The following is a 55,688-nucleotide window of genomic DNA, read 5'->3' on the forward strand; positions in this document are numbered from 1 at the left end:
TCACCGCGGGCTGGCGGATGGCGCTGGTCATCTGCGCGGCGCTGGCGATCGCCGGCGGGCTGATCGCGCTGGGCATCCACAACGGGGTCCTCGAGCCCCCTTCCGAACCGCCGTCTGCCGACGGGTTCCCGGGCCAGGCGTCGGCCTCGGCCTCGGACGAGTGCCCCCACCTGGGCGAGTGCTACCACTGCGGAGTCGAGGGCCCGCCGACGCACATCCGCCGCGGGTCCCCAGTCGCCGGCTCCTGACCTGACCTGGTCCCCAGCGCCCCAATGTGGCGTTGGGTGCGTCAGACGCACCGAACGCCACATTGGGTGCGTTGGACGCACCGAAGGCCACATTGGGGCGCTTGAGTCCTAGCCCGCGAGGATCTCGGCGAACAGTGCCGGGTCCGCGTTGCCGCCCGACACGATCGCGACCGTGCGGCCGGCCGGCAGCTCGCTCGCGTGGAACAGGTACGCCGCCGTCGTCACCGCGCCGCTCGGCTCGGCGACCAGGCGGGCCTTGCGGGCGAGGGTGCGCATGGCCTCCCGGATCTCGTCCTCCGAGACCGTGACCATGGTGTCGACGACCTCCCGCAGGTGCGCGAAGGTCAGCTCGGACGGCTGCGCGCGCAGGCCGTCGGCGATCGTGCGGGCGCGGTCGGCCTGGGGCCAGTCGACCTGACGGCCCAGGCGCAGCCCCTCGGCCGTGTCGCCGGCCAGCGCGGGCTCGACGCCGATGACCTTCGCGCGCGGCGCGCGGGCCTTGATGGCGGTGCCGACGCCGGAGGCCAGCCCACCGCCGCTGACCGGCACCAGCACGACCTCGACGTCGGGGAGGTCCTCGGCGATCTCGAGGCCGGCCGTGCCCTGCCCGGCGATGATGGCCGCGTCGTCGTAGGGCGGGACGAGGGTCAGCCCGCGTTCGGCGGCCAGTTCGTGCGCTTTGCCCTCGTGTTCGCCGATCGGCACCTCGATCACCTCGGCGCCGTACCCGCGCGTGGCCTCGACCTTGATCCGCGGCGCGACGTCCGGCACGACGATCACCGCGGGCACTCCGTACTGCTGCGCGGCGTAGGCGACTGCCTGCGCGTGGTTGCCGCTCGAGTAGGCGATGACCCCGCGGGAACGGCTTTCCTCGTCGAGGGCGCCGATCGCGTTGAACGCGCCGCGCACCTTGAACGCGCCGACCGGTTGCAGGCTTTCGGGTTTGAGCCACAGGGTTCCGCGGGGATCCCACGTCTGGAGCAACAGGGGCGTGCGCACGGCGACACCTTGGACGCGCTTCGCCGCGGCCTCGATGTCAGAGATCGTCACCAGTTCCATGTGCCGAGTATGTCAAGAAAACGTTCGATCAGCACTGTCTATTATGGACAGTCGGAGTGGCCCTCCTCACGTCGTGGCAACGTGGGGAGTCCTTCGCGCGCCCTACACGTTGGACAAGGGGAGAAGACTCACTACCGGATCGGGATCATGAGCAAGGAGAACGCAGCGGCTTCCGAGTTGGACACAGCGAAGGAAGAGAAGTCAGGTTTGAGGATCGCGCAGGTGCTGGCGACGGCGCTCGCGGCGGTGACCGCGGCGCTGCTGGGGTCGACGCTCGGCGTGGCGGGCACCGTGGTCGGAGCCGGCGTCGCGAGCGTGGTGTCGACGGTCGGCGGCGAGCTGTACCTGCGCTCGCTGCAGCGCACACGCGAGGCGGCGCTCAAGGCGCGTCAGCTGGCGACGTCCGGGATCCGGCGGCGGGGGCACGCCGGGCCGGAGGTGCCGATCACCGACCAGCCGACCGTGCAGCTGGCCAAGCCGCCGGAGGAACCTTCACGGCTGTCCGCGCGGCTGCGGAAACTGCGCTGGCCGTTGATCATCGGGACGAGCGTGGTGGCGTTCGCGGTGGCGATCCTGGCGGTGGTCGGCGTCGACGCGGCCACCGGCGGCAAGGTGGCGGGCGGCACGGGCGCGAGCATCGGCAAGATCTTCGGCGGCGGTGCGGGGAGCAAGGATCCGGCCCCGTCGACCAAGCCGACGACGACCGGCACCGACGACACGCAGGTGTCCCCGAGCGAGACCCCGTCGACCCCGACGGACACCACGAGCCCGCCGACCACGTCGAGCACGCCGACGACGACCCCGAGCACGACGACCCAGCAGCCGTCGACCTCGGCCCCGGCCACGACGACCCCGCCGACCAGCAAGGGCGTGACGGCGACGCCGACCCCTTGACGTCCACGCTGTGACGTCCTGAAGGGCACCTTGGGGGACTTCGAGTCCCCCAAGGTGCCCTTCATGGCTTTCAGTACAGCGGCGAGATCCACTCGATCAAGGCTTGTGCGGTCTCCGTCGAGGGGAGAGCCACAGCCGGCGCGAACCACGCGGTCGTGACTGTCGCCACGGCTGTCGCCAGTGCTCCGGCGAGCATCAGCCGGTGCGGCGGTTTGGGCCGTTCGGGAATCTCGACAAGCGCGCGACCGATGATGACCACTTTGTTGCCTTCCGGCCGACGGGCCGGCGACACGGATTCATGCTGCTCGCTCGCCTGGTCAGCGGTGATTTGGGGTATCCCGGCCGAGGCGGCCGGGTTGAAGATCGAGCCCCGGTCGGCGAGCCACTGGTTCACGATGTCGAGCCGGGCCAGCAGCGCGTCACGCTTCGCAGACGGCCCCTTCGCTACGGGCTGTGCCCGCCGGATGAAGTCCTCGTGGTCAAGCTCGCCCGGGGGCAACCCGAACCAAGTCCAGGCGAGCTCGACTGCGCGTCGGTAGTCCGCCAGGGTCAGCTCGCGGAGAGTGGCGGCGTGGTTGGCCAGCACTTCCGCGGCGGCCAGCGCGTTGTGCGCGGCCTCGCGTTCGCTCGACACCCGGCCTCGTGCCCGCTTGAACCGCCCACTGATTGCTTCGAGCGCGTCGCTCTCGATCTGCAACCGGTCGCCCAGCAGGTTCCCGCGGCAGTACAGGCGCGCCATCTGGACCACGACGCAGCCGAGGACCAAGCCGATCACGATGCCGAAGAGGGTCGCCTCGTAGAACGGCAGCTCGGCTTGGCGGCCGAGCCAGGCGACCCGGACTCCTCCCACCAAAGCCACACCGGCGGCGACGCCCACCAGAGCGTGGTAGCCGTGCGAGTACTGCCGGTCCGCTTCCGCGATGTCGTCCGTGGTGGGCGCGGCGTTGTCGCCGAGGAGCCGGCTCGTCAGGGGGCGATTGTGATCACCCGCCGCACCGCGGCGGTCCACGCTGAGCCGTTCAGCGTCGACGAACGTGCGGGCTGCCCATTCGATGGCCAGCACCTGGAGGCTCACCATACCGACGCCGATCGCCCAGCGGAACGTGTTGTCGGCACTGCCTTCGAACGACAAGTTCAGCAGCGGCTTCCATAGCAGCAAAGCGTCCATCACCCCCAGCAACGTGGCGGCGATGAGGCGCCAGCTCTTCTCCCAGCTGTGCTGGGTGTGGCGGGCGTCACCTTCGGAGCTGCGTTGCCGGGCCAGCGCCTCATCCCGCTGATGGATCGCCTGCATCTGCCAGCCGTCGAGTTTCTCACCATCGGGTCCGGTCACGAGCTCGTGCATGATCCCGCTCGCGTGCTCGATCGTGTCGACCGCCTCGGCGATATGCTTCGCTGCCTCGACCTCTTGGGCAGCGGCACGGTCGTCGGTGCGAGCCGAGTAGTCGAGAGCCACCGCCTGGCATGTGGCAGCCGCGTTGTGGACCGCGCCGGCGGCCGCGTCGGCCAGCGGCCGGTCGTGATCGGGGCTGCCGGTGCTCGGGTCGATCACACTCAAGTACGTCTCGACGGCCGCCGACCAGACTCCTTCATCGGCGATCCCGAGCGCCATGGCGGCCGGGCGGGGCAGGTCCTGCTTGTGGAAGGCTCCCTTCGGGAGGCCTGGGTAGGCGTCCAGTGGGAGTTCGGGCGTTTCGGTCACGGATTCTCCGTTCAAGGACGGTCGATGAGCTTGATGACGACGACGCGTTGGGCGGGCGACATCGCGTCCTGGTCGGGTGCGGCGAGCTGGTCGAAACCGACACCGGTGGCGTCGATGTCGCCGGGTGGGATCCCCTGTTCGCGCAGCAGGGCGGCGATCGCCTCCGCGCGATCGGCGGATGTCTTGCGGGCGCCCGCAGCATCACCGAACTTGGCGCAGTAGCCGGTGACGACGATCCGGCTCTGCCCGTTCTTGGCGCGATACTGCTGCGCGGCTTGCGCAGCCGCTGCTGCAGCGGCGGGCCGATCGATCAATTCCGCGCTACCGGGGACGAATGCGGCGTTGTCGATCCTGGGCTCTTCCGGATCGGGCACCGGGGGTAGCGGGACAAAAGGAGTGATCGGCGGGACCTGGGAACTGTCCGGCCAGGCCGGGGACGTCCCGTTGTCGTGCACTGGTTCATCGACGTCCGCGCCGAGCCGTTCGCCGAGCGCCGTCACGAACTTGCCGCGCCACGATTCCGACCTCGGGTCGAGGGGCCGCTGTTCTTCGCCGACGGGGGTCAGTAGCACGACGTGGAGTTCGACACCGTGTAGGTCAAGGTCCTTGAGCGGGGTTTTCATCAATTCGTCCACCGCCTGCGCCGGTTCCGCTCCAGCGCTCAGCGACGAGATGGTGAGCGGATCCGTCGATCCGGTCAGCACCGTGCTGGTCAGCCACGCCTCGGCGTGCCCGGCGCGTTCGGCCTCGTCCGCGGCCGCGTGAAGGGCGGCGTACAGGGAGAAACCGGTCTTGCTGACGGGCACCTTTTCGAGTCGGCTCCGGACACTCTTGAGGAGCTGGTCCACATTGGACTTCTGCTGCTTGGTGTCGGCGACCTTGCCGTTGCCCCGGTCGAGGTCGAGTCCTTCGGCGTCCGCGACGGAGATCGCCTGCTCGCCGACGGCGTAGGCGCTCAGCCGGCCGCCGCCCTCGGCGCCGACCGTCCTGATTCGATCACGGAGAACGCGCGGAATCGTACCCGGTGCGCGGTTGGTCTTTTCCGCGAGCCATACGAGATCTGTGCTTGACGCCGTCGGCTGGCACTGGCTGAGGACGATCAGAAGGGCGACGAAAGTCAGAATCACGCCGGCGAAGGAAAGCATGATTTTGTTGCCCTTGGTCAGGGTCATTCTCGGTCGGGCGGTGCTTTCTTCGGGTTCTTTGTACATCGTCGCGAATCCTCCGTGCGGAACCAGTTGCTGAGGTTTCGAGGTTCCGCACGAGGGTCGCTGTTCGGCCGAACGCCGTTACTCCGTGCTGTATGCAGTTGGCCCGATCGGGTAAACCTGACGTGCGCAGGATGAAGATCTGATTTCGGCCGTAACAACTGCGCGGGTTCGACCGAACCCGTTCTTTCAGGGGAGGCGGGCGCGCAGCTCGCGAGCGGCGGCTTCGGGGTCCTCGGCCTCGGTGATCGCCCGGACCACCACGATCCGCGACGCCCCCGCCTCCAGCACCTCCGGGAGCCGCGGACCGTCGATGCCGCCGATCGCGAACCAGGGCCGCGAGACGGCCGAGGCGGCGACGGAACGGACCAGGTCCAGCCCGGGCGCCGAACGTCCGGGTTTCGTCGGCGTCGGCCAGCACGGGCCCGTGCAGAAGTAGTCCACCCCCGGCTCCGACGCGGCGGCCGCAGCCTGCGAAACCGAGTGCGTCGAACGGCCGATCACCACGTCGTCACCCAGGATTCGCCGGGCCAGGGGTACCGGGATGTCGTCCTGGCCCAGGTGGAGCACGTCCGCACCCACCGCCAGCGCCACGTCCGCCCGGTCGTTCACCGACAGCAGCGCACCGTGGCGGGCGCACGCCTCGGCCAGTACCTCCAGCGCCGCTATCTCTCCCGCGGCTTCCAGCGCGCCGGTCTTGTCGCGCAGCTGGATGATGTCGACGCCGCCCGCCAGGGCCGCGTCGGCGAAGGATGCCAGGTCGCCGCGGGTCGTGCGGGCGTCCGTGCACAGGTACAGGCGCGCGCTGTCGAGGCGGGCGCGGATCTTGTCACCGGAGAGGGCGGGCATAGCGGCGACCGTACCTCCCGAGCTAGGGTGGGGTGGTCCGCACGGGAGCCCGAAGCACGGGCTGAGAGGGAGCTGCCGCTCCGACCGTGGAACCTGATCCGGGTCATGCCGGCGCAGGGAGCGTGATTCCCATGACGAACACCTTGGCCGTCGTCGGCGGCGGCGTGATCGGCCTGTCCGTCGCGTGGCGCGCCGCGCAAAGCGGGCAGAACGTCACCCTTTACGACCCCGAACCCGTTCGCGGCGGCGCGTCCTGGCTGGCCGGCGGCATGCTCGCCCCGGTCACCGAAGCCTGGCCGGGCGAGGAGGACGTCCTCGCCCTCGGTGAGGAGTCGCTCAGGCGCTGGCCCGGCTTCGCGAGCGACCTCGCCCAGGAGGGCGTCGACCCCGGGCTGGCCGAGCACGGGACCCTCGTCGTCGCTTTCGACAGCGCCGACGCCGGTCACCTCGACATCCTCGCCGGCCATCTGCACTCGCTCGGCCGCGCGGCCGAACGGCTGACCGGCCGGGAGGCCAAGCGGCTCGAACCCGGCGTCGGCTCCGTCCGAAGTGGACTCCACGTGCCCGGCGACCTGGCCGTGGACAACCGGAAACTCCTCCACGCCCTGTACGCGGCCTGCCAGGAGCGCGACGTCCGGTTCGTCCGGGAACGCGTCGAACGCATCCCGGACGCCGGCGCCGTCGTGCTCGCCGCGGGCGCCTGGACCGGCCGGCTGCACCCGCAGCTCGCCGACGCCGTCCGCCCGCTCAAGGGCGAGATCCTGCGCCTGAAACCCCGCCGCGGCTGCCTGCCGCCGCCGGCGCGCACCGTGCGGGCCGTCGTCGAGGGCCGGCCGATCTACCTCGTCCCGCGCGGCGACCAGGAGCTCGTCCTCGGCGCGACGCAGTACGAGGCGGGCTTCGACCGGGCCGTCACCGCGCGCGGCGTCCGCGAGCTGATCGAGGGCGCCGAGCGCGTCTTCCCCGCGATCACCGAGTACGAGCTCGTCGAGACCGCCGCGGGCCTGCGCGCCGGCAGCCGGGACGTGCTGCCGTACATCGGCGTCCTGGACGACGGCGTCTTCGCCGCCACCGGGCACCACCGCAACGGCCTGCTGATGGCCCCCGTGACCGCGGACGCCGTGGTCGCCTGGCTCGAGGGTGAGAAGCCGCCCGAAGGCGTCGAAGCGGCTTCACCCGCCCGCCTGCACCAGAAGGAGCACGTGTGATGGAGATCAAGCTCAACGGGAAGTGGACCGAGTTCCCGGACGGCGCCACCGTCGCCGACGTCCTCGACGCGTCGGGCGGGCAGCGGCCCGGCATCGCCGTCGCGGTCGACGGCGTCGTCGTCCGCCGGAGCGACTGGCCCACCACCGCCGTGCCCAAGGGTGCCGGCGTCGACGTGCTCACCGCCGTCCAGGGAGGCTGAAATGGACGAAGAACCGCTGGTCATCGGCACCTGCAAGCTGACGTCCCGGCTGATCATCGGCACCGGCGGCGCGGCGAACCTCGCCGTGCTCGAACGCGCGCTGGTCGCGTCCGGCACCGAGCTGACCACCGTCGCCATGCGCCGCGCCGACGCCGAAGGCGGCTCCGGCGTCCTCGAGCTGCTGAGAAGGCTCGGCATCGAGCTGCTGCCGAACACCGCGGGCTGCCGCACGGCCGCCGAAGCCGTGCTCACCGCGCAGCTCGCGCGGGAGGCTCTCGGTACCGATCTCGTCAAGCTCGAGGTGCACGCCGACGACCGGACGCTGCTGCCGGACCCGTTCGAAACCCTCGACGCCGCCGAACGGCTGGCCGCCGACGGGTTCACCGTGTTCGCCTACACGAACGACGACCCGGTGCTCGCGCTGCGCCTCGAGGAGGCCGGCTGCGCCGCCGTCATGCCGCTGGGCGCGCCGATCGGCACCGGCCTCGGCATCCGGAATCCGCACAACATCGAGCTGATCGTCTCGCGGGCGGGCGTGCCGGTGATCCTCGACGCCGGAATCGGCACGGCGTCCGACGCGACACTGGCGATGGAGCTCGGCTGCGACGCCGTCCTGCTGTCCACCGCCGTCACCCGGGCGACCGACCCCGAACGGATGGCCGCGGCGATGCGGTCGGCCGTCGTCGCCGGTCACCTGGCCCGGAGCGCCGGGCGCGTGCCGCAGCGGTTCTGGGCGCAGGCGTCGAGTCCACCCCGGTGAACCCGGGTGCCTTAACGCCGAACGTGCACGGCGAACCCGTAAGGTTGACGGCACTTTCCGGCGCACCCGCGCACGCGTGAGGCATAAGGAGCCAGCCGTGACCAGCACCTCCGTCCAGGACGTCTCGGGCAGGTTGTACCTCGCCGTCGGCAGGCTGTCCCGGTCCCTGCGGCAGGCCGGGGTGCCCGGCCCGGGCCACGGCGCCATCTCGGCCCTCGCGACGCTGGTCATCTCCGGCCAGCTGCGCCTCGGCGACCTCGCCGCGAAGGAGGGCGTCGCCGCGGCGACCATGTCGCGGATCATCGCGTCCCTGGTCGAGGCGGGGTACGTCAGCCGCGAGTCCGACCCGGTCGACCGCCGGGCGTGGCTGGCGAAGGCGACCGAAGAGGGCGAGCGGCTCGTGTCCGGCGTCCGGTCGACGCGGGTGCAGGAGCTGAACCGGCGTCTCGACCGGCTGACGCCCGAGCACCGCGAAGCCCTGACGGCGGCGCTCCCGGCGCTGGAGGCGCTGATCGCGGATGATCAGGACCCGCCTCGGGTGTCGCGCGCCGGCTGAGCGGGTACCCCCCGCTACGACGGTCGACCGTAGACCGGAACACCTGGGGAGGTAAGCGTGGTGGAATCGACGCTGGCCGCAATTTGGTTTCCCGACGGCCCCATGGGCGGCGTGCTCGTGGTGATCGCTCTCGTGGCCGTGATCGGGGGAACCATCATGGGCCGCCGGGCCCGGAAGAAGCCCTGATCGCGGACGGCTAAGCCGCGTTCTGCCGCAGTTCGGCGAGCTCCGCGCGCAGGGCGCGCAGCTCGTCGAGGATCTCCTGGTTCGCGGCGGCCTGGGTCTCGGCCTGCTTCGCCTCTTCCTCGCGGATGTCCTGGCGCAGCTCGTCCTCCATGCCGCTGACGACCACGGCGATGAAGAGGTTCAGCACCGCGAAGCTCGACACCAGGATGTAGACGACGAAGAAGATCCAGGCCATCGGCGCCTGGACCATGATCTCCTTCGCGATGTCCGGCCACGCTTCGCCGGTCATCACCTGGAACAGCGTGAACAGCGAAGTCCCGAGGTCGCCGAAGTTCTCCGGCGAGATCACGCCGAACAGCTTCGTCGCCATCACGCCGGCGACGAAGATGATCAGCGCGAGCAGCGCGGCGATCGACGCCATGCCGGGGATCGCCGCGAGCAGCCCGGAGACGACCTTGCGCATCGACGGCACGACCGAGATCAGCCGCAGCACCCGGAGCACGCGCAGCGACCGCAGGACGGCGAACGGCCCGGTCGCCGGGATCACCGCGATGCCGACGACCAGCAGGTCGAAGACGTTCCAGTTGTCGCGGAAGAACGCGCCGCGGTAGGCGTAGAACTTTGCGAGCAGCTCGGCGACGAAGATGCCGAGCGCGATGTGGTCGAGCGCGTGCAGGAGCGGGCCGTAGCCGTCGACCAGCGACGTCGACGTCTCCATGCCGAGGGTGGCCGCGTTGAACACGATCACGGCGATGATGAAGTTCTGGAAGCGGCGGTCCTCGAGGACCTTCGCCACCCGCTCGCGCCCGGTCAAGGCCGCCCCCTGCTCAGTTCAAGGATGAGTAAACGCAGGGATCGTAACCGGGCGAGTGCTCAGTGCTCCTCGGGCGCCAGCCGCCAGAAGGCCGAGACCGGGCCGACCTTGGCTCCCATCGGGTAGGCGTGCTCGACCGCGTGCGAGACGAACCACTTGCCGTACCGCGCCGCCTCCACCACGGACATGCCCTTGGCCAGGCCCGCCGTCAGCGCCGACGCCATCGTGTCGCCCGCGCCGTGCGTGTGCGGCGTCGCGTACCGCCGCCCGGGGAGCTCCACGAACGTCGAGCCGTCGAACAGCAGGTCCACGCACTCGGGGTCGGCCTGCAGGTGGCCGCTCTTCACGAGGACATAGCGAGGCCCCATCCGCTGGAGCACCACGGCCGCGGTGTGCATGCCTTCGCGGTCCTTGACCGTCATGCCGGTCAGGAGCCGGACCTCGTCCAGGTTCGGCGTGAGCACCGTCGCGCGGGGGAGCAGCTCGTCGCGCAGGGCGTGCAGGCCGGCGTCGTCGAACAGCGGGTGGCCGTGCATCGAGGCCGCGACCGGGTCGACGACGAACGGGATCTCCTCGTCGCGCCCGATCCCGGCCTGGTCGCACGCGGCGGCGACCGCGTGGATGATCCCGGCCGAGGCCAGCATGCCCGTCTTGGCCGCGCCGACGCCCATGTCCGCCGCGACGGCCTCGATCTGCCCGGCCACGATGTGCGGCGGCAGGTCGGCGCGGTCGTGCACGCCCAGCGTGTTCTGCACGGTGACGGCGGTGACCGCGACCAGGCCGTGGACTCCGCAGGCCAGGAAGGTGCGCAGGTCCGCCTGGAGCCCGGCGGCACCGCCGGAGTCCGATCCGGCGATGGTCAACGCGGTGGGCGGGCTCGTGGTCATTCTCTTCCCGACTTCTGGTCTAGGCCAATCGGCCGCTTTTGCTTCATCAACAGTCCACCACGGTGGCACATTGTGTGGGCTACTCACCAGTTCATGGGCGAAGGAGCCTGGATGAAGCTCTTCTCGGCGGCGTTCCTCACGGCAGCTCTCGTGCTCTCCGGGGCGACCGCGGCCAATGCGGACAGCCCGAAGCTCTCCCACGTCACGACGGTCGGCGTGCACAACACGTACGACCCCGCGGCCTACGACTACCTGGCCCGCGCGCTCGACGCCGGGTCGTCGCTGATCGAGCTCGACGTCTGGCCGGACTTCTTCACCCACGAGTGGAAGGTCAGCCACTCGAACCCGCTGGGGAACAACAACAACTGCGTCGCGGCCACCTCGGCGTCGCAGCTGTACACCGGCGGGAAGAACAAGAACCTCGAGTACTGCCTCGACGACATCCGGATCTGGCTGGCCGCCCACCCCGGGCACACGCCGATCACGCTCAAGCTCGAGATGAAGACGGGCTTCTCGGACAACACGGGCATGGGGCCGGACGAGCTGGACGCGACGTTCCGCTCGCACCTCGGCAGCGTCGCGTTCCGCCCGGCCGAACTGCTCGGGAGCTACGGCACGCTCGACGACGCGGCCAAGGCGGACAACTGGCCGTCCGTGGACGCGTTGCGGGGCCGGGTGATCACCGAGATCATCCCGGGCACCGTCGAAGAGCAGAACCCGACCGACACGCTGAAGACGGACGTCGAGTACGCGAAGTACCTGGTCGGGCTCAAGAACGCGGGCAAGCTCGGCGACGCGAACATCTTCCCGACCGTGCACGGCGCGGCCGGCGGTGACCCGCGGGACAAGTACGCCGCCGACCTCAAGCCGTGGTTCGTCGTGTTCGACGGCGACGCGAACGCGTGGGTGACGCAGACCGGGCCGTGGTGGTACGACGCCAACCACTACTACGTCGTGATGACCGACGGGCAGAACGTCGCGCCCGCCATCGACGCGCACAACCCGACGGTCGACCAGGCCAGCCAGCGCGTCGCCGACCTGGCGAAGCAGCACGCGTCGGTGATCACGTCGGACTGGACCGGGCTCACGACGGTGCTGCCCCAGGTGCTGCCGCGCGGCTGAGTGAGCGGTCGTGAGTGAGAAACAGTGTTAGAACCACCGTTTCTCACTCACGACCGGGCAGCACCCAGAACGGCGAGACCGGCCCCACTCCCGCACCGAGCGGGTAGGCCTCCGCCACGCAGCGCTCGATGAACTTCTTCCCCGCCGCCACGGCGTCCGGCATCGAGGCGCCCTTCGCCAGGGACGACGTGATCGCCGACGCCAGCGTGTCGCCGCCGCCGTGGGTGTTCTCCGTCTCGTAGCGCGGGCCGGTCAGCGAGATGAACTCGTGGCCGTCCGACAGCAGGTCGACGCACTCGGACGTCCCCTGCATGTGGCCGCCCTTGACGAGCACCCACTGTGAACCGAACTCCAGCAGCGCCTCGGCCGCTTCGCGCTGGGAAGCCGCGTCCACGACGGAGATCCCCGTCAGCAACCGGACTTCGTCCAGGTTCGGCGTGACCAACGTCGCGCGGGGGAACAGCTCCGTGCGGATCGCCTCCAGGGCGTCTTCGCGCAGCAGAGCGTGACCCGTCATCGACGCCGCCACCGGGTCGACCACGAACGGGCCGATCTCGACCTCGTCCAGCGTCTTCGCGACCGCGCGGATGATCTCGGCGGACGCCAGCATCCCCGTCTTCGCCGCGTTGACGCCCATGTCGGACGCCACCGCCTTGATCTGCGCGGTGACCACGTCGGCCGGGATCTCCGTGAAACCCTGGACGCCCAGCGAGTTCTGCACGGTGACCGCCGTCAGCGCGACGAGCCCGTGGACACCGTGCGCGAAGAACGTCCGCAGGTCCGCCTGGATGCCCGCACCACCGCCGGAGTCGGATCCGGCGATGGTGAGGGCGGTCGGCGGAGTCACGGCTGCACCACGGGCAGGTAGACCTTGTTGCCGGCGTCCGAGAACGCGGCCGACTTCTCGGCCATGCCGGCTTCGATCGCCTCCACAGTGGACAGACCGTGCTCCTCGGCGTACTTGCGGACGTCCTGCGTGATCCGCATCGAGCAGAACTTCGGCCCGCACATCGAGCAGAAGTGCGCGGTCTTGGCCGGCTCGGCGGGCAGCGTCTCGTCGTGGAACGACCGCGCCGTGTCCGGGTCGAGCGAGAGGTTGAACTGGTCGTTCCAGCGGAACTCGAAGCGCGCCTTCGACAGCTCGTCGTCCCACTCCTGGGCGTACGGGTGGCCCTTGGCGAGGTCGGCGGCGTGCGCGGCGATCTTGTAGGTGATCACGCCGGTCTTGACGTCGTCGCGGTTCGGCAGGCCGAGGTGCTCCTTCGGCGTGACGTAACAGAGCATCGCCGTGCCGTACCAGCCGATCTGCGCCGCGCCGATGGCCGACGTGATGTGGTCGTAGCCCGGCGCGATGTCCGTCGCGAGTGGACCGAGGGTGTAGAAAGGTGCTTCGCCACAGAGCTTTTCCTCGAGCTCTACGTTCTCCTTGATCTTGTGCATCGGCACGTGGCCGGGGCCTTCGATCATCACCTGGACGTCGTGCGAGCGCGCGATGTGCGTCAGCTCGCCGAGAGTTTCCAGCTCGGCGAACTGGGCGCGGTCGTTGGCGTCGGCGATCGAGCCGGGGCGCAGGCCGTCACCCAGGGAGAACGTGACGTCGTACTGGCGCAGGATCTCGCAGAGTTCCTCGAAGTGCGTGTACAAAAAGGACTCTTGGTGGTGCGCGAGGCACCACGCGGCCATGATCGAGCCACCCCGGCTGACGATCCCGGTGACGCGCCGCGCGGTCAGCGGGATGTAGCGCAGCAGCACGCCGGCGTGCACGGTGACGTAGTCGACACCCTGTTCGCACTGCTCGATGATGGTGTCGCGGTAGATCTCCCACGACAGCTTTTCCGGTTCCCCGTCGACCTTTTCCAGCGCCTGGTAGATCGGCACGGTGCCGACCGGGACCGGCGAGTTGCGGATGATCCACTCGCGCGTCTCGTGGATCCGCTTGCCGGTGGAGAGGTCCATGATCGTGTCGGCGCCCCAGCGGGTTGCCCACACCATCTTGTCGACCTCTTCCTCGACCGACGACCAGACGGCCGAGTTGCCCATGTTGGCGTTGATCTTCACCAGGAAGTTCTTGCCGATGATCATCGGCTCGGTCTCGGGGTGGCGGCGGTTGACCGGGATCACGGCGCGGCCGCTGGCGACCTCCGCGCGCACGAACTCCGGCTCGACGCGCTCACGGGCGGCGATGTACTCCATTTCCCTGGTGACGACGCCTTGTTTGGCCCAGCCGAGCTGGGTGTTGTGCTCACGCCCGTCGGCCCAGCCGGCCCGCAGCCGGTGGAGTCCACTGTGGACGTCGATCTCGGCTTCCGGGTCCGTGTACGGGCCCGACGTGTCGTAGACGTCGAAGTGTTCGCCGTTGGAGAGGTCGATCCTGCGCGCCGGAACGCGGAGTCCCGATTCGGTCTGGTGGTACACCTTGTGCGAGCCCGTGATCGGGCCGGTCGTGACGGAGACGTGCTTGTTCTCGAGCGTGGTCAACGACTTTCACTCCCTACGCCGGCATTACCCGGTCAGGTTCATGCGGTCGGTGACGCCTGCGAAACGCAAGTCACCCTCTCAGCCCGCCATGGCGCGAGCTCCCGCGTTGGTGTTGTGCCACCGACCATGCCACGCCGGGGCGACATACTCAAGCCCGCTCACCTCACCCGACCAGTTCGGCCGGGGTCGCGTAGACGTCGACCATGGCTCCGTTGCGCAGCACGGTGATCGGCAGTGCGGTGCCGATCACTTCCGCGAACAGCTGCCGCTGGATCCCCTGCGCGTCCGACACCCGGGTGCGCCCGACGGTCAGCACGAGGTCGCCGGCCTTGAGACCCGCCCGGTCCGCGGGGCCGCCGGAGACGACTTCGTGCACCCGCAGCCCGGCGCTCTGGCCGGTGCGCCCGGCGACGTCGTCCGGCAGCGGCGCGGGCACACCGACGACGCCGAGGTACGCGCGCCGCACCCGGCCCTCGACGACGAGCGTGTCGATGATCCGCCGGGTGGTCGTGTTGATCGGCACGGCGAGCCCGAGCCCGAAGCCGGCGACCGCGGTGTTGATCCCGACGACGCGGCCGGCGGAGTCCGCGAGCGCGCCGCCGGAGTTGCCGGGGTTGAGCGCGGCGTCGGTCTGGATGACGTCCTCGATCACGCGGGTGGCCCGGCCCTGCCGCACCGGGAGCGCCCGCCCGAGCGCGCTGACGACGCCGGCGGTGACGGTGCCGGAGAAGCCGAGCGGGCTCCCGACGGCCACGACGAGCTGCCCGACGACGAGCTGGTCGGCATCGCCCAGCCGGGCGGCGGACGGTGTCTCACCCCGCGCCCGCAGCACGGCGAGATCGGACAGCGGATCGGCCCCGACGACGTCGAAGGGCACCTCGCTGCCGTCGGCGAAGGTCGCGACGCCTTTTCGGTTGCCGTCCACGACGTGGGCGTTGGTGAGCAGGTGGCCGTCGTCGGCGAAGACGACCGCCGAGCCGCTGCCGCGCGCGAGCTGCACCCCGGCGACGTGCGGGGTGACGGTCTTGGCGACCGTGCTGACGGCGCGCGAGTAGGCGTCCATCGCGTCATCCATGAGGGCACCTCGATTACACCGTTGCAGGTACTACAAGTGTGCGCCCGGTCGAGCGGGAAGTCCGTTCGCTGCTGGTGAACCGGCGCCGTGACCGGACCAGTGACGGTCGGTGGTTCACCGGATCGGACCATGCGCCGGTGAAGGATCGGCGAGAGACTTCCAGGCGCTTCTGTAACGGTGCAGAAGTGACTTCTGTGGGGTTGATATGCGAAAACTCATGTTCGGCGCCCTCGCCGGGCTGCTGGTCACCGGCCTGATCCCGGGGATCGCGGCAGCCGCGGGAGAGGCTCCCGGCGCCCCGGGCGCCCATCCCGGCTGGCTGCCCGCGAACAAGACCGGTTTCGGCACCGCGCACGACCGGTCGAGCAACGTCTGGTTCACCCTCCAGGGTGGCCAGATGTCCGAGGTCTACTACCCGGACCTGTCGACGCCCAGCGTCCGGTCGATGAACTTCGTCGTCACGGACGGCCGCAGCTTCGCCGTCGCCGACTACACGGCCAAGTCCCAGCAGGTGCGGCGCACCGACGACGACAGTTTGGTTTACGAGCAGACCATCACCGACGACCAGCACCGCTGGCGCCTGCGCAAGACGTACGTCACCGACCCGGCCGCCACGACGGTGCTGGTGGACGTCGACTTCCAGTCGCTCACCGGACGGCCGTACCAGCTCTACGCGGTCGCCGATCCGGACCTGACCAACGACGGTTCCGACGACTCGGCCGCGCGGAAGGGCGACGCCGTCACCGCGCAGGACGCCACGAACGCCGCCGCGTTGACCGCGAAGCCGGCTTTCACGAAGACCAGCGTCGGCTACGCGGGCGCGTCCGACGGGAACACGCAGCTCACCCAGACCTTCAAGCTCACGACGTACGACTCCGCCGCGAAGGGCAACGTCCTGCTGACCGGGCAGACGAGCGCCGACGGCGTCCGGAACCGGCACGTCACCCTCGCCCTCGGCATGGGCGCGAAGGCCGCCGACGCGCTCGGCAGCGCGCAGGCGTCGCAGCGACGCGGCGTCCGTGACATCACGCGCGCGTACGACCGCGGCTGGGAGCAGTACCTGCGCGGGATCAGCAAGCCGCCGTCGTCGCTGAAGACCGACGCCGAGCGCGACCTCTACAAGGCGTCGATGCTGACGCTCGCCGCGAGCGAGGACAAGCACCACCCGGGCGCGTTCATCGCGTCGCCGAGCATGCCGTGGCGGTTCGGGAACAACGACCCGGAGTGGTCGCCGTCCGGCACCTACCACCTGGTCTGGCCGCGCGACCTCTACCAGATCGCGACCGGTCTGGCCGCCGGCGGCGACAAGGCCGCCGCGAACCGCTCGGTCTCGTACATGTTCGGCACGCAGCAGCAGGCCGACGGGCACATGCCGCAGAACAGCCGGGTCGACGGCGTGCCGTACTGGACGTCGATCCAGCTCGACGAGACCGCCTTCCCGATCGTGCTGGCCCAGCAGCTCGGGCGGAACGACCTGTGGCCCGGCGTCCGCAAGGCCGCCGACTTCATCCTCGGCTACACCGGCCCGGGCGGGCAGCCTGCGCCGTACACCCAGCAGGAGCGCTGGGAGGAGCAGGACGGCTGGTCCCCGTCGACCATCGCCTCGGTGATCGCCGGGCTCGTCTGCGCCGCGGACCTGGCTTCGCACAACGGAGCTCCGGCCGACGCCGCCCGCTACCTCGCGGCGGCCGACAAGTTCAAGGCCGACCTGCCCAAGCAGACGATCACCACGAACGGGCCGCTGTCGAAGGACCCGTACTTCGTCCGGCTCACGAAGGACGCGAACGCCAACGCTCCGACGACGTACAACCTCGGCAACTCGAGCGTCACGATGGACCAGCGCGCGGTCACCGACGCGGGCTTCCTCGACCTGGTCCGGCTCGGCATCTACCGCGCCGACGACCCGGTGATCCGCAACAGCGTGCGCGTGACGGACAAGGACATCGCGTTCACCACGCCGACCGGCCAGTTCTGGCACCGGTACACCAAGGACGGCTACGGCGAGCAGGCCGACGGCTCGCCGTGGGACTACACGTTCCCGGCCGAGAGCCGCACGACGTTCGGGCGGCTGTGGCCGCTGCTCGCCGGTGAGCGCGGCGAGTACGAGCTGACGCTCGGCGACCCGGCGTCGGCCGCGCGGCGGCTGCGTGACCTCGGCCGGGTGAGCAGCTCGGCGGAGACCATGCCGGAGCAGGTGTGGGACGAGAACCCGCCGTCGGGGCAGACCGGCTTCCCGGCCGGGACGCCGAACAACTCGGCGACGCCGCTGGCCTGGACGCACGCGCAGTACGTCCGGCTGGCTTGGGACGTCAAGGCGGGCTCGGTCCTGGAGACGCCGCGGGTGGTCCGCTGCCACTTCCTCGGCTGCTGACCCACCGCTCAAAGCCGTGAATGTCGCATTGAGGGACTTCAAGTCCCTCAATGCGACATTCACGGACTTCCGAGATCAGATGACGGCGCCGTCGTCCTCGGGGGTCTTCGGGGGCAGCCACGACAGGCCGGGGACGCCCCACTTGTTGGACTTCAGCATCTTCTTCGCCGCGCGCGCGTGGCGGCCGACCAGGCGGTCGAGGTAGATGTACCCGTCCAGGTGGTCGGTCTCGTGCTGCAGGCACCGCGCGAAGTAGCCGGTGCCCTCGACCTCGATCGGGTTGCCGTCAAGATCGAAGCCGGTCACCTTCGCCCACTTCGCGCGGCCCGTCGGGTACGACTCGCCGGGCGCCGACAGGCAGCCCTCCCAGTCGTCGTCCGGGTCCGGCATGGTCTCCGGGATCTCCGACGTCTCGAGCTTCGGGTTCACGACCAGGCCCTTGTGGCGCACGCCTTCGTCGTCCGGGCAGTCGTACACGAACACCCGCAGGTCGAGGCCGATCTGGTTGGCCGCGAGGCCGACGCCCTCGGCGGCGTACATCGTCTCGAACATGTCGTCGGTGAGCGTGCGCAGCTTCTCGTCGAACTCGGTGATCTCCCGAGTCGGCTGGTGCAGCACGGGTTCGCCGGCGATCACGATGGGGTGGATGGTCACGGCGGCACATTTTAGTCGGACCCCTCTGGTAGACCTGCATCAGACCGTGACGCGCCGAAGCGGATGCCCACGTCGGCGTGCGCTTCCGTGGTTCAATGACGCCCGCGGAAGAGCTTGATCCGATTCGCCAGAACCCCGATTGAGAGGGACCCGGATGGACGCCGCGGAGTCGATGGCTGAGCCGCAGCCGTCGCCGCCGAAGCCCGTGCCCGGCCTGACCGAACGCGAGGTCGAAATCCTCGCCTTCGAGCGCCAGTGGTGGCGACACGCCGGGGCGAAGGAGAACGCCATCCGCGAACGCTTCGACTTGTCCGCGACGCGCTACTACCAGCTGCTGAACAAGCTGCTGGAGAAGCCGGAGGCGATCGAAGCCGACCCGATGCTGGTGAGGCGGCTGCAGAAGACGCGTGCCGCCCGTCAGCGCAAACGTGGTGCCCGGCGACTGGGGATCGAGCTGAAATGAGCGTGTTTTCGGGAATGTCCCGGCCGATGAAGGCCGCGGGCGTCGCCCTGATCGGGGTGGCCATCATCGCGGCGGTGATCGGCGGCGTCTCCGCGCTGAGCGGCGGCGGGTCGAACGAAGCCGGGCCGAGCGGCACGACCACCCCGCCGGGCACGTCCGGCAGTGCGTCGCCGCCGACCTCGCCGTCTTCTCCGCCGCCGAGCTCCACGTCGACGAACCCGACGTCGCCCGCGCCGCCGTCGACCTCGCCGACGCCGGGCCAGCCGACGTCAGGTCAACCGGGGCAGCCGGGCCAGCCGGGCCAGGGTCAGCCGGGTGACCAGCAGGCGTCGAACAAGTGGGTCACCGTCCGGGTGTTCAACAACTCGACGATCAAGGGCCTCGCCGCGCGCGCCAAAGACGACTTCACCGGCGCGGGCTGGAACGTCACCGAGGTCAGCAACTATTCGCAGGGCGTCATCCCGGCGACCACGGCGTACTACCGCCCGGGCACCGACGAGGAAGCGGCGGCCAAGCAGCTCGCCCAGGAGTTCGGCTTCAAGGCCGAGCCCCGCTTCGCCGGGATACAGGACGCGACGCCGGGCGTGATCGTCATCGTGACGAACAACTACGAGTCGGGCCACAAGGGCAGCTGACCCTCACTTTGCAGCGCAAAGCCGCACTTTCACGTGAAAGTGCGGCTTTGCTGCGCGAAGTGGGTCAGTCGCCGGCCTGGGCGTGAGCGTAGGCCTCCAGCGTCGCGAGCTGGGCCGGGTCGAGGCTCGGCCGGACCGTCTTGCGCGCCGCGTCCAGGTGCGCCGCGGTGACTTCGCGGGCCTCCAGGGACTCGCGCATCGCCGTCAGCGCCGCCTCGCGGATGAGCGCCGCGCAGTCGGCGGCCGAGTAACCGTCCAGAGTGGACGCGACCTCGGCGAGGTCCACATCGGAACCCAGCGGCGTGTTCTTCGAGCTGGCCACGAGGATCGCCGCGCGGGCTTCGGCGTCCGGCGGCGGCACGTAGACGCGGCGCTCCAGCCGGCCCGGCCGCAGCAACGCCGGGTCGACCAGCTCCGGCCGGTTCGTCGCGCCCAGGACGACGACCTCGCGCATCGGCTCGACGCCGTCGAGCTCGGTCAGCAGCGCCGCGACCACGCGATCGGCGACGCCGGAGTCCGACGACTGGCCGCGGCGCGGGGCCAGCGCGTCGATCTCGTCCAGGAAGATCAGCGACGGCGCGGCCTCGGCGGCCCGGCGGAACAGCTCCCGCACCGCGCGTTCGGACTCGCCGACCCACTTGTCCATCAGCTCGGCGCCCTTGACCGCGAAGACGTTCAGGGCGCCGGTGCCGGCCAGCGCGCGCACGAGGAACGTCTTGCCGCCGCCGGGCGGGCCGTACAGCAGCACGCCGCGCGGGGGTTCGACGCCGAGACGCGCGAACGAGTCCGGGTACCGCAGCGGCCACAGCACCGCTTCGGTGAGCGACTGCTTGACGTCGACCATGTTCCCGACGTCGTCCAGGGTCAGGCCGCCGGTGGCCAGGTTGTCCGAAGTGGACATCGACACCGGGCGGACGGTGGCCAGCGCGTCCAGGAGATCCTGCTGCGAGATCCTCGGTTCATCTGCGTCGCGCTGGCGCAACGCCGCTCGCAGCGCCGCGTCCCGCCGCAGCGCGATCAGGTCCGCGGCGACGAACCCCGGCGTCCGTTCGGCCAGGACGCCGCAGTCGATGCCCGTGTCGAGCGGGACGTCGCGGAGGAGCACGTTCAGCAGCTCGCGGCGCGTCTTCGCGTCCGGCAGCGCGAGGCCGAGCTCGCGGTCCAGCAGGTCGGCGGCGCGCAGCCGCGGGTCGGCGGACTCCGCGCGGGCCGTCGTCGCGACGACGGCGAAGCGCTCGCGCCGCAGCGCCGTCCGCAGCTCCTCCAGCACGACAGTGGCGACCGGCGGCGGCGTGGCCGCGGGCAGCAGCGCGTCGACGTCGGTGAGCAGCAGCACCGTGGGGCCCTCGGCCTTGCGGATCGCCTCGCGCAGGCGCGCGACCGCGACGTTCGGGTCCAGCACCGCGAGGTTCGGCGCGGCCACCGGCACCACGCGGATGTCGGATTCGTTCGCGACCGAGCGGACGAGCGTCGCCTTGCCGACCCCCTCGGGGCCGGACAGCAGGACGCCGAGGTGGGCGGGCGCACCCAGCCGGGCGAGCAGTTCGGGCCGGTGGAACGCCAGGTCGAACCACTCGGCGAGCTTGCGCGCGGTCGCTTCCGTGCCGATGAGGTCGGCCAGCGGCACGGCCGGTTCGACGGCCTCCTCGACCACCACCACCTCGTCTTCGACGATCTCCGCGTCGATCCACTCCTCGGCCGCGGTGACGGCGGAGGTGCGGACGAGCGCGGTCGCCGCCCGGGGCGCGGCCGGCTCGGGCGCCGGCCGCGCGCCGTCGCGCCAGACGACCACAGTGGACGGTCCGACCGCGACGGTGCCGGCCGGCTCGGTCGCGGTGACGGTGAGCAGCTCGTTCGTCCAGGTCGCGCCGATCGCCCGGGACAGCTGGCCGCGCAGGCCGGCGGGGTCGGACCCCGGCGTCGGCGCGAGGTCCTGCGGCAACAGCGAAACGGCGTCGCCGACGGTCAGGACCTTGCCGATCAGGGCGAGCCGCAGCATGTGCGGGCTGACCGAGACGCTGGCCAGCCGCGACCCGGCGACGGTGACCGTCTTCGCCGCGGAGACATCGGCCGGCGCGACCACGATCTCGGCGCCTTCGGTGACGCCGAGGTTCGACATGGTGACGTCGTCGGTGAGGACGATGCCGGGCACGTCGGCCTCGTCGGTGGGCGCGGCGAGGGCGGCGCTGACCCGGGCACCGGTGAGGTGCACGGCGTCCCAGGCCCGCAGGCCGAGCGCGTCGAGGACCTCGGGGTGCAGCCGGACGACGCCGCGGCGGGTGTCCAGCGCGGACGGCGTGTGCCGGACGGTCAGCGTGATCTGCGGGTGGCTCACGCCGTTCACCCTAGCGATCCGGCGGCCCCGCAGGAGGAGGAAGCCGTGTCGTCTCTTCAATCACGCGTGTCGACCCTCCGATCACCGGTGATGCCCCCTCGATCACACGTGATGCCCGGCTGATCACGGGTGATGCCTCTCGGATCACGGGTGATCGCCGTACCGGAACGGCGAACTCGCGTACCCAGAGGGTCGGCTCACGTCATCAGGGGCCGGGACTCGCGTGATTGGGGAACGATCTCGCGTGATTGGGGACGGAACTCGCGTGATTGGAGGGGCATCACGTGTGATTGGAGGGGCATCGCCCGTGATTGGAGGGGCATCACGGCCTTACTTGCGGCGGAGGCCGATCTGGCGCCACGAGCGGCGCCGCGGGCCTTGGCCGTTTTCGCTGGCGCGGGGGGTGCGGACCGTCTCGCCGGTGCGCGGCAGGCGGACCGCGCGCATTGCCGCGCCCGCCACCCGGCGGCGCAGCGGACGTCGCAGGCCCAGGCGGCGCGGGGAGGCCCGGCGGATCGCGCGGCGCTCGCGCGGCGGGACCGTCCAGGCCTCGGGGTGCGCGGCCAGCCAGCGGTGCCGGTAGACCGAGTACGGGATGTGCGCCAGGTACAGGATCATCGCCGCGATCAGCGCGACCAGCGGGAACTGGATGATCGCCGCGGCCAGCAGGGCGACGCCGAGCAGCAGCGGTGCGATCGCCTTGGCCGGCGCCTTGACCGTCTTCAGCGAGAGCGTCGGGATGCGGCTGATCAGCAGCGCCGCGATGGCGACTGTCCACGCCCACACGACCCACTGCGACGACCACCAGCCGGCACCCCACTGCAGCCACGCCACCAGCGGCAGCATCGCCAGCAGGCCACCCGCGGGCGCCGGGACGCCGACGAAGAACTCGCCCGCGTACGCCGGCTGCTCGGTGTCGTCGAGCAGCGTGTTGAACCGGGCCAGCCGCAGGATCATGCAGACGGCGAAGATCAGCGACGCCACCCAGCCGATCCGGTCCGCGCCGGTCTGCCACACGTAGATCACCAGGGCCGGCGCCACGCCGAACGAGATGCCGTCGGACAGCGAGTCCAGCTCCGCACCCATCTTCGACGTCGCGTCGAGCAGGCGGGCGATCCGGCCGTCCAGGCTGTCGAGCACCGCCGCGATGCCGATCGAGGCGATCGCCATCGCGTAGTTCTTGGTCAGCGCGAACTGCACGGCCGACAGGCCCGCGCACAGCGCGAGGACGGTGATGGCGTTCGGGAGCAGCCGGACGCCGGGGGTGGTCACGCGGACCATCGATCAGCCTTTCGCAGGCGCGGCAGGGAGTTCGGCGATCACGGTCTCGCCGCCGACCGTGCGCTGGCCCTTGCTGACCAGCACCGTCGAGCCCGGCGGCAGGTAGAGGTCGACCCGCGAGCCGAAGCGGATGATGCCGTAGGTCGAGGCGGCGCCGACCTTGTCGCCCTCGCGGATCTCGCAGAGGATGCGGCGCGCGACCAGCCCGGCGATCTGCACGACGACGAGCTCGTGGCCGTCTTCGGTGCGCATCAGCACGGAGTTGCGTTCGTTGTCGTCGCTGGCCTTGTCCAGGTCGGCGGAGAGGAACTTGCCCGGGCGGTAGGCGACGCGCTCGATCACGCCGTTCGCCGGCACGCGCTGGACGTGCACGTCGAACACCGAGAGGAACACCGACACGCGCATCCGCGGCTCGGCGGGCAGGCCGAGCTCGGCGGGCGGGACGGCTTCCTCGATCAGCGACACGATGCCGTCGGCCGAGGCCAGCGCGACGCCGTCACGCGGCGGCGGGACCCGCTTCGGCTCGCGGAAGAACGCGGCCATCGCCACGGTCGTCAGGGCGCCCAGGACGCCGAGGCGCTTGGAGAACCGGCGGGCGAGCAGCGTCGCGACGGCGCCGCCGGCCACGAACGGGCGGCCGGCGGGGTGCATCGGCGGCAGCGTTTCGCGGGCGAGCTGGAGGGCGTGGGCGACGGGGTTGGCGCCGGGCTCCGGCCGGGTGCCGCTCATGGTCGGGTCCCCTGGTTTCGTGTCGGAAGGAGGCGTCGCCGCCGGGGTCCGGCGGCCGCGTACGGGCGCCACCACGCTACCGCTGCCCCAGGTGAGGGTCGGCGCGCGCCCCTGGTCGGCTCCCTCGTGAGGGTGTCCCCGGCGCGGGTGGGAGCGGCCACATCCCGGTAACGCAAAGTCGAATCCGGCGACAACACCGAGTAGTCGACGCCGTTCGGGGCGCTGCCACGAGACCTTGTGAGGGGACCGATGACCGAGCACCGCGATCCCGCCGAGGCTCGCCTGGACGAGCTGCTGGGTGCGTGGTGCCGGGAGATCGAAGAGGTGCCGATGCCGCGGCTGGTGGACCCGGAGCACGCCGTCGACGTCGTCATCGAGGCGAAGAAACGCGGCCGGGTGCCTCCGCCCCCCGACGGCGCAGGCACCCGGCCACCGGGCGATGCGCGTGAGGCAGCATTTTAGCTCCCGAAACGGGCATGGATGACGATTCGTCCGGCAAAAGTTACGAACGGTCGCCCGGTCGACGGCCGAGACCGCTCACGAGCCGCAGGATCGCCAGCAGCACGACGGCGCCGAGGACGGCCACGCCGAAGCTGGGGAAGTCGAAGTCGAACGTCTTCGCCTGGCCGGTCGCGAGCCGGTAGACCAGCCCGCCGAGCGCCGCGCCGATCACGCCCACGACCACGCTGACCAGGCAACCCTGCCGGCGCCGGTCGCGGCCGCCGACGACGAGGTTCGCGGCCCAGCCGACGATCGCGCCGAAGATCACCCATGCGACGAAACCCATGGCGGGAGCTTACGCGAGAAGACGTACAAGAGCCATTGCACAAGAAGTCTTGTACAACTACTCTTGTGCGTCATGAGCGACGAGGTCCGGGACATCCGGGATTCCAAGGTGCTGGCGGCGGTGTCGCACCCGCTGCGGCGGCGGTTGATGGAGCTGCTCCACCTGGACGGCCCGGCCACGGCGTCGATCCTGGCGGGCAAGACCGACCAGGCGGTCGGCAACATCAGCCACCACATGAAGGTGCTGGCCGCGGCCAAGCTGGTCGAGGAGGCCCCCGAACTGGCTCGTGACCAGCGAGAACGCTGGTGGAAGCGGTCCGCGAAGACCCTCCGGTGGGCATCCGCGGACTTCCCCGACGACCCGATCGCCGAGGCCGCCGAGGTGCTGACCCTCGACCACCAGATGGCGGTCGCGCGCGAGTGGATCGCGACCCGTGACACCTACCCGCCGGAGTGGCGTGGCGTGGCGTTCAGCACGGACACCTGGATGCGCCTGTCCGCCGCCGAGCTCGAAGAGCTGAACGAGCGGGTCCTCCTGCTGCTGGCCGAGTTCGAGAACCGCACCGAACCCGGCGACGGGGTCGAACGCCGTCCGGTCTTCTTCGCCGCGCGGGCTTCGCTGGGCAAGCCGTGAAGGGGCTCTGGGGGAACAGGGACTTCCGGCTGCTCTGGGCCGGCGAGACCACGAGCATGCTCGGCAGCATGGTCGCGAGCACGGCGTTGCCGCTGGTCGCGGTACTCACGCTGCAGGCAAGCACCTTCGAGGTCGGTGTGCTGACCGCGGTCGCGTGGCTGCCGTGGCTGGTGGTCGGGCTGCCCGCCGGCGCGTGGGTCGACCGGCTGCCGAAGCGGCCGGTGATGCTGGTCTGCAACACGGTGTCGATGGCGGTGTTCGGCAGCGTCCCGGTGGCGGCGGCCTTCGGCGCGCTGACCATGCCGTACCTGCTGGGCGCGGCCCTGCTCGGCGGCACCGCCAAGGTCTTCTTCAGTCTCGCCTACCGCGCGTACCTCCCCGCGCTGGTGGGCCAGGACGAACTCCTGGGCGCCAACGCCAAGATCCAGGGCAGCGAGTCCGCGACGCAGGTCGCCGGGCCGGGCCTGGCCGGGCTGCTGGCGCAGGCGTTCGGCCCGGTCAGCGGAATCCTCGCGGACGCGGTCAGCTTCGGGATCTCCGTGCTGTGCGTCGGAGCGATCCGGGTGCGCGAGGCCGTCGTCCCGCCCGCGCGCACGCCGTTGCGCAGCCAGATCGCCGAAGGGCTGCGGTTCGTCGCCGGGGACCGCTACCTGCGGTCGATGATGGCGTTCGCCGCCGCCTCGAACCTCGCGCTGACCGGGTACACCTCGATCCAGATCGTCTTCCTGTCCCGCACGCTCGGCGCCGGGCCCGGCCTCGTCGGCCTGGTCCTGGCGCTGGCCGCGGTGGGCGGGGTGGTCGGCGCGGCGCTGGCCGGCCGGCTCGGCGCGCGCTTCGGCGCCGCGCGGGCGTTCCTGCTCTGCGAGGCCTTCGCGGCCCCGATGATGCTGCTCGGCCCGCTCGCCGGCCCGGGTGGCGGCCTGGTGCTGTTCGTGCTCGCCGACTTCGGCGTCTGCGCGGGTGTCGTCGCTTCGAACGTGCTGACCGCGACGTTCCGGCAGCGCTACTGCCCACCCGAGCTGTTCGGGCGGATCACCTCGAGCGCCTCCCTCGTCGCCTACGGCACGATCCCGCTGGCCGGGGTGCTCGGCGGCGCGCTGGGCGAGGCGATCGGCGTCCGCGAGACGCTCTGGGTCGCCGCTGTGCTGCTGATCGCGGCGCTCCCACTGCTCGCGCCGTACCGGAAGCTGCGCGACTTCCCGGTCAGAGCAGCAGGACGTCCACCTCGTCGCCAACCGCTGCCGACGTGACGTCCTCCGGCAGCACGATCAGGCAGTTGGCCTGCGTGAACGCGGCCAGCAGGTGCGAGCCCGGCCCGCCGCGCGGTCCGACGATCCCGGTGACCTCCCGGTCGGACGGCGTGAACACGCCCCGGCGGTACTGGCGGCGCCCGCCCGGGGAGGACATCGCCTCGGTCAGCCGGGCCCGCACCCGCCGGCGCGAGACGTCGGTGTGGCCCATCGCCGCCAGCAGCGCCGGGCGCAGGAACGCCTCGAACGACACGAGGACGCTCACGGGGTTGCCGGGCAGCGTCACCACCGGCACGCCCTGCCAGCGGCCGCAGCCCTGCGGCCCGCCCGGCTGCATCGCGACCTTCGCGAACTCGACGCCCTGCCCGGTCAGCGCGTCCTTCACCACTTCGTACGCGCCCGCGCTGACCCCGCCGGAGGTGACCAGCAGGTCGGCACCGGCCAGCTTCGGCTCGATGACCTTGCGGAACTCCTCGACGTCGTCGACGACGCTGCGGACCACCTCGACCTCGCAGCCGAGGTCGCGGACCGCGGCGGCGAGCATCACGCTGTTGGACTCGTAGATCTGGCCGTGCCGCAGCGGCGCCGGCGCGTCGATCAGCTCGGTGCCGGTCGAGGCGACCACCACCCGCAGCGGCCGGTGCACGAGGACCTCGGCGAGCCCGACCGCGGCGGCCAGGCCCAGCTGGGAGTGGCCCAGCACCGTCCCGGCGTGCAGCGCGACGGTGCCTTCGAGGACGTCTTCGCCGGAGTGCCGGATGTGCGCGCCCTCCTTGGCCGCGGCGGAGATCGTCACGGTCTCGGTGCCGCCGTCGGTGTCCTCGACCATCACGACGGCGTCCGCGCCGGGCGGCAGCGGAGCGCCGGTCATGATCCGGTGCGCCGTGCCCGGCTCCAGCGTCCCGACGTCGACGCGGCCGGCCGGGATGTCGTCGGCGACCGGCAAGGTCACCGGCACTCGCGAGACGTCGGCGGCGCGGACCGCGTAGCCGTCCATCGCCGAGTTGTCGAAGGGCGGGAGGGAAACGCCGGCCCGCACGTCCTCGGCCAGCACGAGGCCGGCCGCGGCGGCGAGGGGCAGGGCGGTCGCGGGGGAGGTGCCCAGGAGCGCGGCAACGCGGTCGCGGTAGTCGTCGACGGAGATCACCGGACCATCCTCCACCCCCAGGAGGGGCGTGCAAGACTCTGCGTCGTTCGAGAGCACGCCACAGGGGAGCACGCATGCAGGTCGGAGTCCGTCAACAGCCCTCGTTCGCCGTCGCCCGGCTGATGCTGGCGCCCGGCGAGCCGTGCCAGGTCGAGTCCGGCGCCATGATGGCCACCAGTTACGGCGTGCAGGTCCAGTCCCAGTCGCAGGGCGGGATCATGAAGGGCCTGGGCCGCGCGTTCCTCTCCGGCGAGTCCTTCTTCATCTCCACCTTCACCGCGCCGCAGAACGGCGGCTGGGTCGACGTCGCGGCCAACCTGCCCGGCGACATCCAGGTGATCCCCCTCGACGGCCGCACCGGCTGGGCCGTCACCCGCGGCTGCTGGCTCGCGTCGTCGCACGGCGTGCAGACCGAGACCAAGTGGGGCGGGATGAAGAACCTGATGGGCGGCGAAGGCGGGTTCCTGACGCACGCCACCGGCCAGGGCCAGCTGCTCGTCGCCTGCTACGGCGCGGTCGAGACCATCACCCTGCAGCAGGGCGAGATGGTCACCGTCGACACCGGGCACGTCGTCGCGTACGCCGACACCGTGCAGTACCAGATCCGGAAGGTCGCGACGGGCATCATCCAGTCCATGAAGAGCGGCGAGGGTCTCGTGTTCGACTTCGTCGGTCCCGGTCAGATCATGACGCAGACGCGCAACCCGTCCGCGCTGGTCAGCTGGATCGTCTCGCACGTCCCGTCCCGCTGATGCGCGTCCAGACCCGGCACACGCCCGGTTTCGGCGTCGCCCGCGTCCTGCTCGACCCGGGCGAGTCCGTGCAGGCCGCGCCGGAGACGCTGCTCGCCAGCCGCTTCGGCGTCACCGAGGCGCCGGCGGGCCGCGGCGGCGTCCGCGCGGGCAAGTCCACGGCGGTCGTCTACACCGCGCCTTCGGACGGCGGCTGGATCGACTTCGCGCCGCTGCGCCCCGGCGACGTCTACCCGCTCGACCTGGGCGGCGGCACCGGCTGGTCGGTGCACCGCGAGGCCGTGCTGGTGCGGCCGTCGTCGGTCCGGCACGACCCGAACTGGGTGCCGCTGCAGCAGCTCTTCGGCGCCGACTCCGGGTTCCTCGAGCACTACAGCGGGACCGGGCCCCTCGTGCTGGCCGCGCCCGGCCCGGTCGACGCGTTCGAGCTGGGCAAGGGCGAGCTGGTCACCGTCCGGCCGGACTACCTGCTGGCCTACCCCGACACCGTGCAGTGCCGGTTGCGGGCGCTCGACCCCGGCGGGCCGCAGTCGCTGCGCACGGGTGAAGGGCTCGCGGTCGACTTCGCGGGTCCCGGGACGGTGCTCGTGCAAGCGCGCAACAGCCGCCTTTCCCGCGTGTGATCTTCGGACGAATTGCCCATTGCCGAGGGGAATAATTCCGGTAGCGTGATTGGCACTTCCGCCGCTGGCATCCGCTCGGGCCAGCGGATCCTTTGTGCTGAGGGAGGGCGCCGTGGCTGTCGGCACCGTCAAATGGTTCAACTCGGAAAAGGGCTACGGGTTCATCGAATCCACCGAGGGGCCGGACGTGTTCGTCCACTATTCGGCCATTCAGGCCGACGGATTCCGCACTTTGGACGAAGGCGATCGCGTCGAGTTCGAGGTCCAGTCCGGGCGTGACGGGCGGAGCCAGGCTGCCGAGGTGCGGAAGGTCTCGTAACGACGCGCATCACCCGATTGGCGAACCCCCGGCAGGCTCCGAACCAGGGACGTTAGGCTGCCGGGCGTGACAGGCGATGTGTCGGGGGACCTCACCGGTCGCCGGCTGGGCAACTACCGCATCGACGGCGTGCTCGGCAAGGGCGGCATGAGCGTGACCTACAAGGCCACCGACGTGCGGCTGGGCCGGAAGGTGGCGCTCAAGGTCATCGGTGACCACCTCGGGACCGACGCCGAGTTCCGCGAACGGTTCGTCGACGAGGCGCGCAACACGTCCGCGATCGACCACGCCAACGTCGTGCCGCTGTACGACTTCGGCGAGCTCGACGGCATGCTCTACATCGCCATGCGCATGGTCGACGGCGGTGATCTCGCCGACCTGATCGCGGGCGGTCCCATCGCGCCCGCGCGCACCCTGACGATGCTCGACCAGGTCGCGGACGCCCTCGACACCCTGCACAACCGTGGTCTGGTCCACCTCGACGTCAAGCCGGCCAACGTGCTCGTGACGAAGAAGGAGACCTCGCGCGAGCACGTGTACGTCGCCGACTTCGGGCTGACGCGCCGCGGCGCGACGGGACACCGGACGCGCGGCGGCGACTTCCTCGGCTCGCCGACGTACGCGGCGCCCGAGCACCTGCGCGGCGAGCCGCTGGACGGGCGCACGGACCAGTACGCGCTGACCTGTGTGCTGTACGCGTGCTTGACGGGGAGCCCGCCGTTCAAAGGCGACGTGCCGACGGTGATCAAGGGCCACCTCAACGGTGATCCGCCGGCGATCTCCCGCGCCGTCGCGCTGCCGCCGGCGATCGACGAGGTCATCCGCCGCGGCATGGCCAAGAACCCGGCCGACCGCTACCCCAGCTGCGTCGAGCTGATCGCGGCCGCCCGCCGCGCGCTCGGCCCCCAGGCGGCGTCCGACACCCCACCGGGGCCTGCCGGCTCCAATTCGGGTGGAATCCCCGCGCCGCAGCGCTCCGGTCAGGTACAACAGGGGCCGCACCAGAACAGCGCACCGCAGGGAGAGGGGGCCCCCGTGCAGCCGTACGGAGGACAGCAGCCGGGCTACGGCCAGCAGCCGGGACCGCAGGGGCCGCCCCAGGGGATGCCGCCGCAGGGCATGCCACCGCAGGGGCCGCCGCCCGGCTACGGCTATCCCCAGCAGGGCCCGCCCCAAGGGATGCCACAGGGGCCGCCCCCGGGGTACGGCTACCCGCAGCAGCCGGGGATGCCCCCGCAGGGCTACGGCCAGGACCCGATGCGGCTGCGCCCCCCGATGCCCGCGGGCGGCGCGGGCGCGTTCCACCAGCCGACGAGCGGCGGTGGAAAGAAGTGGATCTTCCTCGCCCTGGGCCTGGTCGTGGTGGCCGGCCTGATCGTGGGCGCGATCTTCCTGTTCAGCGACAGCGGCAGCGGGGGTGGCGGCCAGACGACGGCCCCGAACATCCCGGTCGGCCCGGGAAACTCGGAGACCACCCCGACGTCCTCGCTGAACGCCCCGCCGACGTCGATCTCCATCAAGCCGGGCAACTGACCCGCCTGGCCGAGTCCGGGCCTCGTTCACTACTCCGTGAGGGTCGCGAGATCGTGCCGCGCTGAGCTGGCCTTCTTGCACTCTCCCCCGCAGAGTGCTAAACACGGACTTGGCACTCGACGCCGTTGAGTGCCAAGTGCGCGGCCACCGGCCGCGTGCTTGAAGGTCGGGACGGTGAGGCTGGCCCCCACCCGGGTCCAGTCGTCCGTCGCGGGCACCGAGCCTGGCCGAGGAAAGAGTCCTGCTGCCGCCGCTGCAAGCAACACAGCGCGGCGGTGGCGCCCAATACCGGAGGACCACACCGCAATGGCCAAACTGATCGCGTTCGACGAGGACGCCCGCCGCGGTCTCGAGCGTGGCTTGAACATCCTCGCCGAAGCCGTCAAGGTGACCCTCGGCCCGCGGGGCCGGAACGTCGTGCTCGAAAAGAAGTGGGGCGCGCCGACCATCACCAATGACGGCGTCTCCATCGCCAAGGAGATCGAGCTCGAAGACCCGTGGGAGAAGATCGGGGCCGAGCTCGTCAAGGAAGTTGCCAAGAAGACCGACGACGTCGCGGGTGACGGCACCACCACCGCCACCGTGCTCGCCCAGGCCCTGGTCAAGGAAGGCCTGCGCAACGTCGCGGCCGGAGCCGACCCGATCAGCCTGAAGCGCGGCATCGAGGCGGCCGTCGAGGCCATCACCGAGCAGCTCCACAAGGCCGCCGTCCAGATCGAGACCAAGGAGCAGATCGCTGCTACCGCCTCGATCTCGGCCGCTGACCGCACCATCGGCGAGCTGATCGCCGAGGCGCTGGACAAGGTCGGCAAGGAAGGCGTCGTCACCGTCGAGGAGAGCAACACCTTCGGCCTCGAGCTCGAGCTCACCGAGGGCATGCGCTTCGACAAGGGCTACATCTCGGGTTACTTCGTCACCGACCCGGAGCGTCAGGAAGCCGAGCTGGAGGACCCCTACGTCCTGCTCTTCGGCTCCAAGATCTCCACCGTCAAGGACGTCCTGCCGCTGCTGGAGAAGGTCATCCAGTCCGGCAAGCCGCTGCTGATCATCGCCGAGGACGTCGAGGGCGAGGCCCTGGCCACCCTCATCGTCAACAAGATGCGCGGCACCTTCAAGTCCGTCGCCGTCAAGGCGCCGGGCTTCGGTGACCGCCGCAAGGCGATCCTGCAGGACATCGCGATCCTGACCGGTGGCCAGGTCATCTCCGAGGACGTCGGCCTCAAGCTGGAGAACGCGGACCTGTCCCTGCTGGGCAAGGCCCGCAAGGCCGTCATCACCAAGGACGAGACGACCATCGTCGAGGGTGCGGGCGACGCCGACCAGATCCAGGGTCGCGTCAACCAGATCCGCGCCGAGATCGACAACTCGGACTCGGACTACGACCGCGAGAAGCTGCAGGAGCGGCTCGCGAAGCTGGCCGGCGGCGTGGCCGTCATCAAGGCCGGCGCCGCGACCGAGGTCGAGCTCAAGGAGCGCAAGCACCGCATCGAGGACGCGGTGCGCAACGCCAAGGCCGCCGTCGAAGAGGGCATCGTCGCCGGTGGTGGCGTCGCTCTCATCCAGGCCGCCGAGGCTGCCTTCGCGGGCCTGAAGCTCGAGGGCGACGAGGCCACTGGTGCCAACATCGTCAAGGTGGCCGTCGAGGCCCCGCTCAAGCAGATCGCGATCAACGCCGGCCTCGAGGGCGGCGTCGTGGTGGAGAAGGTCAAGGGCCTGCCGCAGGGTCACGGCCTGAACGCCGCCACGGGTGTCTACGAGGACCTGCTCGCCGCCGGCGTGCCGGACCCGACGAAGGTCACCCGCTCCGCGCTGCAGAACGCCGCGTCCATCGCGGCGCTGTTCCTGACCACCGAGGCCGTCGTGGCGGACAAGCCGGAGAAGGCTTCGGCCGCTCCCGCCGACCCGTCCGGTGGCATGGGTGGCATGGACTTCTGATCCACGCAGGGAAAGCCCGGTCCGCTTCGGCGGGCCGGGCTTTTTCTTTGGGCTATGGCTTGGTGAAGAACCACACGGCGTACGCGCCGAGGACGACGACGCCGAGCGCGAGCACGCCGAGGCCCCCGAGCCAGGCGGTGCTCGCTTCTTCGGCCTCCAGCGCGACGACGATGGCGCCGATCCCGGTCAGCAGGACCCAGATCGCGAACCCGGCGGCGGCGTACAGCACGGTCCTGGTGGCGCTGAAGCCGCCGGCGTCGTCGAAGCCGAGCACGACGAGGGCGGAGAAAGCGGTCAGCCCCAGCCCGGCGATCAGGTACAACCCGCCGAGGATCCCGACGACGACCTTCGCGGCCGTTCTGCTTCCTTGATCCACGAGCGCGAACCCTAACCCCTCGAACGGGATTCGCGCGGGCCTTTTGCGCCGCTCGGCCTACCGTGCTCGGCCGAACGGCCCGGACGTCCCCTGGCGCCCGGGCCGCTCATCGGAACACACCCCCGCGGGCACCGGTTCCCCCTGCGAACCGGCGCCCGCCCCGGTTAGGAGCCCTCTTCCGGAGTCAGGATGGCGGCGGCGACGTAGACCGGGATCGCGATGCCGACGGAGAGGAACACGGCGGCGACCATGCCGATGCGGAGAACGCTGGCGTCGATGCCGAGGTAGGTGGCCCAGCCACCGCAGACGCCGGTGAGCATCTTGTCGCTGGTGCTGCGGCGGAGCTTCTTGGTGGTTTCCGGGGTGTACACGCTGTTCGTCATGGCTCAATGTTGGCTTCCGGCGGCCCCGGTCCACATCGGGAACGGCCCGGACCCGGACCCTGATGTTGCCCTCGGGGAGATCACTCAGGACAGGGCGCGGACCCGGGCCAGGCGATCCCGCCACGCCGCTTGCACGCCGGCCGGGGCCGGGTATGCGTCCGTGGGTTCCGGTGCCTGGCGCGGCACCGGCAGGTATCCGTCCACAGGGGACAGTGAGGACGCGCAGACGTCGCCTTCCAGCAACGAAATCGTCCCCAGTCCACAAGCGAATTCCAGCTCGGGCAGCGCGCCCGCCAGCGCCAGCCCCGCCGCCAGGCCGACGCTCGTCTCCACCGCCGACGACACCACGCACGGCAGCCCGCACGCCTCCGCGACCTCCAAGGCCCGGCGGACGCCGCCGAGCGGGGCCACCTTCAGCACCGCGATGTCCGCCGCCCCCGCGACCGCCACCTTCAGCGGGTCCTCGGCCCGGCGGATCGACTCGTCGGCCGCGATGCGGACCGGCACGCGGCGGCGGACCGCCGCCAGGTCCTCGATCGTCGGGCACGGCTGCTCGGCGTACTCCAAGCCGCCCGCCGCCCGGTCGAGGTCCGTGATCGCGCGGACCGCCGTGTCGACGTCCCAGGCCATGTTCGCGTCGATGCGCACCGCGCCGGACGGGCCGAGCGCGTCGCGGACCGCCGCCACCCGCTCGCAGTCCTGCGCCACCGTCGACCGCGGGTCCGCCACCTTCACCTTCGCCGTCCGGCAGCCGGACGCGCGGACCAGTTCGTACGCCTTCTCCGGGCCGACGACCGGCACCGTCGTGTTCACCTCGACCCGGTCGCGGACCGGAGCCGGCCAGCCCGTCTCGCTCGCTTCCAGCGCCGCGTGCAGCCAGGGAACGCTTTCCGCGTCCGAATAGTCGGCGAACGGGCAGAACTCGCCCCAGCCCGCGGGGCCCGGCAGCAGGACGCCTTCCCGGACCGTGATGCCGCGGAACCGGTTGCGCAGGGGGATCGCGTAGACCTTCATCGCCGTCGATCATGCCATCCCGTACTTCGGCGAACGGGTGCCGAACAGCGCGTTTCCGGACAGAATGACTCCGTGGTCCTCGACTTCCGCGTGCTGGGTCCGGCCGAGGTCACGGCAGACGGCCACCCGGTGCCGCTCGGGGGCAGCCGGCCGCTGATCGTCCTGGCCGGGCTTTTGCTGCGCGCGAACCGGGTCGTGCCGGTCGACGAGCTCGGCCGCTGGCTCTGGGACGACGACCGCCGCCGGTCCAAGGGCGCGCTCCAGACGTACGTGCTGCGCCTGCGCCGGGCCCTCGGCGACCAGGTCGCGATCCGCACCGAGAGCGGCGGCTACCTGATCGAGGTCGAGGACGACCTGCTGGACCTCTCCCGGTTTCGCGCCCTCGCCGGCCGGGGCAAGGCCGCGCTGGACCGCGGCGAAAGCCGCCGGGCGGCCGCGCACTTCGCCGAAGCGCTCGGCCAGTGGCGCGGCCCGGCGCTGCTGAACGTCGAGTCGGACGCGCTGCACCGCGACGAGGCCGGTCAGCTGGCCGAAGAACGGCTGCGTGTCCGCGAGCAGTGGGCGGACGCCCTGCTCGACGTCGGCGAGTACGGCACCGTCATCCCCGAGCTGGCCAGGCTCACCAGGGAAAACCCGCTGCGGGAACGATTGCACGAGCAGCTGATGGTCGCGCTGTACCGCTCGGGGCGCCAAGCCGAAGCCCTCGACGTCCACCGCCGGATCAGCGACGTGCTGGCCGAGGAGCTCGGGCTCGACCCGGGGCCGTCGCTGCAGCGCACCCGCCAGGCGATCCTCACCGGCGCGGACGACGAAGATTCGTCCCGCCTGGCGCGGTACCGGCTCGGCGTCGAGCCGCAGGTGCCGCACCAGCTGCCCGCCGACCTTCGGGCCTTCTCCGGGCGCGAGACCGACCTCAAGGCGTTGCACGCGCTGCTGCCGGAGGCGATCGACGCCGGTACCTCGACGCCGATCGCGTCCGTCGAGGGCATGGGCGGCATCGGCAAGACGACCCTGGCCGTGCACTTCGCGCACGAGATCGCCGACCGGTTCCCCGGCGGGCAGGTCTATCTCAACCTGCGCGGTTACGGGCCCGGCGAGCCGGTCGAGCCGTCGGCGGCGCTGGAGGCGATGCTCACCGCGCTCGGCGTGCCGTGCGAGGCGATCCCGGGCGACCTCGACGGCCGCGCGGCGAGCTGGCGGACGCACACCGCGGGGCGCCGGCTGCTGGTCCTGCTCGACAACGCCAACCGCACCGAGCAGGTGCGCCCGCTGCTGCCCGGGCCGGGCTGCCTGGTCCTGATCACGAGCCGCTGGCAGCTGCGCGCGCTGGTCGCGACGCACGGCGCGCGGCGGATCGCGCTGGAGGAACTCGGCGAAGAGGACGCCGTCGAGCTGCTCGCGTCGACGATCGGCTTCGACCGGGTGGCCCGCGACCCCGCCGCGGCTGGGCGGTTCGTGCGCCACTGCGGCGGGCTGCCGCTGGCGATCCGGATCCTCGCCGTGCGGGCGGCGCAGTTCCCCGACCTGGCGCTCGACGAGTTCGTCGGCTCGCTCCAGGCCGACCTGCTCGGTTCGTTCGACCTCGCCGACGGCGAAGGGACGAACATCCGCTCGGTGTTTTCCTATTCGTACCAGGCATTGGAGCCGCCGGCGGCGCGGTTGCTGCGGCTGCTCGGGCTGACCACCGGCGTCGACTTCACCGCGCCGGCGGCGGCCGCGGTCGCCGGGCTGGACGTCACGAAGACGCGGCCCCTGCTGGAAACCCTGGCCGCCGCGCACCTGCTCGCCCAGCCGCGGCCGGGCCGCTACCAGTTCCACGACCTCATCCGGGCGTACGCCGGCGAAGTCGCTTCGCAGGTTGACTCGGCTTCGCAGCGCGACGCCGCTTTGGACCGGCTGCTGGACTGGTACCTGGCGTCGGCGCTGAGCGCGTCACGGCGGATGCGGCCGGAGCGCTACTACCGGCTGCTGGACCTCGACGACGTCGACGGTGGCCTGACGTTCGCGTCGTACCACGAGGCTTCGGCGTGGTTCGGCGAGGAAGCCGGCAACCTGATCGCCGCGGTCCACCTTACGCGGCACCGGCGTGACGACGTCTGCTGGAAGCTGGCTTGGCTGCTGCAGAGCTACTTCGTGACGCGCTCGCGGCTCGACGAGTGGCGCTCGGTGTTCGAGGTGGCGCTCGAAGCGGCGCGGGCGAGCGGTCATCGCCCGGGTGAGGCAGGCATCCTCAGCGGGCTCGGCGTGGTCAACGGCGTCGCGCGGCAGTACGACGAGTCGCGGCGGTTCCTGGAGCAGGTGCTGGCGATCCAGCGCGAGCTCGGCGCGCGGGAGGGCGAGGCGCGGGCGCAGTACAACCTCGCGATGGCGGCGCACAACCTCGACGACTACACCTGGGCGTACGAACACGGTATGCAGGCACTGCAGATCGTCCGCGAGCTGGGGCTGGGGACGTTCGAGGCGAGTGTGCTGCGGGCGCTGGGCGACATCTGCACGTCGATGGGCGACCACGACCAGGCGTTGCGGCTGGCCGACGCGGCGCTGGCGGTGCTCGGCCCGGACGGCGAGCCGGTCGACACGCGGTTCACCCAGCACACGCGCGGGCTGGCGCTGGTGGGCCTGGGCCGGGTGACCGAGGGGATCGCGTGCATCCGCGACTCGGTCTCGATGTTCTTCGAAATGGGCGAGCCGTACGAGGCGGCGGACGTGCTGGCCCAGCTGGGGACGATCCACCTGCGGTACGGGGACCGGGCGCTGGCCCGCGAGTGCTGGGTCCGGTCGGTGCGGCTGCTGACGGAGCTGGGCCACCCGGACGCGGACGACGTGCGCGCGAAGCTGGCGGCGCTGGTGGGGGCGGGGAGCTGACGCGCTGGGGGGTGCGTGGCGGACCGCCCGCGTGCCGACCCCCAGCGACAGCACGCAAGCCGGTCCGGCCCGCGTGTCCACTCAAGCCGATGGCGCTCACTGTCCACTCACTGTCTTGTTCGGCACTGTCTTGGTCGGCACTGTCTTGGTCGGCACTGTCTCGTCCGGTGGGGAGATACCGAGCAGCTCGGCGAGGGCCTCGGCGTTGCGAGGTGCCTCGACCTTGACGTCGTTGTCGAAGTAGACGTGGACGTCACGCTTGCCGCCGTCGTGCCAGGTCCGGATCTTGTCGGCCCACTCGCGCAGGGCCCGGTCCGAGTAGCCGCTGACGTACAGCTCCTCGTCGCCGTGGAGGCGGACGTAGGCGAAGTCCGCGGTCTGGTCTTCGAGGAACGGCCACTTGCCCGCGGTGTCGGCGACGACGAGGGCGATCCCGTTTTTCCGGAGTAGTTCCTTCGCCGCGGGCTCGGCGAAGCTGGGGTGCCGGACTTCGAGCGCGTGCCGGAGCGGCTTTCGCGGCCCGGCTTCGAGGTGGGGAGTTCCCTTCAGCTTGTCGTCGTGCTTCATCGCGAGCTCGGCCGCGTCGGTCGTGGTGCGGGGCAGCAGGTTGAAGAAGTTCGTGAGCCGGTCCGGGTCGAACGTCAGCCTCGGTGGGAGCTGCCAGAGGAACGGGCCCAGCTTCGCGCCGAGGGCCAGGACGCCGGACGCGTAGAAGTTCGCCAGAGCTGTTTCGACGTCGCGGAGCTGCTTCATGTGCGTGATGAAGCGGCCGCCCTTCACCGCGAAGAGGAAGCCGGACGGGGTCTCGTCGAACCAGGCACGGTAGCGCTCCGGCCGCTGCAGTGAGTAGAAGGAGCCGTTGATTTCGACCGCGTTCATCCGGCGTGAGAGGTACTCGAGCTCGCGCCGCTGCGCGAGTCCGGGTGGGTAGAAGACTCTGCGCCATGGCGGGTAGCGCCACCCTGAGGTGCCGATCCGGATTTCGGCGATCGTTCTCACCGCCTTTCCGCGGTGGGTGGTTCCCGTTCGGCTAGGGGGCCAAACGTGTCGGTTTTTGGACAGGTGGGCTGGGGGGTGGGACGGGTGACCTGATCTTGTGGACGGTCGTCTTAGGGGGCCTTTCAGGCGTTTGCTCATGGGGGCCTTTGGTTGGGGGCCTTTTGGTGGGGGGCCTTTTGGCTGGGAGGGCCTTTTTGGTTGGGAGGGCTGCCGTGGTTGACGAGACTGTCCTCGCCGGACGGGCAGGCTCTGGGATGGCCTTGGGGCTTGCTGTTGTCTTGCCTTTGCGGTGGGGCCGCTGGGTGGTCATCCCGTCGCCTGACTGAGGCCTATCACTTTGAGCCAGGCCCGCAAGGTTGCGCTCTTGGCTTGCCTTGGGTAAGTGGGTTGCGGGCCTGGCTCAAAGTGATTTGACGGCCTCAGGCGACGGGATGACCACCCAGCTCTTTTTGTGGGTCGTCGGACCCCGGTCGCCTTCGGCTTCCCTCGGCCCGTGTCCGTGCCCGTGCCCGTGCCCCCGGGCCCCGGCCCGGGCCGTCCGCCCCCCGGCCCGGCCCCCGGGCCCCGGGGCCCCGCGCTCTCCTCCTGTCCGGCGGCCTCCGGGCCCGGCTCCTGGCTCCGGGGCCCCGCGCTCTGCTCCTGCCCGGCGCCCCCGCGGCCCCTCCAAGCGCCACCCCGCCCTGCGCTCACGCCCAGGAGAACCGCCACAGCCTCGACTGCACCAGCCCCGATGCGTACTCCCGCAGGTTCCCCGGCTGCCCTGCGAACGTCGGCAGGCTGAATGCCCGGTGCTCTGCCGCCACCGTCAGGGCCCGGGCCTGGTTTCGGGGTGGTGCCGATACCGACAGCTCCAGCGTGTCGAATCCCAGCACCACCAGCGTTGCACCGAAGCGGTCTTCCCAGCTGCGCAATACCGCTGACAGCTCGGCCACCTGGTCCGTGCACTTGATCATGCCCGTCCAGCCCAGCAGGGCCGGGATGTCGGCCGGGCGCTCGGTCTGGACCAGGCCCAGCCGGTGCGGGGTGCGGGACGACAGGATCGAACCCGTGTTGCCCGCCTCCGCCAGCGGGTCGGACCGGCGGGGGCTGCGCTTGGCCAGGCCCGGGAAGCGCTGGCCGAACGGGCGGAGGCACGCGCCGTCGCAGCAGGAGCCGTCCCACCAGCGGGCCAGGGCTCCCGCCGCGTCCGCCGAGGGGACACGGTGGCCCGCCGGGGCCAGGCGGCCTCGGTCGTCGATCCAGTCCTCGCCGTTTGCCGCGAAACGCTGGTCGTGGGGGATCAGCACCGGCCACAACCCCGACCGCTCGAACTCGGCCACGCAGCCGAGGTAGCGCTCGGGCCGGGTCAGCGGCAGGTCGGACACCCACAGCCGGCCGTGCCACGACCCCGGTGGCAGGGTCTGGACCGGCGGTGCGGGCGTACCGGGGCGGAGCGGTGCGATCGTCATGGACGTCCCCTCGAACTTGTGTTCGGCTGGTGCATGTCGAACAGTAGTTCGAGGGTCCGACAATTTCCAGCGATCTGGCCGCTCATCCGTTCGAGTGAATCTGCATATCCCCAGGTCAGGGGCAGGTGCGAGACGCCTGTGGCGGAAGTTGTTCCTGTGACGATTCGCTAGGCCGAAGGAGTCACGTCAGTACGCCGGCGATCTCGGTCACCGCCACCGGGTCGCCGTCGCCGAAGGCCGTGCGCAGCTCGCTCATCTCCCGCAGCGTCGTCTTGCCCGTGACGAACAACGCCGCCAGCCGCGGCAGCGGGCGGCCCGCGGCGAAAAGGTCGCGGACCTGGCCAGGGTCCAGCTTCAGCACCCGCAGAGCCGGCAGCTCGCAGACCGGCCCCCAGTCCGGCACCGCCGATCCCGCCAGGCTCAGCCGGGTCAGGCGTGGCAGCGTGCGCAACACCGTGAGGTCGAGCGGGACGCCGACGTCCTCCAGTTCGAGGTCCCACAGCACCGCGTGCCCGACGAGCGCGGCCGGCTCGATCCGGTGCGCGGTGATCCGCAACGACTCCAGCGCCCCGAGCACGCCGATCGCCGGGGTGACCGCGCCCGCACGGTTCACGCTCAGCGAGCGCAGGGACTCCAGGGGCTCGAACACCGCCAGGTCGACGTCGCGGGCGTCGTTGAAGTAGACCTCCTGGACCAGCTCACGCCCGGGCAGCCCGGCCAGGTGTGCGGGCAGGTCCACGTCGGCCGCGTTCGAGATCACCTCGGAGTACGACCGCGCCGGTTCGTCGCGCAGCCCCGTTCCCGGGATCAGGTAGTCGCCCTCGTCTTCGTACTTGCCGGCCCGCAGCGCCTCGACGACCTCGGTGAGCATGGCGGTGATCGACGCCGACACGTACCGCAAGGGGCCGTAGATGTCCCGGCCGTATTCGAGGACCTGGCCGGGGCGCCCACGCTCGGCGGGGTCGAGGTCGGCCAGAAGGTAGTTCCCCGCGCAGTCGCTGCCGAAAGTGACCCACCAGTCGTTGCGGGACATGCGTTTCACGTGGCCGAAGGGTGCCGTCTCGAACACCACGCCGGTGTCGTCCGGCTCGTCTTCCCAGCCGTACGACCCGGGTTCGCCGTCCTGATAACGGTCGACGAGCCTGGCGAGGGGCTCGTGGGAATAGGGACCGAGCAGGCCGCTCTCCCGCGGGTCGCCGTCCGCCACGAGGTACAGCGCGCGCAGGTCCTCCGGCAGCCGCACGCCGATCCGGGCCTCGGCGGCGGCCAGGCCGGCCTCGGTCCGGCCGGGTGGCCACGGCGGCGGGTCGCCCATGATCCCGGTGTACAGCTCGGCGAACTCGCCGGTCAGGCGGGTGACTTCGGCGAGCACGGCCGGGTCGGTCGGCGCCGCGACCGGCTCGGTGCCCGCGGGCCGGGGCAGGCCGGGCCGCGGGTGCCCGGGGTAGCGGAACCCCGCGTCGAACACGAGCCGGCCGGGCGACACCGTCGCGACGTCCGGGCGCGCGGTGAACGTGTAGCCGCCCGCGTCCAGCCGCACTTCCAGCGCCGACGGCGGGCGGTCCCACAGGAGCTCGGTGATCGGCACGTAGTCCACGGACAGGTGCTCCCGCGCGTCGCTCCAGGCGCAGCACGACACGGCGCCGCCGGTGTGCCGCAACTGCAGCGTGGCACCCGACGGCGCGGTACCGGCGTTCGCGCGCAGCGCTTCCGCCATGGCTCTCGCGATTTCGCCGAATCCGGCATCCCCAGAGGTCATGCGGCGGAGCCTAGCGACGGGGTCCGACAGAAAAGCCCCGTCAGAGCGGCCGGAGCAGGTCGTCCGCGTCGACGATGTGGTACGCGTACCCCTGCTCCGCGAGGAACCGCTGCCGGTGCGCCGCGTACTCCGTGTCGACCGTGTCGCGCGAGACGATCGAGTAGAAGTGCGCCTGCCGCCCGTCGCCCTTCGGGCGCAGCAGCCGCCCGAGCCGCTGGGCCTCCTCCTGCCGCGAGCCGAACGTCCCCGAGATCTGGATCGCCACCGACGCCTCCGGCAGGTCGATCGAGAAGTTCGCGACCTTCGACACCACCAGCGTCTTGATCTCGCCGCGGCGGAACTTGTCGAAGAGCTCTTCGCGCTCCTTGTTGCGGGTCGCGCCCTGGATCACCGGCGCGTCGAGCTCGTCGCCGAGCATCTCCAGCTGGTCGAGGTACGCGCCGATCACCAGCGTCGGCTCGCCGGCGTGTTTCGCCACGATCGACTTGATCACCGGGGTCTTCGTCAGCGCCGTCGCCGCCAGCTTGTACCGCTCGTCGGCCTCGGCCGTGGCGTACTCCAGCCGCTCCGCGTCGGTCAGCGTCACGCGGACCTCCGTGCACTCCGCCGGCGCGATCCAGCCCTGCGCCTCGATGTCGCGCCACGGCACGTCGTAGCGCTTCGGCCCGATCAGCGAGAAGACGTCACCTTCGCGGCCGTCCTCGCGCACCAGCGTCGCGGTCAGGCCGAGCCGCCGCCGGGACTGCAGGTCCGCGGTCATCCGGAACACCGGCGCCGGCAGCAGGTGCACCTCGTCGTAGACGACCAGGCCCCAGTCGCGGGAGTCGAACAGCTCCAGGTGCCGGTACTCGCCCTTGGTCTTGCGCGTGATCACCTGGTAGGTCGCGATGGTGACCGGCCGGATCTCCTTCTTCTCCCCGGAGTACTCGCCGATCTCCTCCTCGGTCAGCGACGTCCGGGCGATCAGCTCGCGCTTCCACTGCCGGCCGGCGACGGTGTTCGTCACCAGGATCAGCGTCGTGGCCTGCGCCTGCGCCATCGCCGCCGCGCCGACCAGCGTCTTCCCGGCCCCACAAGGCAGCACGACGACGCCGGAACCACCCGCCCAGAACGCCTCCGCGGCCATCCGCTGGTAGTCGCGCAGGTGCCAGTCCTGCTCGTCGAGCGCGATCGGGTGCGCTTCGCCGTCGACGTACCCGGCGAGGTCCTCGGCCGGCCAGCCGACCTTCAGCAGCGCCTGCTTCAGCCGCCCGCGCTCCGACGGGTGCACGATGACCGTGTCCTCGTCGATCCGGGCGCCGAGCATCGGGCTGATCTTCTTGTTCCGCGAAACCTCGGTCAGCACCGCGCGGTCGGTGGTCGACATGACGAGGCCGTGCGCCGGGTGGTTGGCGATCTGCAGCCGGCCGAACCGGCCCATCACGTCGACGACGTCGATCAGCAGCGGCTGCGGCACCGGGAAGCGCGAGTACGTCGTCAGCGCGTCGACGACCTGCTCGGCGTCGTGACCCGCGGCGCGCGCGTTCCACAAGGCCAGCGGCGTGATCCGGTAGGTGTGGACGTGCTCCGGCGCGCGTTCGAGCTCGGCGAAGGGGGCGATCGCGACGCGCGCGTCACCGGCCTGGGGGTGGTCGACCTCCAGGAGCACGGTCTTGTCGGACTGGACGATCAGCGGGCCATCAGTCACAACTACTGTTATACGTGGCTCGCTCCGGCCCGCCCCCGTCGCGGGTCGCCGGTGGGACGATTTGCCGAGGGGATCACTGGAGGGCACGTTGACCACACCACCGTTCGACGACAACCCGTTCCGGTCGCCGGACCACGCGACGCCGTCCGCGCCGATGCCGGCGGTGCCCGGTCAGCCGGGCATCCCGCACTGGTTCACGACGAAGGTGAAGATCACGCTCGCCGTGTGCGTCCTCCTGGCGCTGGGCCTGGGCTCTCTGGGCGCGCTGACCATCTACTGGGCCGACCGCAGCGGCCCGCTCTCCGACGGCGACTGCCTGTACTTGACGAGCGAAAGCGGCGCCGGGATCGCCTACCACAGCGTCAGCTGCAGCTCGCGCAGCGCGACGTACAAGGTCGAGGACACCTATCGCGGGGCCGCCACGTGCGCTCCCGGCGACTACGTGCGGTTCCGGCTCGACTCGGGCACCGGACGGACGCTGTGCCTGGCCCTCAACGTCCGGTCCGGCGACTGCCTGCGCGGCGTCGACGACAAGACGGCGATCGCCAAGGTGAGCTGTACCGACCCGGAGGTGCAGGACCGCGTGCGCATCCTGACCGGCTTCGGGCGCGAAGAAGACTGCGACGGGGCCGACAAGGTGCTGACCTACGCGGGCCCGCCGTCGCGCACGGTGTGCCTGGCGCCGCCGGGCGAGGAGATCTAGCCGAACCACCGGGCCAGGTCCGCGGGGTCGGCGGCGTAGCCGTCCGGCCGAATCAGCAGGAGCCGGCCGCGGTAGCCGGCGTCGGCGGTGGCCGCGCGGACGACGCCGACCTGCCCGCGGAAGCCGGCCGGTGGCGCGTGGTCGCCGAGGTCGAGGAGCAGCCCGCGGCCGTCGTGCAGCAGCGCCGAAAGCCGCGTCGGGCCGTCCGCCGTCGTCAGGTCGAGGTCGGGGACGCGGCGCACGCCGCCGGGGTACTCCAGCGCGAGCCCGGACAGCAGCCCGCTGAAGTAGCGGTTGCCGTCCGGTGTCCGCATCAGGTCCACGACGATCTCGCGCAGCGCCTCGACGTTCTCGCCGCGGTCCGGCGCCGTGAAGACGCGCTGCGCCGCGGTGTGCCGCAGGACGCGCGCGGCGGCCGGGTGGCGTTCGTCGTGGTAGGTGTCGAGCAGGCCGTCCGGTGCGGTGCCGAGGACCGTGGCGGCCAGCTTCCAGCCGAGGTTCACCGCGTCCTGGACGCCGAGGTTGAGCCCCTGGCCGCCGAGCGGCGGGTGGATGTGCGCGGCATCGCCGGCGAAGAGGACGCGGCCGTGCCGGTAGCGCTCCAGCTGCCGCGTCGCGTCGTTGAAGCGCGAAGCGCCGTACACCTCGCCCAAGCGCGTCTCGGCGCCGTACAGGGCTGTCAGCGCTTCGGTCACTTCGCTGTCCGACACCGGCGCGTCGCGGCCCGGCTGGGCCGTCGTGGAGCCGAAGACGAACCGGTGGGCGCCGTCGCCGAGCGGGGTGAGCATCGACCAGTAGCCGTTCGCCTGCCGCGTCACCTGGCTGAAGTGCGCGGCGCGGGCCGGGACGAGCTCGGACGCGGCATCGAGCCGGACGTGCGCGAGCGTGGCGACGTAGGTCTCGGTGCGGCCGGGGAAGGGCACTCCGAGCAGCCGGCGGACGGTGCTGTGCGCGCCGTCGCAGGCCACGAGCCAGCGGGCCCGGCGCCCGTCGACGGTGACGCCGTCGACGTCGACGTCGATCGTGGTCACGTCGTGGCCGCGCTCGATGACGGCGCCGTGCTTCACGGCGTGTTCGGTCAGCATCGCCTCGACGTCGTCCTGGGTGCGGTTGAGGACCCGGGGGTGGCGGGTGTGCCAGACGCTGTGGTCGAGCGGGACGGGCAGGCCGGCGAAGTGCCCGCTGGGACCGTCGAGCTCCGGGCCGGTGTCCAGGCCGCGCAGGTCCAGGAGCTCGGCGGTGCGGGGCTGGAGGCCGACGGGCCGGGGGAGGCCTGGGCCGTCCCGGCGTTCGAGGACGGTCACGTCGACCCCGGCCAGGGCGAGTTCGGCGGCGGTCATCAGGCCGGTCGGGCCGGCTCCGGCGATCAGGACGTCGGTCATCGTGCACCCCTCAGATAGACTAAGTGCAAAAGTAGACCAAGTGCGACTTTGGCGACAGTCAATAACTGTTCTGGTCGGGGAGCAGGCTTTGGACGTCGAGGCGGTCCGCGAGCTGCCCCGAGTTGTGCATCAGGTCCGCGACACGCTGCAACCGGATCCCGTTCAGCGAAGCCGGGTACGAACCCAGCGAGATCAACGCCGCCGTCGTCGTGTCGATGTCCGAGAACTTCGGCAGCGAGTCGCGGATGATGGCCGGGTCGGTCGCGCTCTGCTGGGCCGCGCCCAAGGCCGTGCGGAACGCCGCCAGTGTCCGGGGGTTGGCCTGGGCGAACGGCTTGGCCGACGCGTACGCCGACAGTGGGAAGTCGAGTGTCGCGCCGCGGGCGCCGTCGGCGAGGATGTGGGCGCCGAGGTCCTTCTCGGCGCGGGTGATGTACGGCTCGATCATCAAGGCCGCGTCGACGTCGCCCGACTGCAGGGACTGCGGCATCGCGTCGAACGCCACCTGCTTGAGCTTGATCTTCGCCACGTCGACGCCGGCCGTCCCGAGCACCGAGCGGGCGGCCAGCGCGCCGATGTCGTCGAGGGTGTTCACCGCGATCTCGGGCGACTTCTTCGACGTCGGCACGACGTAGTCCGAGCCGGGCAGGGTGACCAGCGCCATCGTGTTGGGGCCCGACGTGTAGGCCTCGCCCTGCAGCTGCAGGGCCGTCCCGCCGGCGGCGGCGCGGAACAGCGCGATGTCGGTGGCGAACGTGACGTCGAGGTCGCCCGCGGCCAGCTTGGCCAGCCCGTCTTCGCCGCCGAGCTCGACGAGCTGCACGTTCAGCCCCACGGCGCCGAACTTCCCGGCCGCGACGGCGATCCGCAGCGGGGCCGTGTCGATGGCGTTGCCCACACCGACGCGCAGGGTGCCGCGTTCCAGCGGTGGCGGAGCGGAGGTCGCGCCGGAAGAGAACACGCTGCACCCGGCGGCCGCCAGAAGCGCCGCCACCAGCGGAATCATCCGTCCGCGTCTGATCATGAACCTTCACCTACCGCGAGAATCTGGTTCTCGTGCTGGATCGTATGGTCCGCCCCCCATACGATCGCGGGCAGGGCCGTATCGCGCCAGCGCGGCTTTCGGATCTCCATGGAGCGGGCTACCGTTCAGTAGGTTCGAGTGTCGTCGGATCCGCGGGTTCCCGCCCGCGGCGGAAAAGGAAACCAGGTGACCCGTCGCGATCAGCGTCCCCCCAAGGGCGACGCGGCGGATCCACGTCCGGCCGGTGGCCGGTGGCGGCTCCGGAACTGGCGTCTCGGCACGAAGCTCTTCGCCGTCCTCCTCATCCCCGCGCTCGCGGTGATCGCCCTCGTCGGCCTGCGCATCAGCTCGGACCTGCGGGACGCCCGGCAGCTCGCGGAGTTCGCCACCCGCGGCCGCGTCGACAGCACGGTCGCCGAAGCCCTGCACGAGCTGCAGCGCGAGCGCGACCTCACCGTCCGGTTCGTCGCCCAGGACCGCCGGGGCGACACCGCCGACCTCGCCGGTCAACGCGAACGCGTCGACCAGGCGATCGGCACGTTCGAACGGACCCTCGCCGACAGTAAACCCCGGCTCGACGCCAAAGCGGCGGAAAGCTTGCAACAGACCGATGACAGGTTGCGCGTCCTCGGTGGCCTCCGCTTCTCCGCGGAGCATTCGGCGTTCCCCGCCGACGCCGTGCTGCGCTCCTACAGCGAGCTGATCTCGGGCCTGCTCGACATCAGCGACTCGGCCGCCGCCGACGTCTCGGACCCGGAGCTCGCGCGGCTGCGCCTGGCCGGCAACGCGCTGGCCCGGATCAAGGACCAGATGTCGGTCAAGCGCGCGGTGCTGGCCGAGGCGCTCGCGGCGGGCAGCCTCAACCGCGACCGTACGCGCGCGCTGCTCGGCGCCGAAGCCGAGCTCGCCGCCGCGCGCAACGACTACCGCACCTTCGCTACGCCCGAGCAGCAGCGGATGTTCGACGACACGGTGATCGGCCTGGTCGTCGACATCGGCAACGACATGGTCGAGTCCGCGCTCACCCGCACCGAGAACGGCCAGAACCTCAACGGCCTCGACGCGAACCAGTGGGACGTCTCGGCGACGCACACGGTGAACCTCGCCCATCAGGTGCAGCAAGCACTGCTGGTCCAGTTGCAGCAACGCACGGACGCCCTGGCGGCGCAGGCGCGCACGGCCGCGATCTGGGACGGCGGCGTCGTGCTCGGTGTCCTGCTCGTCGCGGGGGTGCTGTCGGTCGTCATCGCGCGGTCCCTGTTGCGCCCCTTGCGGATCCTGCGCCGGACCGCCCTCGAGGTCGCCGAGCACCGGCTGCCCGCGGCCGTGCAGAACCTGCTCACCGATCCCGAGCCCGCGCCGGAGAACCTGCGGAAGCGGCTCGCCGTCGCGCCGGTCCCGGTGTTCACGCGCGAAGAGCTCGGACAGGTGGCGCGCGCGTTCGACGCGGTGCACGGCGAAGCCGTCCGGCTGGCCGGCGAGCAGGCGATGCTGCGCGAGAACGTCAACGCGATGTTCGTCAACCTCTCGCAGCGCAGCCAGGACCTCGTCGAGCGGCAGCTGTCGGTGCTCGACCGGATGGAGGCCGACGAGCAGGACCCGGACACCCTCGCCGGGCTCTTCGAGCTCGACCACCTCGCGACGCGGATGCGGCGCAACAGCGAGAACCTGCTGGTCCTGTCCGGCCAGGACTCGGCGCGCGAGGACGCGGGCGCCGTCTCGGCCGACGAGATCATCGGCGCCGCGCTCTCGGAGGTCGAGCACTACCAGCGCATCGAGCTCGGCCCGGCGCCGCAGGTGGCCGTGCGCGGGGAGGCCGTCAACGACCTCGTGCACGTCGTCTCGGAGCTGCTGGAGAACGCGACGCGCTACTCCGGCACCAAGACGACGGTCACCGTCGCGAGCGCCGAAACCCACGACGGCGACTGGCAGATCGAGATCATCGACCACGGTGCGGGCATGCCGCAGGCCGAGATCGACCGCACCAACCTGCGGCTGGCGAACCCGCCGGACGTCGACGTCGAGGTTTCGCGCCGGATGGGCCTGTACGTGGTCGCGACGCTGGCCAAGCGCCACCACATCGACGTCAGCCTGAGCTCGGGTCACGACGGCGGGCTGATCGCGACCGTGCTGGTGCCGACCGCGCTGATCGTCGAGCTGCCGCCGATGCCGGGTCCGCCGCCGCCCGCCGAGCCGGCCGCGGCCCCCGAGCCGGAGCTGCTGGCGCCGCTGGCTCCGCTCACACAGCCGGAACCCGAACCGGAGCCGGAGCCGGAAGAGCTGTCGCCGCCGTCGATCGAGGCGGGCCCGCCGCGCCGGGCCCCGGTGGTGGCCCGCGACCACGGCCCGGAGTGGCCGACCGCGGACGACGACTCGCACCTGGACCTCGACGCCCCGACCGAGCGGATGCCGGCCTACCGGGACGTCCTGTCGCGCTGGTTCGACGCTTCCGCGGCACCACCCGAGGCACCCCGGCCGCCGGCGGAACCGCGTCCGGTGGCCGAAGAACCGCGGCCCGGCCGGCCCGAGCCGCGGCACGCGCTGGCCGCGGCCCCGCCGCCACCCCCACCCGCACTTTCACGTGAAAGTGCCCACCAGGGGGCCGCACTTTCACGTGAAAGTGCGGCGCCGAACCCGGACGACGAGGACACCGACCCGCAGTTCCCGCCCGTCGCGCCGCCGGCGGCGATCGAGCCCGACTACGCGTGGCCGACACCGGCGCAGCTGGAGCAGGAGGACGGTGCCGAAGACACCTGGCCGTTCCTGCAGGCCGCCGATTCGGCGGCGAGCCCGGGAGCGGTGCCGGAGCAGCGGCCGATACTCTCTCTTTCCCCGGAAGCGGTACGCGAGCGGATGACGAGCCTTCAAGGCGGCTTCCGGCGAGGGCGGCACGCGAGGGGAGACGACACCCGGAACCAGTGAACGGATGAGGCATGAGCTCGAAGACGCCCCTGCTGGAAGTGATCGCGCTGGACGCGGCGGACGCCGAAGGCGCGCAGGCGGGCGGGGCCGACCGCCTCGAACTGGTGACGGACATGGCGCAGGACGGCCTGACGCCGACGGTGGAGACCCTGCGTGACGTGCTTTCGGCGACCGACCTCCCGGTGCGGGTCATGCTGCGGGACAACGGCTCCTTCGCCGTCGGCGACCTCGAGGGGCTGCGCGCCGACACCGCCCGGCTGATCGACGCGGGCGCGCGCGAATTCGTCTTCGGGTTCCTCAACATCGACAGCGAGATCGACCTGGACGCCTGCGAAGCGCTCATCAAGGAGGTCGACGGCCTCCCGTGGACGTTCCACCGCGCCATCGACCGCACGCGGGATCCGTTGCGCGCGTACGACCAGCTGGCCGAGCTGGGGTGTGACACCGTGCTCGCCGCCGGGCACCCGAACGGGGTAGCCAGTGGGCTTTCCGTGCTGCAGCGGCTCGCGCAGCGCGACAGCGGGCCGGCGCTGCTGGTCGGCGGCGGCCTGCGCGCGCAGCAGGTGCACCTCTTGCGGGCGGGTGGCGTGCGGGGGTTCCATGTCGGGAGCGCAGTCCGCCCCGGCGGTTGGCAGTCCTCTGTGGACGCCGAATCGGTGCGCACCTGGGTGGACCTCGTCAAGTCCTGAACAACCGCGGAAGTCGTACGGGCCGTCCGGTTACCGATTGGAAATCCGCAGCCGATAGGCGCACGATTACCTGATTCGGCTACCGGCTATACCAGTATTCCCGCCATTGAATCTTCCCGATGAAATTGCACCCGGCGCGTGCACCGGCCGGGGTGGGTATGCGTGTGCGACTGCACGCGAACCTCGGTGTTCTTACCTGGTTGGCGGCTGATTTCGGGTCGATGGGCTGGCTACGGTGGTCCCGCATTTCGCGATCCGATCGATCTTCAGGAATCGTTCTGCAGTGCGGGAGGCGGCGCCGTGTGCGCGCGTATTCAGTTCGAGACGAGCTCGATGCGAGGACAACAGGAAACGAAGACCATGGCGATCCGGTGGATATCTGTCGCGTGGGAGAGGCTGATTCCCCGCGGTTATCGCCCGGGTGTGCCCGGAACGAGCCGGAAGACCGAATCGTGACCGGCGCGATACCGCGGCAACGCGCGACGGGGACCTCAGAAGACGAGTTCGCGAAGCTGGGGCTCGGCGGCTCGCTCGCCCTCACCGGCCTGCTGGCCGCCGTCAAGATCGCGGAAACCGCCACGGGCGTGGTGCTGACTGCCGCCGGGGTACTGCCCGGCGCCAGTCTGCCGAAGGAGCGGGCTCCGGCCCAGCCGGGCGGGGAATGAACGGGAGCTGCCCGGGCCGCTCCCGACGGACGGAGGGCTGCCATGGACGGCAGCGGAGGGCGCGACGACCAGCGTCGCGCACGCGTGGGTCTCGCGGACGTGCGCCGGCTCGAGGACGTCGTCGCCGAGCTCAGGAGCCTGGACTACCGCTACGGCGGGGGTGCCTGCCGGGCGGCCGTCGAGTCTCGCCTGCCGGCGGCCGTCGCGCTGCTGGAAGGCGTGGCCAAGTCCGTCGTCCAGGCGCGGCTCTGCACCGCCGTCGCCGACTTGTACAACCTGGCCGGCTGGACGAACTTCGACCAGGACCGCCCGGCCGCCGCGCTGGCCGCGTTCCGGCGGGCGCTGGAGCTCGCCACCCGGGCCGAGAACGACGATCTCCAGGCCAACATCCGGTACCGCATCGGGCGGCTGCACCTGCACTACGGCGCCGTCGACGCGGCGCTGGAGGAGTTCGCGCGCGGCCGGCAGGCCGCGTTGCAGGCGCACTCCAAGCTCGCGCAGGCGATCCTGTCGGCCAACCAGGCGTGGGCGCACGCCAAGAAGGCCGACGTCGCCGAGGCGCTGACCTCCCTGCGCCGCGCCCGCGAGGAGTTCGCGGAAGCCGAGGGGCGCGAGCCTTCGCCGTGGGACGCGTTCTTCGGGGCCACCGACCTGGCGGCGATGGCCGGCACGGTGCACGGCGAGCTGGCCCAGGTGGTCGACATCCGGCACGGCCGCGACGGCATCCCCGCGCTCACCGACGCGATCGCCGGGTACGGCACGGGCATGACGCGCAGCCGCTCGCTGACCTTGATCTGGCTCGCCACCGTGCACGCGCTGGACGGCGACCTCGACGTCGCCACCGCCGTCGGCGAAGAGGCGATCGAGCTGGCGGCCGCCCTGCGGTCACCGCGGACGCGGCAGCGGCTGCGCTCGCTGTCCGCGGCGGCCCGCCGCTTTTCCGGCAATGCGGACGCAAGGGAGATCGTCGACCGGGTCGACGATCTCGGGCATTCCGGACGATAATCGACTGGCCATGGAAAGGTAAACGGCGCGGAAACCGAAAAGGGAACCGCGAAAGGGCAGCCAAAAGTAGGTTCCTCGGCGTGACAGCGATTTCTTATGCTTCTCGGCAACCTGCGGCGAGCATTCCGCGCAGGCCCGGTCCCCACCGCCGAGAGGAAATTCCCCATGCGCTTGCGCAAGCTCGTCGCGGCCGCCGTGCCGCTGCCGGCGTTGCTCGGCCTCGCCGTGGTCGTCCCCGCCGCCGCCGCGACGGAACCCCTGGTCACCCTGGCCGACAACGCCGCCCCGCTCGTCAGCAGCGCCCGCACCGGCGACGTCGCCGGCGGGCAGCGGATCACCGCGGCGCTGTCCCTGAAACTGCACAACCAGCAGGCGCTGGAAAAGTTCCTCGCCGACGTCCAGAACCCGGCTTCACCGCAATACCACCACTTTCTGACCCCGGCGCAGTTCACTGCCGAGTTCGGCCCGACCCAAGCCGACGTCGGCAAGGCCGTCTCATTCCTCGAGAAAGCGGGTGCCACCGGGATCGAGGTTTCCGGCAACCGGCAGGCCGTCACGTTCACCGGCTCGGCGGCCCAGCTCGAATCGGCGTTCCACACCCGGATCGGCACCTACCACGACCAGGTGTCCGGCCGGGACTTCTTCGCCAACGACGCCGCGCCGACCGTGCCGGCGGACGTTTCGAGCGTCGTCGGCAACGTCGTCGGCCTGGACAACCACGCCCTGCGGACGCACGCGCAGGCCGTGGCCAAACCCAACGTCGTCAAGGCCGTGACCCCGCCGGTGCTCAAGACCGCTTACGGCACCAGTGGTCTCCCGGCGACCGGCAGCGGCGTGAAGGTCGGCTTCGTCGAGTTCGACGGCTACCAGAAGTCCAACATCACCAAGTACGACAGCACGTACGGCCTTTCGGCGGGCTCGGTGACGACGGTCCCGGTCAGCGGCGCGAACTACGACTCGGCGCCGGGCGACGGCCAGATCGAGGTCGAGCTCGACATCGAGGTCGTGCACGCGCTGGCGGCCGCGGCGAGCGACTACGTGTACGAGGCCCCGAACAGCAGCGCCGGCGAACTGGCGATGTACCAGAAGATCGCGTCGGACCACACGGTGAACGTCGTCTCGATCTCTTGGGGCGCCTGCGAATCCGCGGAGGGGTCGAGCGCGGCGAAGAGCGTCAGCAACGCGATCGCGACGGGCACCGCGGAGGGCATCTCGTACTTCGCGGCGGCGGGCGACGACGGCACGACCGACTGCTACCGCCAGACGGGTTCGACGGCGAAGGCCGTGGACTTCCCGGCGTCGAGCCCGAACGTGACGGGCGTCGGCGGCACGCAGCTGACGGTGACGTCCTCGAACGCGTACAGCAGCGAGAAGGCGTGGAACGACGGCGCGTCCAACGGCTCGACGGGCGGCGGCATCTCGACGGTGTTCACGGCGCCGTCGTGGCAGTCCTCGCAGAGCACGACGTACCGCAAGGTCCCGGACGTCTCGGCCGACGCGGCGAGCGGCTCGGGCTACTACATCTACTCGGCGGGTTCGTGGGAGACGGTGTGGGGCACGTCGGGCGCGGCCCCGCTGTGGGCGGCGTTCGCGACGCTGCAGAACCAGGTCCACGGCGGCGGGCTGGGCAACCTGAACCCGAAGTTCTACTCGATCGGCAACGGGTCCTCGTACGGCACGGGCTTCCACGACGTGACGACGGGCAACAACACCCTGCACGGCACGACCGGTTTCAGCGCGGGAACCGGGTATGACCAGGTGACGGGCTGGGGGTCGTTCAAGGGGAGTGGTTTGTCGGGCCTGATCGGCTGAGTGTGGTCGGGGGTCGGGGCTGTCGCATCCGTGCGACGGCCCCGGTTCCCGTTTTTGTCGGTGGGCGGTGACACACTGCGCACATGTCAACACGAGTGGCAACACCCCGGTCCCGGGCGCTGGGCTTCGGCCTGCGCACGGCCAGGGTGGCGCGCGGGCTGGGCCTGCGCGAACTGGCTCGGCTCGCCGATGTGCAGCCGCAGGTGCTGTCGCATTGGGAGAGCGGCACGCGAGTGCCCAAGATCGAGCAGGTGGGATTGCTGCTCGGCGCGCTGCGGGTGGAGCCCGTGGAGCGCGGGCGGTTGCTGGAGCTGGCGGAGTGCGCGAAGGAGCCCAACTGGCTCGAGCGCACGGTGCCAGGAGTTTCGCCGGCTTTGGCGACGTATGTCGAGTACGAGCGCACCGCGACGGAGATGGTCGACTGGGAACCCTTCGTGGTGCCCGGTCTGCTCCAGGTCCCCGGGTACGCCGAAGCCATCCTGGAATCCCACCGCCTCCCGCCGCGGATGCTCGAGCGGGAGGTGGCGGTCCGCCTGCGGCGACGAGAGGTGCTCACCCGCCGCGATCCGCTGGTGCTCAAGCTCTTCCTCGGCGAAGAAGCATTCCACCGGCCCATCGCCGAACCCATTGTGATGGCTGAACAGTTGCGGCTGCTGGTGCGCGCGGCGCAGCCGCGCACCAGCAGCATCCGCGTGGTGCCGGCGGATGCGGGCTATCACCCGGGGCTGTTCGGCCAGTTCGTGATCTTCGACTTCGCCCACCTACCGCCGGTGGTCCACATCGAGCACCTCCGGGGTAGCGCCCATGTCTACGATGAAGAACAAGTGGCCGCCTTCCGGGCGACCGCTGAAACCCTGTCGGACCTGGCGCTGAGTGAGCAGGAATCGCTCGAACTCATCCAGGGGGTGATCACAGGACTGGAGTGAGAATGCGCGAGTGGCGCAAGTCGAGCTACACCGACGAAACCAACTGCGTCGAGGTCTCGCTCGGCCCGGTGTCGCGGGTTCGCGACACCAAGGACCGTCCCGGCGGGACGATCGTCTTCAGTGCGGCCGCTTGGGGGGCTTTCCTTCGCAAGACTAAGCATTAGTCTGGTGGGCATGAACAAGCGCACGGTGCTGGACGCCACCCGCGAACTCCTCCGCGAACTCGGCCTCACCACGGTGTTCGGCAACCCCGGCACCACCGAGGTCCCGTTCCTCACCGACTGGCCGGACGACTTCGACTACGTCCTCGGCCTGCAGGAGTCCGCCGTCGTGGCGATGGCCGATGCCTACGCGCAGGCCACGCGCCGGGCCGTCCTCGTCAACCTGCACTCCGCGGGCGGGGTCGGGCACGGGCTCGGCAGCCTCTTCAACGCCTACCGCAACCGGACGCCGCTGATCGTCGTCGCCGGGCAGCAGAACCGCGCGCTCCTGCCGCACGATCCCTTCCTCGGGGCGATGGACGCGCCCGACTTCCCCAAGCCGTACGTCAAGTGGTCGATCGAGCCCGCCACCGCCGAGGACGTCCCGGCCGCGCTCTCGCGGGCCTACCACGTCGCGACGCAGGCGCCGTCCGGGCCGGTCTTCGTGTCCGTGCCGGCCGACGACTGGACCGTCACCACCGAACGGTCCGTCATCGCCCGGCCCCGCATCCGCGGCTTCGCGCCGGATCCCGAGGCGATCGACGAGCTCGCCGCCGCGCTCGCGGCCGCCGAACGGCCGGGGATCGTCGTCGGGGGAGCCGTCGACCAGGACGGTGCCGTCGTGGAGACCGTCGCGCTCGCCGAACGCCTCAACGCCGGCGTCTGGGTCGCGCCGATGTCGTTCCGCTGCTCGTTCCCCGAGAACCACCCACTGTTCCAAGGCTTCCTCGACCCCGAGCGCGGCGCCATCTCCGACCGGCTCGCGCAGCACGACCTCGTCGTGGTGCTCGGGGCGCCCGCCTTCACCTACCACGTCGACCGCGGGCGCGACGAAGCGCGGATGCCGCCGCTGTTCATCGTCAGCGACGACGAGCAGATCCTCGCGCGCGCCTTCGAAGGCACCGGCATCCGGGCGACGCCGAAGCTCGGCGTCCGCGCCCTGCTGAACGTCGTCGACCGGAGCACGCGGCCCGCGCCCGCACCGCTCCGGCGACCCGCGAAGCCTGGCGGCGAGAAGCTCACGGGTGAGCTCGTCTACTCGACGCTCGCGGACCTGTTGCCGGACAACGCGATCGTCGTCGAGGAGACGCCCAGCCACCGCGGCGTGCTGCACGACCACCTGCCGATCACCGAGA

53 protein-coding genes and 2 riboswitches (2 of these 55 only partly in view) are annotated in these 55,688 nt (G+C 71.1%); of the genes, 29 read left to right on the forward strand and 24 right to left on the reverse strand.

Translation table 11 applies throughout. The features are described 5' to 3' along the window. Positions 1-248, forward strand: partial view of an MFS transporter gene (locus ACZ4TR_RS05195; protein ID WP_465285825.1) — the 3' end only. The gene continues 1,309 nt to the left of window position 1, outside the view; the window shows 248 of its 1,557 coding nt (coding positions 1,310-1,557); its start codon lies beyond the left edge, outside the window; it ends in the stop codon at positions 246-248. Between the two features lie 108 nt (positions 249-356). Here the strand turns inward: ACZ4TR_RS05195 and ACZ4TR_RS05200 are convergent, their stop codons facing one another. Beyond that, positions 357-1,307, reverse strand: coding sequence for a threonine ammonia-lyase (locus tag ACZ4TR_RS05200; protein WP_465285826.1), 951 nt, complete (start codon positions 1,305-1,307; stop codon positions 357-359). A gap of 207 nt (positions 1,308-1,514) precedes the next feature. Between ACZ4TR_RS05200 and ACZ4TR_RS05205 the strand changes: the two genes are divergently transcribed. Continuing rightward, positions 1,515-2,201 (forward strand): hypothetical protein, encoded by a 687-nt coding sequence (locus ACZ4TR_RS05205; RefSeq protein WP_465285827.1) that lies wholly within the window; start codon positions 1,515-1,517, stop codon positions 2,199-2,201. A gap of 70 nt (positions 2,202-2,271) precedes the next feature. On the opposite strand, the gene ACZ4TR_RS05210 is transcribed toward ACZ4TR_RS05205, so the two are convergent. The 3 genes from ACZ4TR_RS05210 to thiE form a co-directional block, all read right to left on the reverse strand. Continuing rightward, positions 2,272-3,903, reverse strand: coding sequence for a hypothetical protein (locus ACZ4TR_RS05210; protein ID WP_465285828.1), 1,632 nt, complete (start codon positions 3,901-3,903; stop codon positions 2,272-2,274). Between the two features lie 11 nt (positions 3,904-3,914). Continuing rightward, a complete protein-coding gene (locus ACZ4TR_RS05215; RefSeq protein WP_465285829.1) occupies positions 3,915-5,114 on the reverse strand; it encodes an OmpA family protein in 1,200 nt (399 codons plus the stop codon). A gap of 186 nt (positions 5,115-5,300) precedes the next feature. Beyond that, complete coding sequence (gene thiE, locus ACZ4TR_RS05220; RefSeq protein WP_465285830.1) at positions 5,301-5,960, reverse strand: thiamine phosphate synthase; 660 nt, start codon at positions 5,958-5,960, stop codon at positions 5,301-5,303. Between the two features lie 31 nt (positions 5,961-5,991). Continuing rightward, a riboswitch (TPP riboswitch) is annotated at positions 5,992-6,097 on the forward strand. Between thiE and thiO the strand changes: the two genes are divergently transcribed. The 5 genes from thiO (at position 6,092) to ACZ4TR_RS05245 (ending at position 8,870) form a co-directional block, all read left to right on the forward strand. Next, complete coding sequence (thiO, locus tag ACZ4TR_RS05225; protein WP_465285831.1) at positions 6,092-7,168, forward strand: glycine oxidase ThiO; 1,077 nt, start codon at positions 6,092-6,094, stop codon at positions 7,166-7,168. It overlaps the preceding riboswitch by 6 nt. Next, entirely contained in the window at positions 7,168-7,368 is a 201-nt protein-coding gene (gene thiS / locus ACZ4TR_RS05230; RefSeq protein WP_364452293.1) for a sulfur carrier protein ThiS, read from the forward strand. Before thiO ends, thiS begins: the two co-directional genes overlap by 1 nt. Position 7,369: 1 nt before the next feature. Beyond that, positions 7,370-8,128, forward strand: coding sequence for a thiazole synthase (gene thiG, locus ACZ4TR_RS05235; RefSeq protein ID WP_364528830.1), 759 nt, complete (start codon positions 7,370-7,372; stop codon positions 8,126-8,128). Positions 8,129-8,225: 97 nt separating this feature from the next. Then, positions 8,226-8,684, forward strand: coding sequence for a MarR family winged helix-turn-helix transcriptional regulator (locus tag ACZ4TR_RS05240; protein ID WP_364528833.1), 459 nt, complete (start codon positions 8,226-8,228; stop codon positions 8,682-8,684). Between the two features lie 57 nt (positions 8,685-8,741). Continuing rightward, complete coding sequence (locus tag ACZ4TR_RS05245; protein WP_364528836.1) at positions 8,742-8,870, forward strand: hypothetical protein; 129 nt, start codon at positions 8,742-8,744, stop codon at positions 8,868-8,870. A 10-nt stretch (positions 8,871-8,880) separates the two neighbouring features. Here ACZ4TR_RS05245 and ACZ4TR_RS05250 read toward each other — a convergent pair whose 3' ends face one another. After that, positions 8,881-9,684: an ion transporter gene (locus ACZ4TR_RS05250; RefSeq protein WP_465285832.1), complete on the reverse strand. Its 804-nt coding sequence runs from the start codon at positions 9,682-9,684 to the stop codon at positions 8,881-8,883. Positions 9,685-9,743: 59 nt separating this feature from the next. Beyond that, entirely contained in the window at positions 9,744-10,571 is an 828-nt protein-coding gene (thiD, locus tag ACZ4TR_RS05255) for a bifunctional hydroxymethylpyrimidine kinase/phosphomethylpyrimidine kinase (RefSeq protein WP_465285833.1), read from the reverse strand. A 111-nt stretch (positions 10,572-10,682) separates the two neighbouring features. On the opposite strand from thiD (ACZ4TR_RS05255), the gene ACZ4TR_RS05260 reads away from it, so the two are divergent. Continuing rightward, positions 10,683-11,693, forward strand: a complete 1,011-nt coding sequence (locus tag ACZ4TR_RS05260; protein WP_465285834.1) for a phosphatidylinositol-specific phospholipase C domain-containing protein — start codon at positions 10,683-10,685, stop codon at positions 11,691-11,693. 43 nt (positions 11,694-11,736) lie between these two features. Here the strand turns inward: ACZ4TR_RS05260 and thiD (ACZ4TR_RS05265) are convergent, their stop codons facing one another. The 3 genes from thiD (ACZ4TR_RS05265) to ACZ4TR_RS05275 all read right to left on the reverse strand — a co-directional run bounded on the left by thiD (ACZ4TR_RS05265) (position 11,737) and on the right by ACZ4TR_RS05275 (position 15,246). Then, positions 11,737-12,540, reverse strand: coding sequence for a bifunctional hydroxymethylpyrimidine kinase/phosphomethylpyrimidine kinase (gene thiD, locus ACZ4TR_RS05265; RefSeq protein WP_465285835.1), 804 nt, complete (start codon positions 12,538-12,540; stop codon positions 11,737-11,739). Next, a complete protein-coding gene (thiC, locus tag ACZ4TR_RS05270) occupies positions 12,537-14,171 on the reverse strand; it encodes a phosphomethylpyrimidine synthase ThiC (RefSeq protein ID WP_465285836.1) in 1,635 nt (544 codons plus the stop codon). The genes thiD (ACZ4TR_RS05265) and thiC overlap by 4 nt, the downstream gene beginning before the upstream one ends. Continuing rightward, a riboswitch (TPP riboswitch) is annotated at positions 14,165-14,286 on the reverse strand. Its footprint overlaps the gene before it by 7 nt. 48 nt (positions 14,287-14,334) lie before the next feature. Further along, positions 14,335-15,246 carry a S1C family serine protease gene (locus ACZ4TR_RS05275; protein ID WP_465285837.1) on the reverse strand — a complete coding sequence of 304 codons (912 nt, stop codon included), beginning with the start codon at positions 15,244-15,246 and terminating at the stop codon, positions 14,335-14,337. A gap of 205 nt (positions 15,247-15,451) precedes the next feature. Here ACZ4TR_RS05275 and ACZ4TR_RS05280 point away from each other — a divergent pair, with 205 nt between their 5' ends. Then, positions 15,452-17,617: a glycoside hydrolase family 15 protein gene (locus tag ACZ4TR_RS05280; RefSeq protein WP_465285838.1), complete on the forward strand. Its 2,166-nt coding sequence runs from the start codon at positions 15,452-15,454 to the stop codon at positions 17,615-17,617. A 75-nt stretch (positions 17,618-17,692) separates the two neighbouring features. Here ACZ4TR_RS05280 and ACZ4TR_RS05285 read toward each other — a convergent pair whose 3' ends face one another. After that, positions 17,693-18,271 (reverse strand): peptide deformylase, encoded by a 579-nt coding sequence (locus ACZ4TR_RS05285; RefSeq protein ID WP_364528649.1) that lies wholly within the window; start codon positions 18,269-18,271, stop codon positions 17,693-17,695. Positions 18,272-18,425: 154 nt separating this feature from the next. Here ACZ4TR_RS05285 and ACZ4TR_RS05290 point away from each other — a divergent pair, with 154 nt between their 5' ends. Together ACZ4TR_RS05290 and ACZ4TR_RS05295 are read left to right on the forward strand one after the other, a co-directional pair. After that, entirely contained in the window at positions 18,426-18,734 is a 309-nt protein-coding gene (locus ACZ4TR_RS05290) for a DUF3263 domain-containing protein (RefSeq protein ID WP_364528646.1), read from the forward strand. Beyond that, positions 18,731-19,369, forward strand: coding sequence for a LytR C-terminal domain-containing protein (locus tag ACZ4TR_RS05295; RefSeq protein ID WP_465285839.1), 639 nt, complete (start codon positions 18,731-18,733; stop codon positions 19,367-19,369). The genes ACZ4TR_RS05290 and ACZ4TR_RS05295 overlap by 4 nt, the downstream gene beginning before the upstream one ends. A gap of 64 nt (positions 19,370-19,433) precedes the next feature. On the opposite strand, the gene ACZ4TR_RS05300 is transcribed toward ACZ4TR_RS05295, so the two are convergent. The 3 genes from ACZ4TR_RS05300 to ACZ4TR_RS05310 form a co-directional block, all read right to left on the reverse strand. Beyond that, entirely contained in the window at positions 19,434-21,704 is a 2,271-nt protein-coding gene (locus ACZ4TR_RS05300) for an AAA family ATPase (protein WP_465285840.1), read from the reverse strand. 330 nt (positions 21,705-22,034) lie between these two features. Continuing rightward, on the reverse strand, positions 22,035-22,985 hold the full coding sequence (gene pssA / locus ACZ4TR_RS05305; protein ID WP_465285841.1) for a CDP-diacylglycerol--serine O-phosphatidyltransferase: 951 nt from the start codon (positions 22,983-22,985) through the stop codon (positions 22,035-22,037). A 3-nt stretch (positions 22,986-22,988) separates the two neighbouring features. Then, the gene (locus ACZ4TR_RS05310; protein WP_364528634.1) at positions 22,989-23,714 is read right to left on the reverse strand and encodes a phosphatidylserine decarboxylase; all 726 of its coding nucleotides are present in this window, start codon (positions 23,712-23,714) and stop codon (positions 22,989-22,991) included. Between the two features lie 249 nt (positions 23,715-23,963). Between ACZ4TR_RS05310 and ACZ4TR_RS05315 the strand changes: the two genes are divergently transcribed. Then, complete coding sequence (locus ACZ4TR_RS05315) at positions 23,964-24,176, forward strand: hypothetical protein (protein WP_465285842.1); 213 nt, start codon at positions 23,964-23,966, stop codon at positions 24,174-24,176. A 40-nt stretch (positions 24,177-24,216) separates the two neighbouring features. On the opposite strand, the gene ACZ4TR_RS05320 is transcribed toward ACZ4TR_RS05315, so the two are convergent. Next, positions 24,217-24,501 carry a GlsB/YeaQ/YmgE family stress response membrane protein gene (locus ACZ4TR_RS05320; RefSeq protein ID WP_364528629.1) on the reverse strand — a complete coding sequence of 95 codons (285 nt, stop codon included), beginning with the start codon at positions 24,499-24,501 and terminating at the stop codon, positions 24,217-24,219. A 72-nt stretch (positions 24,502-24,573) separates the two neighbouring features. On the opposite strand from ACZ4TR_RS05320, the gene ACZ4TR_RS05325 reads away from it, so the two are divergent. After that, positions 24,574-25,134 (forward strand): ArsR/SmtB family transcription factor, encoded by a 561-nt coding sequence (locus tag ACZ4TR_RS05325; protein WP_465285843.1) that lies wholly within the window; start codon positions 24,574-24,576, stop codon positions 25,132-25,134. Next, positions 25,131-26,384: an MFS transporter gene (locus ACZ4TR_RS05330; protein ID WP_465285844.1), complete on the forward strand. Its 1,254-nt coding sequence runs from the start codon at positions 25,131-25,133 to the stop codon at positions 26,382-26,384. Before ACZ4TR_RS05325 ends, ACZ4TR_RS05330 begins: the two co-directional genes overlap by 4 nt. Here the strand turns inward: ACZ4TR_RS05330 and moeA are convergent. Beyond that, complete coding sequence (gene moeA, locus ACZ4TR_RS05335) at positions 26,338-27,531, reverse strand: molybdopterin molybdotransferase MoeA (RefSeq protein WP_465285845.1); 1,194 nt, start codon at positions 27,529-27,531, stop codon at positions 26,338-26,340. The two genes, ACZ4TR_RS05330 and moeA, sit on opposite strands and share 47 nt — an antisense overlap. Before the next feature lie 74 nt (positions 27,532-27,605). Here moeA and ACZ4TR_RS05340 point away from each other — a divergent pair, with 74 nt between their 5' ends. From ACZ4TR_RS05340 to groL, 5 genes are all read left to right on the forward strand, one after another. Further along, positions 27,606-28,283, forward strand: coding sequence for a TIGR00266 family protein (locus ACZ4TR_RS05340; RefSeq protein WP_360683371.1), 678 nt, complete (start codon positions 27,606-27,608; stop codon positions 28,281-28,283). Further along, positions 28,283-28,906: an AIM24 family protein gene (locus tag ACZ4TR_RS05345; protein WP_364528617.1), complete on the forward strand. Its 624-nt coding sequence runs from the start codon at positions 28,283-28,285 to the stop codon at positions 28,904-28,906. The genes ACZ4TR_RS05340 and ACZ4TR_RS05345 overlap by 1 nt, the downstream gene beginning before the upstream one ends. 112 nt (positions 28,907-29,018) lie before the next feature. Further along, positions 29,019-29,225, forward strand: a complete 207-nt coding sequence (locus ACZ4TR_RS05350) for a cold-shock protein (RefSeq protein WP_284749612.1) — start codon at positions 29,019-29,021, stop codon at positions 29,223-29,225. 66 nt (positions 29,226-29,291) lie between these two features. Next, a complete protein-coding gene (locus tag ACZ4TR_RS05355) occupies positions 29,292-30,758 on the forward strand; it encodes a serine/threonine-protein kinase (protein WP_465285846.1) in 1,467 nt (488 codons plus the stop codon). A gap of 306 nt (positions 30,759-31,064) precedes the next feature. Beyond that, positions 31,065-32,693 (forward strand): chaperonin GroEL, encoded by a 1,629-nt coding sequence (gene groL / locus ACZ4TR_RS05360; protein ID WP_364527750.1) that lies wholly within the window; start codon positions 31,065-31,067, stop codon positions 32,691-32,693. A gap of 52 nt (positions 32,694-32,745) precedes the next feature. Here groL and ACZ4TR_RS05365 read toward each other — a convergent pair whose 3' ends face one another. The 3 genes from ACZ4TR_RS05365 to ACZ4TR_RS05375 form a co-directional block, all read right to left on the reverse strand. Then, positions 32,746-33,069 (reverse strand): hypothetical protein, encoded by a 324-nt coding sequence (locus ACZ4TR_RS05365; RefSeq protein ID WP_465285847.1) that lies wholly within the window; start codon positions 33,067-33,069, stop codon positions 32,746-32,748. Between the two features lie 164 nt (positions 33,070-33,233). Further along, entirely contained in the window at positions 33,234-33,452 is a 219-nt protein-coding gene (locus ACZ4TR_RS05370) for a PspC domain-containing protein (protein WP_364527755.1), read from the reverse strand. Between the two features lie 84 nt (positions 33,453-33,536). Beyond that, complete coding sequence (locus tag ACZ4TR_RS05375; RefSeq protein WP_465285848.1) at positions 33,537-34,466, reverse strand: o-succinylbenzoate synthase; 930 nt, start codon at positions 34,464-34,466, stop codon at positions 33,537-33,539. Between the two features lie 72 nt (positions 34,467-34,538). Here ACZ4TR_RS05375 and ACZ4TR_RS05380 point away from each other — a divergent pair, with 72 nt between their 5' ends. Continuing rightward, on the forward strand, positions 34,539-37,331 hold the full coding sequence (locus ACZ4TR_RS05380; RefSeq protein ID WP_465285849.1) for an AfsR/SARP family transcriptional regulator: 2,793 nt from the start codon (positions 34,539-34,541) through the stop codon (positions 37,329-37,331). A 96-nt stretch (positions 37,332-37,427) separates the two neighbouring features. Here ACZ4TR_RS05380 and ACZ4TR_RS05385 read toward each other — a convergent pair whose 3' ends face one another. From ACZ4TR_RS05385 to ACZ4TR_RS05400, 4 genes are all read right to left on the reverse strand, one after another. Continuing rightward, positions 37,428-38,330 carry a DUF72 domain-containing protein gene (locus ACZ4TR_RS05385; RefSeq protein WP_465285850.1) on the reverse strand — a complete coding sequence of 301 codons (903 nt, stop codon included), beginning with the start codon at positions 38,328-38,330 and terminating at the stop codon, positions 37,428-37,430. Positions 38,331-39,016: 686 nt separating this feature from the next. Beyond that, positions 39,017-39,778 (reverse strand): DUF4253 domain-containing protein, encoded by a 762-nt coding sequence (locus tag ACZ4TR_RS05390; protein ID WP_364527767.1) that lies wholly within the window; start codon positions 39,776-39,778, stop codon positions 39,017-39,019. 181 nt (positions 39,779-39,959) lie between these two features. Beyond that, positions 39,960-41,537, reverse strand: coding sequence for an SMI1/KNR4 family protein (locus ACZ4TR_RS05395; protein ID WP_465285852.1), 1,578 nt, complete (start codon positions 41,535-41,537; stop codon positions 39,960-39,962). A 40-nt stretch (positions 41,538-41,577) separates the two neighbouring features. Next, positions 41,578-43,224, reverse strand: a complete 1,647-nt coding sequence (locus ACZ4TR_RS05400) for a DNA repair helicase XPB (RefSeq protein ID WP_465285853.1) — start codon at positions 43,222-43,224, stop codon at positions 41,578-41,580. An 88-nt stretch (positions 43,225-43,312) separates the two neighbouring features. On the opposite strand from ACZ4TR_RS05400, the gene ACZ4TR_RS05405 reads away from it, so the two are divergent. Then, positions 43,313-43,927, forward strand: coding sequence for an LppU/SCO3897 family protein (locus ACZ4TR_RS05405; protein ID WP_465285854.1), 615 nt, complete (start codon positions 43,313-43,315; stop codon positions 43,925-43,927). Here ACZ4TR_RS05405 and ACZ4TR_RS05410 read toward each other — a convergent pair. Then, positions 43,924-45,309: an FAD-dependent oxidoreductase gene (locus tag ACZ4TR_RS05410; protein ID WP_465285856.1), complete on the reverse strand. Its 1,386-nt coding sequence runs from the start codon at positions 45,307-45,309 to the stop codon at positions 43,924-43,926. The genes ACZ4TR_RS05405 and ACZ4TR_RS05410 overlap by 4 nt on opposite strands. A gap of 58 nt (positions 45,310-45,367) precedes the next feature. Next, complete coding sequence (locus tag ACZ4TR_RS05415; RefSeq protein ID WP_465285857.1) at positions 45,368-46,333, reverse strand: ABC transporter substrate-binding protein; 966 nt, start codon at positions 46,331-46,333, stop codon at positions 45,368-45,370. Between the two features lie 186 nt (positions 46,334-46,519). Between ACZ4TR_RS05415 and ACZ4TR_RS05420 the strand changes: the two genes are divergently transcribed. The 8 genes from ACZ4TR_RS05420 to mdlC form a co-directional block, all read left to right on the forward strand. After that, positions 46,520-49,255, forward strand: a complete 2,736-nt coding sequence (locus tag ACZ4TR_RS05420) for a sensor histidine kinase (RefSeq protein ID WP_465285858.1) — start codon at positions 46,520-46,522, stop codon at positions 49,253-49,255. A gap of 11 nt (positions 49,256-49,266) precedes the next feature. Continuing rightward, a complete protein-coding gene (locus ACZ4TR_RS05425; RefSeq protein WP_364527785.1) occupies positions 49,267-49,944 on the forward strand; it encodes a copper homeostasis protein CutC in 678 nt (225 codons plus the stop codon). Positions 49,945-50,396: 452 nt separating this feature from the next. Next, positions 50,397-50,609 carry a hypothetical protein gene (locus ACZ4TR_RS05430; protein ID WP_465285859.1) on the forward strand — a complete coding sequence of 71 codons (213 nt, stop codon included), beginning with the start codon at positions 50,397-50,399 and terminating at the stop codon, positions 50,607-50,609. 42 nt (positions 50,610-50,651) lie between these two features. Then, a complete protein-coding gene (locus tag ACZ4TR_RS05435; protein WP_465285860.1) occupies positions 50,652-51,614 on the forward strand; it encodes a hypothetical protein in 963 nt (320 codons plus the stop codon). 165 nt (positions 51,615-51,779) lie between these two features. After that, positions 51,780-53,426, forward strand: a complete 1,647-nt coding sequence (locus tag ACZ4TR_RS05440; protein ID WP_465285861.1) for a S53 family peptidase — start codon at positions 51,780-51,782, stop codon at positions 53,424-53,426. An 83-nt stretch (positions 53,427-53,509) separates the two neighbouring features. Then, positions 53,510-54,352 carry a helix-turn-helix domain-containing protein gene (locus tag ACZ4TR_RS05445; RefSeq protein ID WP_465285862.1) on the forward strand — a complete coding sequence of 281 codons (843 nt, stop codon included), beginning with the start codon at positions 53,510-53,512 and terminating at the stop codon, positions 54,350-54,352. A 2-nt stretch (positions 54,353-54,354) separates the two neighbouring features. Next, the gene (locus ACZ4TR_RS05450) at positions 54,355-54,516 is read left to right on the forward strand and encodes a DUF397 domain-containing protein (protein ID WP_465285863.1); all 162 of its coding nucleotides are present in this window, start codon (positions 54,355-54,357) and stop codon (positions 54,514-54,516) included. Positions 54,517-54,526: 10 nt separating this feature from the next. Continuing rightward, a protein-coding gene (mdlC, locus tag ACZ4TR_RS05455; RefSeq protein WP_465285864.1) for a benzoylformate decarboxylase crosses the window boundary here: on the forward strand, positions 54,527-55,688 show its 5' portion. Its footprint extends 425 nt past the window's final position; 1,162 of the gene's 1,587 nt are visible here — the first part of the coding sequence; the start codon lies at positions 54,527-54,529; its stop codon lies beyond the right edge, outside the window.

It is taken from the genome of Amycolatopsis sp. NPDC028719 (assembly GCF_055565395.1).

What these genes read in the sequence shown, in the direction of transcription:
- ACZ4TR_RS05260 (WP_465285834.1), top strand. Translation starts at nt 10,683, where the DNA reads ATGAAGCTCTTCTCGGCGGCGTTCCTCACGGCAGCTCTCGTGCTCTCC.
- ACZ4TR_RS05290 (WP_364528646.1), top strand. Translation starts at nt 18,426, where the DNA reads ATGGACGCCGCGGAGTCGATGGCTGAGCCGCAGCCGTCGCCGCCGAAG.
- ACZ4TR_RS05345 (WP_364528617.1), top strand. Translation starts at nt 28,283, where the DNA reads ATGCGCGTCCAGACCCGGCACACGCCCGGTTTCGGCGTCGCCCGCGTC.
- ACZ4TR_RS05315 (WP_465285842.1), top strand. Translation starts at nt 23,964, where the DNA reads ATGACCGAGCACCGCGATCCCGCCGAGGCTCGCCTGGACGAGCTGCTG.
- thiE (WP_465285830.1), bottom strand. Translation starts at nt 5,960, where the DNA reads ATGCCCGCCCTCTCCGGTGACAAGATCCGCGCCCGCCTCGACAGCGCG.
- ACZ4TR_RS05375 (WP_465285848.1), bottom strand. Translation starts at nt 34,466, where the DNA reads ATGAAGGTCTACGCGATCCCCCTGCGCAACCGGTTCCGCGGCATCACG.
- ACZ4TR_RS05310 (WP_364528634.1), bottom strand. Translation starts at nt 23,714, where the DNA reads ATGAGCGGCACCCGGCCGGAGCCCGGCGCCAACCCCGTCGCCCACGCC.
- ACZ4TR_RS05320 (WP_364528629.1), bottom strand. Translation starts at nt 24,501, where the DNA reads ATGGGTTTCGTCGCATGGGTGATCTTCGGCGCGATCGTCGGCTGGGCC.
- ACZ4TR_RS05450 (WP_465285863.1), top strand. Translation starts at nt 54,355, where the DNA reads ATGCGCGAGTGGCGCAAGTCGAGCTACACCGACGAAACCAACTGCGTC.
- ACZ4TR_RS05425 (WP_364527785.1), top strand. Translation starts at nt 49,267, where the DNA reads ATGAGCTCGAAGACGCCCCTGCTGGAAGTGATCGCGCTGGACGCGGCG.
- ACZ4TR_RS05280 (WP_465285838.1), top strand. Translation starts at nt 15,452, where the DNA reads ATGCGAAAACTCATGTTCGGCGCCCTCGCCGGGCTGCTGGTCACCGGC.
- ACZ4TR_RS05445 (WP_465285862.1), top strand. Translation starts at nt 53,510, where the DNA reads ATGTCAACACGAGTGGCAACACCCCGGTCCCGGGCGCTGGGCTTCGGC.
- ACZ4TR_RS05325 (WP_465285843.1), top strand. Translation starts at nt 24,574, where the DNA reads ATGAGCGACGAGGTCCGGGACATCCGGGATTCCAAGGTGCTGGCGGCG.
- ACZ4TR_RS05340 (WP_360683371.1), top strand. Translation starts at nt 27,606, where the DNA reads ATGCAGGTCGGAGTCCGTCAACAGCCCTCGTTCGCCGTCGCCCGGCTG.
- ACZ4TR_RS05370 (WP_364527755.1), bottom strand. Translation starts at nt 33,452, where the DNA reads ATGACGAACAGCGTGTACACCCCGGAAACCACCAAGAAGCTCCGCCGC.
- ACZ4TR_RS05415 (WP_465285857.1), bottom strand. Translation starts at nt 46,333, where the DNA reads ATGATCAGACGCGGACGGATGATTCCGCTGGTGGCGGCGCTTCTGGCG.
- groL (WP_364527750.1), top strand. Translation starts at nt 31,065, where the DNA reads ATGGCCAAACTGATCGCGTTCGACGAGGACGCCCGCCGCGGTCTCGAG.
- ACZ4TR_RS05295 (WP_465285839.1), top strand. Translation starts at nt 18,731, where the DNA reads ATGAGCGTGTTTTCGGGAATGTCCCGGCCGATGAAGGCCGCGGGCGTC.
- thiO (WP_465285831.1), top strand. Translation starts at nt 6,092, where the DNA reads ATGACGAACACCTTGGCCGTCGTCGGCGGCGGCGTGATCGGCCTGTCC.
- ACZ4TR_RS05410 (WP_465285856.1), bottom strand. Translation starts at nt 45,309, where the DNA reads ATGACCGACGTCCTGATCGCCGGAGCCGGCCCGACCGGCCTGATGACC.
- ACZ4TR_RS05275 (WP_465285837.1), bottom strand. Translation starts at nt 15,246, where the DNA reads ATGGATGACGCGATGGACGCCTACTCGCGCGCCGTCAGCACGGTCGCC.
- thiS (WP_364452293.1), top strand. Translation starts at nt 7,168, where the DNA reads ATGGAGATCAAGCTCAACGGGAAGTGGACCGAGTTCCCGGACGGCGCC.
- ACZ4TR_RS05435 (WP_465285860.1), top strand. Translation starts at nt 50,652, where the DNA reads ATGGACGGCAGCGGAGGGCGCGACGACCAGCGTCGCGCACGCGTGGGT.
- ACZ4TR_RS05440 (WP_465285861.1), top strand. Translation starts at nt 51,780, where the DNA reads ATGCGCTTGCGCAAGCTCGTCGCGGCCGCCGTGCCGCTGCCGGCGTTG.
- thiG (WP_364528830.1), top strand. Translation starts at nt 7,370, where the DNA reads ATGGACGAAGAACCGCTGGTCATCGGCACCTGCAAGCTGACGTCCCGG.
- thiD (WP_465285833.1), bottom strand. Translation starts at nt 10,571, where the DNA reads ATGACCACGAGCCCGCCCACCGCGTTGACCATCGCCGGATCGGACTCC.
- pssA (WP_465285841.1), bottom strand. Translation starts at nt 22,985, where the DNA reads ATGGTCCGCGTGACCACCCCCGGCGTCCGGCTGCTCCCGAACGCCATC.
- ACZ4TR_RS05390 (WP_364527767.1), bottom strand. Translation starts at nt 39,778, where the DNA reads ATGACGATCGCACCGCTCCGCCCCGGTACGCCCGCACCGCCGGTCCAG.
- ACZ4TR_RS05395 (WP_465285852.1), bottom strand. Translation starts at nt 41,537, where the DNA reads ATGACCTCTGGGGATGCCGGATTCGGCGAAATCGCGAGAGCCATGGCG.
- ACZ4TR_RS05215 (WP_465285829.1), bottom strand. Translation starts at nt 5,114, where the DNA reads ATGTACAAAGAACCCGAAGAAAGCACCGCCCGACCGAGAATGACCCTG.
- ACZ4TR_RS05200 (WP_465285826.1), bottom strand. Translation starts at nt 1,307, where the DNA reads ATGGAACTGGTGACGATCTCTGACATCGAGGCCGCGGCGAAGCGCGTC.